This is a genomic window from uncultured Aquabacterium sp. (assembly GCF_913773725.1).
In the GTDB taxonomy this organism is placed as follows: Bacteria; Pseudomonadota; Gammaproteobacteria; order Burkholderiales; family Burkholderiaceae_C; genus Aquabacterium.
On the sequence record NZ_CAJYGK010000100.1, the window covers coordinates 1 to 57671 of the forward strand.

Below are 57671 nucleotides of genomic sequence, written 5' to 3' on the forward strand. Positions count from 1 at the left end.
GTCGTGGCTCGGCCAGCGCGCGGTTCTCCTTCAGCCGCCGCAGCACGTTCTCCACGTCCACCACGGCGTCGTCGACCAGCTCGCCGATCGCGATGGCCAGGCCACCCAGCGTCATCGTGTTGATCGACAGGTCGAACCAGCGGAACACCACCGCGGTGGTCAACAGCGACAGCGGGATGGCGGTCAGAGAGATCAGCGTCGTGCGCATGTTCAGCAGGAAGGCGAACAGCACGATGCCGACCATGATGGCGCCGTCGCGCAGGGCCTCCACCACGTTGCCGATGGAACGTTCGATGAAATCGGCCTGGCGGAACAGGAAGGCCGGCGCATCGATGCCAGCAGGGCGGCTGCGGGCCAGGTCCTCCATGGCTCGCTCCACCTCGCGCGTCAGGCGCACACTGTCGGCCGTGGGCTGCTTCTGCACGGACAGGATCACGGCGGGCCGGCCGTTGTAGCCACCGTCGCCGCGACGCACCGCCGGGGCTTCGAGCACGCGCGCCACCTGCTGCAACAGCACCGGCTGACCGTTGCGCATGGCCACCACCAGCTTGCGCAGGTGGTTGATGTCGGTGGTGCGGCCCAGCTGGCGAATCAGCCACTCACGGCCCTGCGCTTCCAGAAAGCCGCCGCTGGTGTTGCCGCCAAAGTCCTGCAGCGCCCGCTCGACCTCGTCGCGCTCCACGCCCAGCGCCTGCAGCTGCACCGGGTCGATCTCGACGCGGAACTGGCGCACCTGCCCGCCGATGGTGATGACCTGCGCCACGCCTGGCAGTGTCAGCAGGCGCGGCCGCAACACCGTGTCGGCGTAGTCACGCACCACCATCGGGCTGACCTGGGCGGGGTCGGCCGGCAGCGCCAGCAGCAGCACCTCGCCCATGATCGACGAGATGGGGCCCAGTTGAGGAACGACGCCCGGCGGCAGGTTCTCGCGCACCAGGTTCAGCCGCTCGTTGACCAGCTGGCGGTTGCGCAGGATGTCGGTGCCCCAGTCGAACTCGACATAGACCACGGACAGTCCCACACCGGATGTCGATCGCACCCGCGTGACCCCGGGCATGCCGTTCATGCTGGCCTCGATGGGGAAGGTGACGAGTTGCTCGACCTCCTCGGGCGCCATGCCACCCACCTCCGTCATCAGCGTGACGGTGGGCTTGTTGAGATCGGGGAAGACATCGATGGGCATGCGCTGCGCGCTGAAGGTGCCGTACACGACGAGCAGCAGCGCCACGCCGGCCACGAGCAGGCGCTGTCGCAGGCTGAGGTGGATCAGGAAGTCGAACATGTGCGCTCCCTCATCGCACCTGCGACAGCAGACTGGCACCCTGGACCACGACGTGCTCCCCAGCGCTCAGCCCGGTGCGCACCGCCACCTCGCTGGCGCCCAGCGGCTCGTGCTGGATGACGCGTGGCTCGAAGCGCTCGGGTTCGGCATGAACCCAGACGATGGCCCGCCCGGCACCATCGCGCGCCACGGCCGAGGCGGGCACCGCCATGCCCTGCCCCGCAGCCTGGCGGCGCACGATCACGCGCACAGGCTGCCCCACCGACAAGGGCGCGTCGCTGGCCATCACGCGGAACCGCAAGGGCATGGCCTGCCCCTGAAGCTGGCGACCCGCAGGCAGGACGGCCACAGCCACACGCCGTCCGCCCGCCTCGCCCTCGGCCGAGGCGATCTGCCCCGGCAGTGTCAGGTCATAAGCCGGCGCCTCGATGAGCAGCCGCGCCGGGTCCACCACCTCGAACAGCACGGCCTTGGGGTCGACCACCTCGCCAGCCACCACATGGACCAGACCGACCACCCCGTCGGCCGGCGATCGCAGCGGCAGCCGCCCCGTCAGGCTGGACGACACGGCCTGCAGGCGCTCGCGGAGTGCCTGGGCCTCGATGCGGGCCGCCTCGATGTCCTTCGCCGGGACCGAGCCCTCCAGCTGGGTCAGACGGGCGGCACGGCGCTCGGCCAGCGTGACCTGCGCCGAGAGCTCGGCTCGGGTGGCCAGACGGTCCCCACGCTCCAGCGCCGTCGGGGCGGGGATCAGCCAGGCCAGGACCTCTCCCCGTCGCACGCGTTGTCCGACGCTGGGGAAGCCCGCGCCAGCAGGTTCGACGGTGCCTGCCTGCACGGCCTGCACCCGCCCGCCAGCGGCAGGGTCGATGGCCACCAGGCCATTCAGGGTCACGGTGGCAGCCAGCGGACCCGACGCGACCACGCGGGTACGCAGCGCCCACTGACGCTGGGCCGACTTGGGCACGAACACCGCGCCATCGGCCTGCCGGCGGGCCGGTTCACGGGCAGCCTGGCCGGCAGCCGATGCGCCCTGACTCACGGGCACCGCGGTCGGTGCCGGATGCGCATGGTCATCACCACCATGGGCGCGTGCCGCGGGGGATGCCAGCGCCCCGGCCAGGGCCGCGACGAAGATCATCTTGAAGCATGGAATCATGGTCGCTCCTCAGGCAGCATGGGCACGGTCGGCATCACGGCGTCGCCTCATGGCCCCCAGCCCCAAGGCGCCGAGCGCCCCGACGACGCTGCCGGCCACCACCCAAGTCCAGGCAGGAAGGTGGTCGTGCAGCGTGTCGTGGTCGATCTCTTCCGGCCGAGGGTCAGGTACATCGAGCTCGGCACTGAGCAGGTCTTCCACGTCACCGGCCTGCACAGACACGGTCAGCGGGTGGTGGCCGGGCGCGGGAGCGGCGGCCAGCGCCAGTGCGTACACGCCGGGTTCCACCTCAGGCGCTGCAGCGGTCGCCCCCAGCCCTTCGACTTCGACACGCGCCCCGGTCAGCGGCGCATTGGACGCAGCCTGATCCACGTAGATCAGCAGACGCGAGGGCTCGAGCACCGCCACGAGCTCGACCTCGTCGGTGCGCGTGGCGGCGCGGGGCAGCACACCAGGTGGCTGAAGGGCCTCGGCATGGGCTTCGTCACCGTGGTCTTCGCCGCCGTGGGCGCGAGCCGGTGTCACCCCCATCCCGGACAGCCCCATCCACAGCAGGGCCAGCAAAACGCCAGTGCGGCGCCACAAGCCCGAACGCGTCCGGGCAGAAAGGGTCATCATCATGGTCATGGCAGCCTCCCCAAGGCTTGCTGAAGTTGGTCTTGCGCGGCATCCAGGGCGCGGCGCTGCCGGCGCAGGTCACGGTCGGCATCGAAAGCGATGGCCCGGGCGCGCAGCAGGGTGGCCAGGTCCAATTCCCCCAGCGAGAAGGCCTTGTGCAGCAGGCGCTCGCTGTCGGCCGTCATCTCGGCCCGTTCCCGGGCCAGCTGCCAGCGCTGCGCCGCGGTCTGCACCGCTTCTCGGGCTTCTGCCCACTCGGCCTGCAGCCGGCTCGCCACCAGGGCCTGGCGCGCATCGGCCTCCAGCCACTCGGCACGCGCCTCGGCACTGGCCCGCAGGGTGCGGGGCACGGTGCCCAGCGGCACGCTCACGCGCACCCCCACGGTGTTGTCAAAGGACTCGGTCGCATTCTTGCGTTCGCGCACCACCCGCACACCCACCTCGGGCGCCTCCCGGGCTGCGGTCGCCGCCACATCGATGCGGGCTTGGGCGGCCTCCGCGGCCAGCCGGGCGGCCACCAGCGCGGGGTGCTGTTGCAACGACCCGGCCACCGGATCGGCTTCCAGCTCGCCGGCCGTTGCCACCGCTTGGGGCACCTCGGCGTCTCGCAACAGGGGCGGCGCGATGCCTGTGAGAGCCTGCCAGCGCCCCCGCGCTGCACGCAGCACCTGCTGGGCACCGGCCAACTCGCCGCGCGCTGCCAGCCATTCGGCCGAGGCAGCCTGTGCATCGACCCGGGCCAGCTCGCCCGCGCGGTGGCGTCGCGCCACATCCTCGTGCAACGCACGGGCGCTGTCCACGCGGCCTTGCCACAGTGCGACCTGCTCCTCGGCATCGACCGCAGCCCACCACGCCTCGCGCACAGCCTGTGCCACCGCCAGCTTCTGTGCCGCCGCTTCGGCAGCCAGCTGAGCCCGACTGCGCTGATTCAGCGTGCGCCCGGCGTCGCGTTGGCCAGGCCACCACAGCGGCACGCTCAGCTCGGCCTCCCACTCCTGACGCGGTGCATTGCGGCCAGGCTGGTCACTGAGCCGGCCGACACTGGCCGTGGGCGGCGCCGCAACCCAGGCATCGGTGACGCGGGCGTCGGCATCGAGGGCATCCTGCCGCGCAGACTGCGCCCGCGCCCAGGGGCTGCGCTGCCATGCGGCTTCCACCGCCTGGCGCAAAGTCGTGCCGGCCTGCCCGGTCATGGCAACCGGAGCGAGTGGCCTCTCCTGCGCAATGGGGGGTGTGACCTGGGCCAGCGCACCAGCGCACACCAGGGCCCACCACGCAGACAGCGCAGCGCCCCCCGACAGACGGGGCCAACGCCCCCCTGTCTTGATGACAATGGGATTCATGAGCTTCCTTGAAAGCGGATCGAACGCGAGGCATCAAGGAAGCGGCAGCGTGCGGGTGCACCCTCCCGGCGCCCTCACGGGCGGACGGGCCGGTGCAGCCGGACCTCAAGGGCACGGACGGCGCGCGCCGCCCGATCTCGACTGCCGCTTCACGCGGCGTGGATCGGGGGACGGTGCAAGGGCTCGGTCAACGCCGAGCGGAAGGCCGTGCTGGCGCCCGGAACTGGCAACTCCAGCCCATCGGGAACAAGACTGCGCGTCGGGTGGGCGGGCAGCAGGGACACGAGGTGCGACCCCATGCAATGCAGGGCCCCATCGCAATCGGCTTGATCGGCGTCCTGACCGCTGCTGTCATCGCTGTGATCATCACCCTGAGCATGGTGCACGCCACCGTGCGGGCCCGGCACCTTGGCGCCGCCACCCTCCGAGGCGCCTGACCCGCGATCGGAGCGCGTGTCGCCATCATGCTGAGCATGGTGATGTGCTCCCAGCTGGTGCGACAGCGCATGGGCAAGCTGTTCGTCCGTGCCGTTCAGCCCAGGGTGGGTGTGGTGCTCGTCCTACATGCCCGCGTCAGGCAGCACACCGCAAGCCGGCGTGGCCAGGGCCAGCATCGACTGCAGGGGCAGCAGGCAGATCAGGAAGATCGCAAGAAAGCGACGCACGGGGCTTGTCATGAAGGGGCGACAGGGTTGATTGTAGAACCGTGTCGGGGCATTTGGTTCCCTGATGCCGTTGGTCCTGTTTCCGCACCACGTCCCCGCATGTCTGCTCATCCCCCCTCCGCTGCAGCGCTCGACCTCGACGCCCTGCTCGCCGCCTGGCCGGCCGGCCCGGGCGCGCTGCTGCAGGTGCTGCGTGCCGTGCAGGCCCGCCTTCACCATGTGCCCGACACCGTGGTCGACGCGCTGGCCCGCCGCTGGGGTCTGGGCCATGCAGCCATCCGCAGCGTGGTGGGCTTCTATCACTTCCTCAGCAGCACGCCGCGGGGCCGCTACACGGTCTACCTGAGCGACAGCCCCACCGACCGGATGGCGGGCAGCGAGGCCCTGCTCGCGCGTCTGTGCGCCCGGCTCGGCGTACAACCCGAGCAGACCCGCGCCGATGGCCTGGTCTCGGTGCACCGCACGTCGTGCACCGGCCTGTGCGACCAGAGGCCGGCCGGCCTGGTCAACGAACGCCCGCTGGTGCGCCTCACGCCGCGCCGCATCGACGAGATCGCCGACCTGATCCGCACGGCCACCCCGCTGGACGCCTGGCCTGACGATTTCTTCGCGGTCAGCAACCCCGTGTGGCGCCATCAGCAGACGCTGAGCCACCCCATTTCGCCCGGCGCCGCGCTGCAGCGCCTGCTGGCGTCCAGCCTGGAGCAGGGCCGCCGCGACCTGATCGCCACCCTGCGCGAGGCCGGCCTGCGCGGCCGGGGGGGCGCAGGCTTTGCGACCTGGCAGAAGTGGCTGGCGTGCCAGCAGGCGCCCGGCCCCCGGGCCATCACCTGCAACGCCGACGAAGGCGAGCCCGGCACCTTCAAGGACCGCCTGCTGCTGATGGATTGGGCCCACGAGGTGGTGGAGGGCATGACGCTGGCCGCCCTCACCGTCGGGGCGACCCAGGGCTTCGTCTACCTGCGTGGCGAGTACGCCTTCATCGCCCCCCACCTGCAACACGTGCTGAACGAACGCCGCCGCGCCGGCTGGCTGGGGCCGGACATCGCGGGCAGCGGCCACGGCTTCGACATCGCCCTGCATCTGGGGGCAGGCGCCTATGTGTGCGGCGAGGAAACCGCGCTGATCGAATCGGTCGAAGGCAAGCGCGGCATCCCCCGCACCCGCCCGCCTTTCCCCGTCGACCGCGGCTACCTCGGGCTGCCCACGGTCAACAACAACGTGGAGACCTTTGTGCAGGTCGCCCAGATCGCCATGCATGGCGCCGCCTGGTTCCGCGCCCAGGGCACGCTGCAGTCCCCAGGGACACGGCTGCTGAGCGTGGCCGGCGACGTCAGCCGCCCGGGCCTCTACGAGGTGCCGTGGGGCATCACGGTGGCCGACGTGCTGGCCGAATGCGGTGCGGACGACGTGCAGGCCGTGCTCGTGGGTGGCCCGTCCGGCACGCTGATCGACGCCAGCCAGTTGCACCGTCAGATCAGCTTCGAAGACCTGCCCACAGGCGGCGCCTTCACGGTGTTCGACAGCCGGCGAGACCTGCTCGACATCGCCCGCCAGTACACGCACTTCTTCGCGCACGAGTCCTGCGGCTTCTGCACGCCATGCCGGGTGGGCTGCGTGCAACTGGCCGACACCGCCGACCGGCTGGTTCAAGGCCACGCCGGACCGCGCGATGTGGCCCGCCTGCAGGAGACCGGCAGGTTGATGCAGCGCCTGAGCCACTGTGGCCTGGGCCAGACCGCCGCTCACCCCTTGCTGGACGTGATCGCGCACTTCCCCGACCAGGTGCAGCGCCGGCTCGTGCCGGATGCCGACGCCTTCGACCTGGCGGCGGCCACGGTGCGCCTGCCCGTCACACTGCGCTGACACGGCCCCGACATCCCCATGCCCACCTCCACGTCCCCGTCATCCGGTTTCGCGCCCCAGGCCGACGCCCCACCCGCTGGTCCGGTCTTCGAGCTGGATGGCCGCCCCATCCCCTTCACACCCGGACAGACGGTGATGCAGGCTGCCTCCGCGGCCGGGGTGTACGTGCCCCACCTCTGTCACCATGCCGATTTCGAGCCGATCGGCAGCTGCAAGGTCTGCAGCCTGCAGCTCGACACCCCGGCTGGTCCGCGCCACGTCACCGCCTGCACGCTGCCCGCACGCACGGGCCTCGTCCTGCACAACCACACGCCCGAGGTGCAGCACGACCGCCAGCGCCTCGTGCAGATGCTGTTCGTCGAAGGACAGCACCACTGCCCTTTCTGCGAGAAGAGCGGTGCCTGCCACCTGCAGGCCGTGGCCTACCACGTCGGCATGGTCGACACGCACTTCGTGCACGCCACCATGCCGCACTCGGTGGACGCCTCGCACCCCGACGTGTGGCTCGACCGCAGCCGCTGCATCCTGTGCGAGCTGTGTGTGCGCGCCAGCCGCGACGTCGACGGCAAGAACGCGTTTGCCATCGGCGGCCGCGGGGCCCGGACCACGCTGCTCGTCAACAGCGCCAGCGGCCTGCTCAAGGACAGCACGGTGGCCGTCACCGACCGCGCGCTGTCGATCTGCCCCGTGGGCGCGCTGATGCCCAAACGCCAGGGCTTTGCCGTGCCCATCGGCGCACGCCCCTACGACCACGCCGACATCGCCGAACGGCCGGCCGACACCTGAGGCGACCATGTCACAGCCCCTCGCCCCGCGCCCGCTGCGCATCGCCACCTGCTCGCTGGCCGGCTGCTTCGGTTGCCACATGTCGCTGCTCGACATCGACGAGACCCTGGCCGATCTGGTCGACCTCGTCACCTTCGACCGCAGCCCGTTCACCGACATCAAGACGTTGTCAGAAGAGGGCATCGACATCGGCCTGATCGAAGGCGGCCTGTGCAACCACGAGAACGTGGAAGTGCTGCGCGCCTTCCGCGCCCGCTGCCGCGTGCTGGTCGCCGTGGGCGCGTGTGCCATGTACGGCGGCGTGCCGGCCCTGCGCAACGGCATCCCGGTGGCCGAGCTGATGCAGACCGCCTACCTGGCCGAGGGGCTGCACGATCCGCAACTGCCCCGCGACCCCGAGTTGCCCCCGCTGCTCGACAAGGTGCTGCCCGTGCACGAGGTCGTGCCTGTGGACCTGACCCTGCCCGGCTGCCCGCCTCCGGCCGACGCCTTTCGCGCCCTGGTGCTGGCCGAACTCGCCCGACGCACGCCCGACATCGCGACCGAGCTGCCGCTGCACGCCCGCCGCTTCGACTGACCCACCATGCCCCACCCGCTTGAAACCGCCTCTCAGCCCGACGGCCTGCGCCGCGTGGTGATCGACCCGGTCAGCCGCGTCGAGGGCCATGGCAAGGTCACCCTGCTGCTCGACGAACACCGCCGCGTGCAGCAGGCGCGCCTGCACATCGTCGAGTTCCGCGGCTTCGAACGCTTCATCCAGGGCCGCCCATACTGGGAGGTGCCCACGCTCGTGCAGCGCCTGTGCGGCATCTGCCCCGTCAGCCACCTGCTGGCCGCCAGCAAGGCCTGCGATGCCTTCGTGATCGGGCACGCGCGCATCACGCCCACCGCCGAGAAGCTGCGGCGCCTGCTGCATGCCGCACAGGTGCTGCAATCGAACGCGCTGCACTTCTTGCACCTCGCCTCGCCCGACCTGCTGTTCGGCTTCGACGACGCCGTGCCCCACCGCAACGTGATGGGCGTGCTGCAGGACCACCGCGAGCTGGGCCTGCAGGGCATCCGCCTGCGCAAGTATGGCCAGGAGGTCATCCGGCTGCTGACGGGCAAGCGCATCCACGGCACGGGCTCGGTGCCCGGCGGCTTCAACAAGCCCCTGTCGGCCGCTGACCGCGACCTGATGCGCGCCGACATCGGCCAGGTGATCGACTGGTGCGCGCAGACCGTCGACCTGGCGCGCGACCTCTTCGTGCAGCAACTGCCCGAGCACGGCACCTTCGCCGACTTCCCGTCGATGTTCATGTCGCTCGTGCGTGCGGACGGCGCGGCCGACCTGTACGACGGCGCCCTGCGTGTGACCGACGCGGCAGGCAACCTGGTGGTCGACCAGGTTGACGTGCGCGGCTACGACGCCCTGATCGGCGAGGCCGTCAAGCCGTGGACGTACATGAAGTTCCCCTTCCTGCGCGCACACGGCCCGGACACGGGCTGGTATCGCGTGGGCCCGCTGGCCCGCATCAACAACGCCACCTTTCTCGACACCCCACGGGCCGAAGCGGCCAGGCAGGCCTTCAAAGCCTGGGGCGGCGGGCGGCCGGTCACGGCCTCGCTGGCCCAGCACTGGGCCCGCATGATCGACACGCTGCACTGCGCCGAAGCCATCGCCCACCTGCTGGATGACCCGGCGCTGCTCGGCACCGACCTCATGGCCACCGGCACGCCGCTGCACGAAGGCGTGGGCGTGATCGAGGCGCCCCGCGGCACGCTGATCCACCACTACCGCATCGGCGAAGACGACCTCATCACCCACGCCAACCTGATCGTCTCCACCACGCACAACAACACCGCGATGAACGAGGCCGTGCGCCAGGTGGCCGCGCAGTGTTTCGATGGGCGCGAGCTCACCGAAGGCCTGCTCAACCGCATCGAGGTGGCCATCCGCGCCTACGATCCCTGCCTGTCGTGCGCCACCCACGCGCTGGGCAAGATGCCGATGCGGCTGGAACTGCGCGATGCCGACGGCGCCCTGCAGGACGTGCTGCTCAAGCACGAGGACGGCAACCTGGAACGACCGGAGCTCGCCGAATGAGCCTGTGGGATCAGCCTCCCGATCGCGCGCCCCTGCTCGTCATTGCCATCGGCAACCCCGCGCGGGGCGACGACGGCATCGGCCCTGCGCTGGCCGATCGGCTGCAGGCGTGGCTCGCTTCACAGCCATCCACGCTGTCCGATCAGATCGAGGTGCTCACCGCCATGCAACTCTCGGCAGAAGATGTGCTGGACCTGACCGACCGCACGCACGTGCTGGTGATCGACGCCCAAGCCACCCCGTCCCCGCATCCCGCATGGACCGCCGTGACGGCCGCCCCCGAAGGCCCGGCCTGGACCAGCCACCACCTCACACCGGCGCACCTGCTGAGCCTGTACACCCGGCTGTTGCAGACCGCACCGCCGCCCTGCACCGTGCTGTCGGTGCCCGGGTCGGACTTCACGCTGGGCGCCCCCTTGTCCGAGGCCGCCCGCCTTCAGGTCGACCTCGCATGGCGCGCGCTGCAGGCCTGGCTGGCCCCGCACCTCGCTCGCCTTGCGAACGGCGCACTCAGTCCTTGAACTGCGGGGGCTGCTTGGCCATCCCGGCCATCATCGCCGCCGTCAGGTCGGTCGACATCAGCATGGCCGCGTTCCACGTGGCGATGTGGTTGAGCCCGTCGGCCACCGAGTGGTCACGGCTGTAGTTCAGCATCTCCTTCGTGCCACGGATCGACAGCGGCGACTTGGCCGCAACCTGGGCCGCCACCTCGCGCACACCGGCCTGCAGCGCCTCGTGGCTGTCGAACACGCGGTTCACCAGCCCGATCTCGCGCGCCTCGGTGGCCTCCACGCGGCGGCCCGTGTAGGCCATCTCGCGCACGATGCCCTGGTTGCCGATCAGCTTGGGCAGGCGCTGCAGCGTGCCCACGTCGGCCACCATGCCGATGTCGATTTCCTTGATCGTGAAGTAGGCATCGGCCGAGCAATAGCGCATGTCGGTGCAGCTGATCAGGTCGACTCCGCCGCCAATGCAGCCACCGTGGATCGCGGCGATCACCGGTTTGCGGCACCGCTCGATGCTGGTCAGCGTGTCCTGCAATTCGAGGATCAGCTGGCGCAGCTTCTCACGCATGCGGCCATCGCAGTCGTCCTTGATCTGGCCCTGCAGCCCCATCATCATCGACAGGTCGATGCCGGAGGTGAACAGGCGCCCCTCCCCTTCGATGATGGCCACCCGGGCCTCGGGCGTGCGGTCCACCCACTGCATGGCGCTGCGGATGTCCTGCCACATCGCCCAGTTCATCGCATTGGCCTTGTCCGGCCGATTCAACGTCACGGTGGCGATGTGGTCCGCCAGGGTGACGCGCAGGGTTTCCAGGGTCGGTGGGGTCAAGGTGTTTGTCTCGCTCATTTCGTGATCCTTACCGGGCCCCGCTCGGGGCCCGGACACTGACACCGTGCGGCCAGGTCACCGGGCATGCCGGATCGCCCTGCCGCACGCCATGCGTGCGCCTTACAGCGCTGCAGCCACTTCAGTGCCCTGCTTGATTGCGCGCTTGGCGTCCAGCTCGGCGGCCACGTCGGCCCCGCCGATCAGCGTCACCTTCACGCCCGCCGTCTGCAGGCCTTCCTGCAGCGCACGGAACGGCTCCTGGCCGGCACACAGCACCACGTTGTCCACCGGCAGCACGGTCTGCTGCCCGCCCACCGTGATGTGCAGGCCCTGGTCGTCGATCTTCTCGTAGGTGGCGCCCGCGATCATCTCCACATTGCGGTTCTTCAGCGAAGTGCGGTGGATCCAGCCCGTCGTCTTGCCCAGGCCGTCGCCCACCTTGCTCGTCTTGCGCTGCAGCAGGTACACCTGGCGCGGCGGCGTATCCAGCTTCGGCGCCTTGATGCCACCGCGCTCGGCGTAGCTCGTGTCGATGCCCCACTCGGCATAGAACTTCTCGGGCACCAGCGAGGGGCTTTCGCCTTCGTGCGTCAGGTACTCCGACACGTCGAAGCCAATGCCGCCCGCGCCGATCACGGCCACCGTCTTGCCCACCGGCTTCTTGTCACGCAGCACGTCCAGGTAGCTCAGCACCTTGGGGTGGTCCACACCCGGGATGGCCGGCGTGCGCGGCGCCACGCCCGTGGCCAACACCACCTCGTCGAAGCCGCCGTCGATCAGGTCCTGCGCCGACACGCGGGTGTTGAAGCGTGCCTTCACACCGGTCAGCGCCAGCTGCTTGCGGAAGTAGCGCAGCGTCTCGTAGAACTCTTCCTTGCCCGGGATCTGCTTGGCGATGTTGAACTGGCCGCCCACATCGGCGTCGGCCTCGAACAGCGTCACATCGTGGCCGCGGCTGGCGGCCGTGGTGGCACACGCCAGACCGGCAGGGCCGGCGCCCACCACGGCGATTCGCTTGGACTGGCTGGTGGGTTCGATGACGAGTTCGGTTTCATGACAGGCACGCGGGTTCACCAGGCACGAAGTGATCTTGCCGCTGAAGGTGTGGTCCAGGCAGGCCTGGTTGCAGCCAATGCAGGTGTTGATTTCATCGGCCTTGCCGGCTTCGGCCTTGACCACGAAGAAGGGGTCGGCCAGCAGCGGGCGGGCCATCGACACCATGTCGGCGCAACCGTCGGCCAGCACCTGCTCGCCCACTTCCGGCGTGTTGATTCGGTTGGTGGTGACCAGCGGGATGCCGACCTGGCCCTTGAGCTTCTTCGTCACCCAGGCAAAGGCGGCGCGCGGCACGCTGGTCGCAATCGTCGGGATGCGGGCCTCGTGCCAGCCGATGCCCGTGTTGATCAGCGTGGCGCCGGCCGCCTCGACGGCCTTGGCCAGCTGCACCACTTCGTCGAAGCTCGAGCCGCCATCCACCAGGTCCAGCATCGACAGGCGGTAGATCAGGATGAAGTTCGGGCCGACAGCCTCGCGCGTGCGGCGCACGATCTCCACCGGGAAACGGATGCGGTTCTCGTAGCTGCCGCCCCACGCGTCGGTGCGTTGGTTGGTGCGCGCGGCAATGAACTCGTTGATCAGGTAGCCCTCCGAGCCCATGATCTCGACACCGTCGTAGCCGGCCTGCTGGGCCAGCTGGGCGCAGCGCACGAAGTCGGCAATCGTCTGCTCGACTTCGGCCGTGGTCAGCTCGCGCGGGGGCATCGGCGAAATCGGCGCGCGGATCGGGCTCGGGCCGACCAGCTCGGGGTGGTAGGCATAGCGCCCGAAGTGCAGGATCTGCATCGCGATCTTGCCGCCGGCCGCGTGCACGGCCTCGGTCACGACGCGGTGCTGCGCGGCCTCCTCTTCGGTGGCCAGGCGGGCACCGCCGGGATAGGGCCGGCCCTGGTCATTCGGGGCGATGCCGCCCGTCACCATCAGCGCCACACCGCCCCGTGCCCGCTCGGCATAGAAAGCGGCCATCCGTTGGAAGCCGTTCTTGGCCTCTTCCAGACCCACGTGCATCGAGCCCATCAGGACACGGTTGCGCAGCGTGGTGAAGCCCAGGTCAAGCGGTTGAAGCAGGTGGGGGTAAGCGGTCATCGGGGTCTCCGGCAGGATGATCGAGGCGCAACAGTCACACACCTGTGCGGCCGGGGAAAGCCGGGAAACCGACAGGTCGACACAGAAATGCAACCAGTTGCATAGCTGGCCGGACTGTAATCGAGCTTTCCCCGACATGCAACTGATTGCATACCCGGATGCGCCCGCTACACTCGTCGCATGTCGCTCGCCCACGCCCTGATGACGTCCCTGCTGGAAAAGCCCTCTTCCGGCTACGACCTGGCCCGCCGCTTCGACAAATCCATCGGTTTCTTCTGGCACGCCACGCACCAGCAGATCTACCGCGAGCTGGCCCGGATGGAACAGGCCGGCTGGATCGCCTCCGAAGCGGCACCCGATGGCGGCAAGACGCGCAAGCGGCTGTACCAGGTGCTGCCCGCCGGCGAGGCCGAACTGCGTCGCTGGGTGCTGGAGCCCACCGCCCCCATGGACCTGCGCGACGAGCTGATGGTGCGCATGCGGGCAGACGCCGCCATCGGCCCCCTGGGCCTGGACGCCGAGCTGCGCCGCCGCATGCAGCTGCACCGCACCCGGCTCGAGGCCTACCGCGCCATCGAATCCCGCGACTTCCCCGGCGGCCGGGCCGACACCCGCGAGGCCCGCATCCACCACCTCATCCTCAAGACCGGGATCATGTACGAGGCCAGCTGGGCCAAGTGGTGCGAGGAAGCGATCAGCGTGCTGCAGGCACCGGCACCAGCGCCATCCTGCTGACCGGCATGCGCAGGTCCATCGCGGGGACGCGAAGGGCCATCGGAGAAACCGGTCCCAGCAGGGTAAAGGCGGTCTCCCTGGTCAGCGTGGTCCGGATCGGCGCATCGATCCGCGGCCGCAGGACCCAGCTCGCCTGCAAAGGCACCGACAGGGCATCGGGCCACAGGCCGCTCACCTGCACATCCAGGTCCAGCGGCACCTCCGCGCGCACCGGCACGCTGAACGACACGGGCACGCGCAGGGTCACCGGGACGGTCAGGTTCAAGGGCGGCAGCCACGACCGCAGCGGCACGGCCAGGCGCATCGGCGCCGACACCGTGACCTCCTGATCGACCCGCACGGTCGTGCTGACGGGCAACACGGTCCGCAGCGCAACCCTGGCCGACAAGGCGTCCTCGAACTGCACCGCCACCCGCTGGTCCAACCGCACCGGCACTGAGGGAGTGGCCCGCAAATGGGTCCGTACCGGCGTGCTCACCGTGGCATGGGCCTGCAGCCCTTCGGGCAGGGTCAGCGTCAAGGGCTGGTCGCGCAACACCACCCGGGCCTCGCCGCGCGACCAGAACCACCAGGCCGCTGCCGTCATCATCGCCAGCCACAGCAGCAAGACGGTCACCGCCACCAGAACCAGCTGCAACCGGCTCACCGGGCGATGCCATCCACGCGGCGGTGGGGGCGCAACACGGACTGCGGTGCCGCCGTCGAATTCCTCTGGCTGGCTCATGGCACGGACAGCCCCAGATCCGGCAAAGACCTGCCCACACTCAAGGCCTGGAACGGCAGCGTCAGATCGAGTTCAGCCAGCCCAGCGCGCACGGTCTGCTGCGGAAAGCGCAGCGTGGCCTCCACGGGACGCGTCACCGGCAGGGTGAGGATCTCCTGCACTGGCACCCGGGTTTCCACGACGGTATCGATGCGGGTTCGGATGGGCTCGGGCAGCCGGACCCGGGCAGGAGCCTGCAAGGCCACGGGCAGGCGCTCGCGCACCGGCACCACCAGCTCCACCGGCACGTCGGCCTGGATGGGCACCTGCGCCTTGATGGGCAGGGTCAACGGCACACCCAGCACGCGCGTCTGCACGCGCGTGTCGACCGCCACGGTCTGGTCCAGGTGGATCACGGTCTTGACCGGGACGTCGAGCGCGATCGGCACCACCGTATCCAGGCTCACCACCAGCGGGATTTCGTCTTCGATCGGAATCACAAGGTTCTGCTGGATCGGCACCCGCACCGGCAGCGTCTCGTCAATCCGCACCGTCACCCCCTGGGTCACCGATGCCCTGACGGCCAGCGACTCGGGCAGCAGCACGTCGGCCTGCTGTTCGCGCAAGGTCACCCGGGCGGCCAGATGGTGCCAGGCATACCAACCCGCTCCCACGGCCACCCCGGTCATCATGACGATCAGCACCGCCGAGGTCAGGATCAGCGCGCGCCACGTGACCGCCCGCCCCGGCGCCGCCCGCACGGTGTCGGACCAGGACGAGGAAGGCACAGGATCGTGGGGGGCGTCGGGCTGCACACGGGCACTATGCCACGCGCCCCGGTATCATCCGCTCGCCTTGCGCGCCCCATCCGCGCGATGTTCCCTTTTCCCCGGACGGCCTCTGTGCCGTCGAGTGCCCATGGACTTCCAGCTCACCGACCGCGAATCGGCCTTGGCCATGTTCGCCCATTTTCAGCGCCAGGCTGCCCAGAAGGGCGTGACCCTGCGTGAACCGCCGCCCGAACCCACCACCTGCTGCGGCCGCGGCTGCAACGGCTGCGTGTGGGAAGGCTTCTACACGGCCGCCAACGACTGGTGCGACGAGGCCGTGTTCGTGCTCAGCGACTGAACTCTGCGCAGGGTCGGCCCACCGCGCTGGCGTCAGCTGACCTTGAACCGGAAGGCCCCGTCCTTGGCGGCCGTGACCTTGATGCGCTGAATCGGCTGCCCCTCGGCCATGCGCGCCAGCACGCTTTCGGCCACCTCGGGCAGCAGGCTGCCATTGAGGATGTGGTCGACGGCACGCGCCCCCGTGTCCACCTCCGTGCAGCGCGCCAGCACCGACTCCACCAGCGCATCGTCGTAGCTCAGTTCGGCCTGATGGTGGGCCGCCACGCGCGCGGCAATCCGATCCAGTTTCAGCCGGATCACGTTCACCAGCACGTCGTCGCCCAACGGGTAGTACGGCACCACCTTGGTCCGCCCGATGAAGGCCGGCTTGAAGGTCTTGTACAGCACCGGCCGCAGCGCCTCGGCCAGCTCATCGGCCGCGGGCAACGCATCGCTGTCCTTCATCACCGGCCCACCCAGGTCCTCGTCCTGCCGGAAGCAGGCGTTCATGATCTGCTGCGAACCCGCGTTCGAGGTCAGGATGATGACCGTGTTGCGGAAGTCAATCTCGCGGCCTTCGGCGTCGTCCATCACCCCCTTGTCGAACACCTGGAAGAACATTTCCAGCACGTCCGGGTGCGCCTTCTCGACCTCGTCGAGCAGTACCACGCTGTAAGGCTTGCGGCGCACGGCCTCGGTCAGCACGCCGCCCTCGCCATAACCGACATAACCCGGCGGCGAGCCCTTCAGCCCGCTGACGCTGTGCGCCTCCTGGTACTCGCTCATGTTGATGGTGATGAGGTTGCGCTCACCGCCATAGAGGATGTCGGCCAGCGCCAGCGCGGTCTCCGTCTTGCCCACGCCGCTGGGGCCCACAAACAGGAACACGCCCTTGGGCTTGTTCGGGTCCTCCAGGCCGGCCCGGGCCGTGCGCACGCGCTGGGCGATGGCGGCCAGCGCATGGTCCTGCCCGATCACACGCTCCTGCAGCGTGGCCTGCAGGTTGCGCACGGTGCGGATCTCGTCCTTGACCATCTTGCCCAACGGGATGCCCGTCCACGCCGCAACAATCTCGGCCACGACGTGGCCATCGACCTGCATGGGCACCAGCGGCGCCTCACCTTGCAAGGCAGCAAGCTCAGCCTGCTTGCCGGCCAGCAACTCATGATCCGGGCTCGCGAAGGTGACCGCGCCCTTCTTCTGCGCCTTCGTCGACTTGCCCGAAGCGGCGGGTTCTGCCGCCGCACCCGGCTCCGAGCCCACCACATCCGCCGACGAGAGGCCGCCCGCTTGTTGCTCCAGCCGGGATCGCAAGGCCTGGATGTCGCTCACCAGCTGCTGCTCGTGCGTCCAGCGAGCCTCGTCGGCCTGCAGCTGCTGCACGACCTCGTCACGCAGCACCTTCAATGCATCCAGCCGGTCACCATGGCGGGCCCCGGCTGCCGCCTCCCGCTGCAGTGCCGCGGCCTCGGCATCCAGCCGCTCGAGGTGCTTGCGGGCCTCCTCGATGCGCGCTGGCGTGGCGCTCTGGCCCAACGCCACCTTCGCACAGGCCGTGTCCAGCACGCTGACCGCCTTGTCCGGCAACTGGCGTCCGCTGATGTAGCGAGCCGACAGGCGCACGGCCTCGCGGATGGCGTCGTCCAGCAGCCGCACCCCAAAGTGCTTCTCCATCAGCGGCGCCATGCCACGCAGCATCGCGCAGGCCAGCTCCTCGCTCGGCTCCTCGACCTTGATGACCTGGAAGCGCCGCGCCAGCGCCGCATCCTTCTCGAAGTACTTCTTGTACTCACCCCAGGTCGTGGCGGCGATCGTGCGCAACTCGCCGCGCGCCAGCGCCGGCTTCAGCAGATTGGCCGCGTCGTTCTGTCCGGCCTGCCCGCCGGCGCCGATCATGGTGTGCGCCTCGTCGATGAAGAGGATGATGGGATGCGGGCTCTGCTTGACCTCGTCGATCACACTTTTGAGGCGGTTCTCGAACTCACCCTTGACCGACGCGCCCGCCTGCAACAGACCCATGTCGAGCACGTGAATGGCCACCCCCTGCAGTGGCGGCGGCACGTCCCCCTGTGCCACCCGCAACGCCAGGCCCTCGACCACGGCGGTCTTGCCCACGCCCGCCTCGCCGGTCAGGATGGGGTTGTTCTGACGCCGTCGCATGAGGATGTCGATGGCCTGACGGATCTCGGCATCGCGCCCGATCACCGGATCCACCTTGCCTTCCCGGGCACGCTCGGTCAGGTTGGTGGTGAACTGATCAAGCGCCGGCGTCTTGCGCGCCAGCGGATCGGCGTCCGGATGGGCGTCGTCCGCTGCCCCGCCCGTCCGGGCAGAGGGGCTTGCCGGCGGCGCCTCGACGGAACCACGCGTGACCTCGCTCAGGCGGTGCTTCAACTCGTCCAGCGGAAACCGCGCAAACAGCGGCGAGGTCCGCAGCGCCAGCTGGCTCAAGGTCGGCTCGGTGAGCAGGGCCAGCAGGATATGGGCGCTACGGATGCGTGCCGCATGGGACTCGAGCGAGGCAATCAACCAGGCGTGCTCGAGCAGCCCGGGAAGATGGGCCGAAAACACGGGCGTGCGGCTGTTGCCCGACTTGAAGCGCGCCAGCTCGGTCTCCAGGTCGCGCTGCAACGCCGACAGGGCCACGCCGGCACGCTGCGCCATGACCGCCAGATCGCTCTGGGGCGCCTCCAGCAGGGCTAGCATCAGGTGCTCGATGTCGACTTCATAGTGCCCACGGGCCATGCACAGGCTCGCTGCGCGCTCGGCGGCCTGACGGCACGTCTCGTTGAGCTTGCCGATCAAGGTCTTCAGGTTCTGACTCATCGTTCTTCACTCCCCTTCTTGTCTCTTTCAATCAAGCCAGCGCCACGGTCACACGCCGTGGGCCGCCAGCTCGTACCGCACGTCCGCGCGGTCTTGCGTGGCCGGTCGGCTGGACAGGAAACTGTCCCACCCCAGCCGCCCCGCCGACGCAGCCCGGTCGCTGTCCAGCGCCATGCCTTGCACGGCCTCGCGTGCCAGGCACAGCTGGACCTCGCATTCAAGGTGCACCCCGGCCAGCAGGTGAACCCAGCTCTGCAAGGCCTGTGCACCAGGCCGACCGGGCAGGAACTGTTCGTAGCGTCGTCGGGACAGGGGCCCGACCACGAGCCGCATGCGCAGATCGCGCTGCCAGACCGTTTCACCCAAAGCGGCCGAGCGACCGAGTTGCATGGGCGCGCCCGCCACCCCGAGCCCGGCCCGGGCGTCCACCGGCCGGGCATAGCGTCGACCCACGAACTGCTCGACCTTGACCGGAACCCGCAGGTAGCCCGACAAGGTGGCCTGCAGCTGCACCGCTGACAAGCCCCCTCGCTGCAAGGTGCCGGCCTGACAGGCCAGGGCCTCGTCGCGCAGCCCCCCCGCGCGCCCTCGCAGGCTGTCGAATCCCAGGCCGGCCAGCGCAAGCACCTCGCCCACGAACCGCGTCTGCGGCTGCTGCTCGTAGCGCATCGCCAGGCGATGCTTGGTCCAGGCTTCGTAAAACAGCGCCACCGCCCGATGGCTGAACACATCCATGAAGGCGCGTGCCGCGTGGTCCTTGTGCTGCGCCTCGCGTGCGCCCAACACCTCGGTGTAATAGAGCGGCAACGCCCCTGCCACGCCCAGCAGGCCCATGAAGGCGGGTGTGATCTCGATGCGCTCCACGTCCTGCGCCCGCCAGCTGCGTTGCGCAGCCAGCGTCTCGTCCAGCGCCTGCGCCAGCAGCCCGCCCGCCACAGGATCAGACCCGCCTGGCATGTCGTGCGCTTCGGCGAGCGACGTCCTGGCTCGCACCACGAGCGACTCGACCTCGCTGGTGGGAAAGGAGAGCGACACCGAGTTGCGGAAGTGGAGCTTGCTCACGCCGCGCGCATTCGCATCGGCCGGAGCCAGCCAGCGATCCAGCAGCCTCACCAGCTGAAAGAAGCTGAACGACTGTGGCTGCGTCAGCAGCGCGTCAATCAGAGCAGCGCGATGTCGCCGTTGCGCGGGCTGCATGCGTACAACACCTCCGAGGACCGTGCCGAGCGCACCGTGAGCCGGCTGAAACTGTTGACGCTCACGTACAGCGCCAGAAAACGCTCCAGCACGGCCACGAACAGGCCCAGCCCCGAGCCGACAAAACTGGCTTCATCGACAGTCAACGTCACCTCGACCCCTCGGACGAAGGTCGCGAACGGCTCTCCGGGCAACCACGCCGTGGCGGGTTGGAACGAGACGGTCTCGATGCCGTCGATCTGCCGACGGTTGACCGGGCTGCGCGGCAGATCGTAAAGACGCAGCATCTCCTTGAGCGCGTCCACCCCACCGCCCGACAGGGAGAGGTGATTCAGCGACAGATGAGAGATCAGGCGCCACAGCGCCCCCTTGTTCCGCGTGAAGCGATGGGTCGCGGTCGGCTTGCGCAACAGCCTGATCTCCTTGACCGCGCCGCCCCCCTCCATGAAGAGGTCTCCGCCCGGTGCACCCGGACTGAGCAGAGATGGCAGGTCCCGGTTGGTGGCCGTCACCTCGAGCGACAGCGTGTCGACCGCCGGCCTCGCCAACGCCATGTCCGGGTCGACCAGCGAGATCTCGCACTCGTAGCCCGGACTGGTTCGTGCCACGTCCTCGTCACGGTGCAGCTGCCAGTACGCCAGGGTCCGGCCCCGCGCATCGCCGCGTCCATCTTCGTCCTGATCGTCGAAGACATCGTCATGGCGAATCGAGAAGAAGGGACGCACCTCGTCCACCGCCTGACCGCTGCCCGTCTGCCGCACACGATGGACGCGGTCCAGAGAATAAAGCTCGTAGCCGAAGGCCTTGCGCGCATCGACCACGACGGGATAGCCCGTCGACTGGTGTGTGATCCGGATCGGGTCAGCGGCCTGGCGGAACAGGTTCACCACCGGGGTGGCCCCCAGCACCACCTGATCGGCCGTCGTCGCCTCCAGCAAGCGGGACAGGTCGGCATCGGCACGAATGCCGCCGAGCAGAATGTGCAAGGTCAGCGGGGTGCCGTCCGCCTGCGCCACAGCCTCGTCGGGCAACTGCGGCCCAGCGGCCGGCAGGCGCACGAAGTTGAACTTCTCTGGAAAGGCGAAGTACTCGGTCAGCAACCTGTAGGCGCGGTGGCCACGGTCATCCCAGTCGAGCAAGGCCTCGGCATCGTCGAAACCCTCCAGCAGCGGACGCAGACGCTCGCCAGTGATCGTGTCCGCCAGCGTGCGCCAGGGCTGATGCGCGCCGCGCTGCACCGCCACGCCGATTGCGCGGTCGCAGAAGGCTTCGCGCAGGGCGCTCACATGCGAGGCCTCGCCATCCAGGTGAATCGACAGTGGCCGTGACAGCACCTGCCGCCAGCTCATCTGCGGCGAGAGCTTCTCGAACACGATGGACAACACCGAGGTGACCCCGGACGGCAGAGCCGAGCCTTCCGGAGCGCCGATGGCATGGCGGAACTGCACCGACTGCACCTTCAGAGGCAGCAGCGTCACCTCACGGGTCGTCCGGAACCGGCACGTGACGCCCTTGACGGGGCGACTGTGCAGCAGCGTCCCACGTTCCAGGGTCGCGGGCTGGGTCATCTGCCCGGCCTGAGCACCCAGGTCCATGCGAGCGATCGCGCAGGACGGGAAGGGCCGCAAGTAGTGCGGGTAAAGCACCTCCAGCAGCGACTCGGTGAACAAGGGGAAGTCGTCATCCAGACGCTTGTGTACGCGGGATGCCAGCAGCGCAAAAGACTGGATGAGGCGCTCGACGTGCGGATCATCTCCCGCGTCACCGGACAGTTGCAGGCGTCCGGCGATCTTCGGGTACTGGCGGGCGAAATCGGCAGACCGCGTCCGCAGGAACGCCAGCTCGCGCTCGTAATGGGGCAGAAGGTCTTCCATGGTTCGGATGCGATCGCGAAATCAGGAAAAGGCAAATCGGGCCTGGGTGACGCGGTAGCTGGAAGACGCCGGCTGCAAGACCGCATCAAAGCTCACCATCTCCCGGGCCGGACGCACCACCAGCACCGCGCGGATGGTGAAAGCGAGCGCGCTCATGGACAGCTGGTCGTCGTGGAACGACACACTCACGTTCTGCAGGCGGGGTTCGTGGGTCTCGATCGCGTGTGACAAGGAGCGCGCGACGTGGCGGCGGTCTTCGGAACTGGTGAGCACACGGCCCACAAAGTCGCGCACGCCGAAGCACAGGACAGACCGGGAGACATGGGGTCCGAGGGCGTCGTCATCGAAGTTCAACGCAGCCCGGGTGTTGAGCAGGCTTTCCAGATCACGCGCCACGGCGTCCCGCATCTGCTCGACGGTGCAGGTCTGCAGCAGCCCCTCGGGCACATTGCCTGGCACATCCAGCAGACGATCAAACAGACTGCGGCGGATACGGGCCGGAGCGGCCATGTCACAACCTCACGAAAAGAATGGGGCACGAGGCCCCATTCGGTCACCACGACTACGAAGTGGTCGATCAGTTCGGTGCTTCGAACACGGCCTTGTTGGTGGCCAGGCTCCAGGCTGCCACCTGCCCCGGCTTGGACTTGCCGTCCATGGTCTGCTGGGTGTACGTCCACTCCACAGCCGAGTACTTCATGCCGAAGGTCTCGGTGGGCAGGCCTTCCTTGTCGACCGTGGGCACGACCTGCGACACGATGACCTTCTTGAGGCGGATCTTCAGGTAAAGCACCCGATCGTCCGTGCCGTTGGCACGCATGAAGTGGATTTCCACATCGTCGTACAGCGTGCCGGCCGAGCAGGCCTCCCACAGCTGAGGGCTCACCAGGTCCAGGTCCTTGGTGAAGATCATCTCGGCGTGCTCGCAACGCTCGGCCGTGTGCCCGCCTGCGGTCGATGCCGTGGCGGACTTCGGCTGGCGGATCTGGTGTGCCCAGCTGGTGCATTCGAACCACGGCGCCGTGTGCGTCACACCCTTGCCGCTGTCGCGCGACTCGCCCTTGATCTCCTTGCCGTTCAGCGGACGGCCGAACTTGATGTAAATGTCCTTCATTTAGGCTCCTTGCTTGACTTCTAGGTTGATGAGGGGGCCTCCCGACACCCCTCCGGCTCATCGCCGCATCGTCACTGACTGCCGCTGGGCATTTCAGCGACGAGACGCAGCGAAACCGACAGTTCGTCGAGCTGGTAGTGCGGACGAACGAACGCGACGGCGCGGAAAACACCCGGGCGACCCGGTACTTCTTCCACTTCCACGCTCGCTTCACGAAGCGGCTTCTGCGCACGCAGCTCCTGGGACGCATCCTGCGCGTCCACCACGTACTGCATCAGCCAGTTGTGCAGGTAGCGCTCCACCTCCAGCGTGTTGGCGAAGCTGCCAACCTTGTCGCGCATCATCGACTTCATGTAGTGCGCAATGCGGCAGACCGCAAACATGTACTGGAGCTGAGCCGACAGCGCGGCGTTGGCGTTCGCCGCGTCGCTGTCGTACTTCTTGGGCTTCTGCACCGACTGTGCGCCGAAGAAGGCGGCATAGTCGGTGTTCTTGCAATGCACGAGCGGGATGAAGCCCAGGTCGCTCAATTCCTTCTCGCGGCGGTCGGTGATGGCCACCTCGGTGGGGCACTTGAGCGCCAGCTCACCCTCGTCGGTCTTGAAGGTGTGCGTCGGCAGGTCTTCGACCAGCCCGCCACCTTCCACACCGCGAATGGCCGCACACCAGCCGAAGTGTTCGAACGCGGAGGTCAGTCGGGCGGCCAGTGCGTAGGCCGTGTTCACCCACAGGTACTTGCCATGGTCCGAGCCATCGACCTCTTCAACAAAGTTGAACCCTTCGGTGGTCATGCCCTCCTTCGGATCGAACGGGAGCCGACCGAGGAAGCGCGGGACCGTCAGGCCGACATAGCGGGCGTCCTCCGACTCGCGGAACGACTTCCACTTCGCGTAGTCGACCGTGTCGAAGACCTTGGACAGATCGCGGGGCTTGCCGAGGTCGGTGAAGGCCTCGAGACCAAAGAGCTCGCTGGACGCTGCGGAGATGAAGGGCGCATGGGCGGCGGCCGCCACATGGGACATCTGCTCCACAAAGTACATGTCTTCGGCACCGCGACCGATTTCGAAGTCGCCGATCAGCGCGCCGAACGGGGCGCCGCCGAAGGTCCCGAACTCCTCCTCGTACACCTTCTTGAACAGGGCCGACTGGTCGAAGTCGATCGCCGTGCGGAAGTCCTTGACGATGTCCTTCTTCGTGGCGTTCATCAGCTTGATCTTGAGCCGCTCACCTGTCGACGTGTGCTTGCAGAGGTAATGCAGGCCGGTCCAGCTCGACTCGAGCTTCTGGAACTCAGGCGCATGGAGCACCTCGCTGAGCTGGGCCGAGATGAGCTGGTCGATTTCGGCGATGCGGGCATCGATGTTGGCGGCGAGGTTCTCTGACACCACCACCGTGCCGGCCAGCACTTCACGCACGAGCTCGCCGATGATGTCGCGCGCCCTGGCGTGCTCGGTGTCCGTCTTGGCGACCTTGCTGCGCGAGACGATGTCGTCGAGCAGGCTGACCGACTGCTGCAGGACCTGGCCCTGCTGATCGAGTTGTGCGCTCATCTCAGGCCCCTTCGCCTTGGTCTGCTTCCACGCCCAGTTGCTTGAGCTTCTCGGTGTTGCTCAGCACCTCGTCGAGTGCATCCTCGAGCTTCTCGTTGCCGGCCAGCTTGTTTCGAAGGTCGGACAGTTTGGTGCGGGCCTCCAGCAGCTTGCGCAGCGGCTCCACCTGCTCGACCACCGCCTCGGGCCGGAAGTCATCCATCTTCTCGAACGCCAGGTTGACGGCGAACTCGCCGCCCTCGGGGCTGAGGCGATTCTTGACGCGGAAGCTGGCGCGCGGCGCCACACCCGCCATCACGTCGTCGAAGTTGTCGAGGTCGATGCTGACGAACTTGCGGTCCTTGAGCTTGGGCTGGGGCTTGTCGGGATCGGGCTGACCGGTGAAGTCGCCCATGACGCCCACGACGAAGGGGATCTCCTTCTGCTCGGTGGCGTCACCCACTTCGACGTCGTACGTCAACTGCACGCGTGGCGGACGCACGCGCCCGAGCCGTTGTTGCACACTGTCTTTCTTCGCCATGACGGGGCTCCTTCCTGGACTGATTACTGCAAGGCACCAAAGGGGTTGCTGCGCGGGCTGCCGCCCGTAGCAGCTGGCTTCGCGGGCGCCACGGTGGCGGGCGCAGCCGGCGCGGCAGAAGGCGATGGCGGCACGGGCGCGGCGCGGACCAGCGGCGCGGCCGGTGCACGGGCCGCGGTGCGAGGGGCTCGCCCCCTGGCATTGGCTTCGGCCGCAGCGGGGGCCGGCAGAATCGGCTCGCCCAGTGCCTCACGGATGATGCGAGCGACGCTCTCAGCCTCACTTCGCGTGGAGCCGGTGACCTCGTTCGCCTTGCGAAGCTGTTCGAGCGCATCGGCGCTGACACGCAGTCCGCTCACGGCCAGAATGCTCTTGGCGGTCAGGTCATTGACGTCACGCTGGAGGACTTCCTGTGCCTCGGTGATGGCCAGCCCATACTGCCGCGCGTCGAAATGGATCTGGGCCTTGCGCAGCCATGGGGCCTTGGCCGCCGGGTCGGCCTTGATCGCCGAGTCGAGCAACTCAAGGGCCTTGTCGTGCTGCCCCTGCTGCTGCGCCTTGTCAGCCGCTGCCAGCTTTTCGTTGACCTGCTCTTGTGCTGCCGCCTTTGTGCTTGCCTCGTCGGGCTTCTGCACGGTGCTGCAGCCGACCAGGCTTGCGGCCAACAAAGATATCCCCACCGCGCAGCACATGCCGCGGCGAACGCTGTACAGCTTCACGCCATGCTCCCTGTATGAATTTCGATGTGTTGATCTGTCTGCAGCCTTCATCAGGTGGGCCGCTTGGACTGCCGGGATTAGAGCCGAATTCACCGAAAGCGCCTGCCCTCTTCCGGGGGGGATTTACAGACTCTTGCATCTCGTTGCATTTGCCGAATCCCTCGCCGGGGGGGGTAGGTCATGCACTGAGCCTGTTCCGTCTCTACACTACGGCCGGCAGTGGGCACTGGTCGCCCCGCAAGAGACAAAACAATGACGACAGGGCGTAGGCGGGCCGCCATCCGGATGGTGTGCCCGGTGATGTTGATGTTGCTGGCTGCGTGTTCGTCGGCACCTTCTCTGCCGGGGAGCGCACTGCCTTCATCGCCTTCTGCCAAGCCCCCTGACAGCGGGGTGCTCGGAACACTGGGCGACATCGGATCCAAGACCCTCGAGGCCATCGGACTCAAGAAGCCCGCCCTGCCCGAGGTGCCTGCCATGCCCGAAGCCTCCATGCCGGACTGGCCTGTCCGGTGGAAGATCTACGCCAGCGATTCGCTCAACGTGCTGCCGGACGGCACCCCACTGGCGGTGGCGGCCCGCGTCTACAAGCTGAGGAGCGCCGACGCTTTCCTGCGTGCCCCGCGTGAGGTTTTCGGGGACCCGGCCCGCGAGAAGGACGCGCTGGGCGAGGACCTGGTGGCCGTGCGAGACATCCAACTGGTCCCCGGTCAGCGACACGAGTCGCTCGACAAGGTGCCGCGCGAGGCGCGGCATGTGGGCATCGTTGCCTTGTTCAGAAATCCCGCAGACGGGCGCTGGCGGTACGCCTTTGGCACAGGCTCGGCTGCCTTGTCGGGCCTGCACCTCGGTGTTCATGCCTGCGCCATGAGTGTGCAAGTGGGCGAGCCCGTCGGGATGCCGCTGTCCGCGGCTCGGCAGACCGCCTTGCCTTGCCACTGACCCGCCAAACCAGGAAGGAATTCGTTTGATCCAGTCTCCCAAGATCCTGTGGGGTGAAGGCCTCTTCCTCAGGCCTCAGCACTTCCAGCAGCAGGACGCATATCACGAGTGGCGTCTCAACCAGATGGCGAGGGCGCTGCATCCCTATGCATGGGGCGTCCAGCATGTCAAGGTGGACTCGGATGCCCTGCAGGCGGGCCTGTTGAGGCTGCTGGAGGTCCGCGCCATCCTGCCGGATGGCGATCTGTACAACGCCCCGGCCGACGACGAGCTGCCCCCGCCCGTTGCCTTGAGTGCCCTGGGCGACGCCGACGTCGGGCTGGCGGGCGAGACCGTCTTTCACCTCGCCATGGCCCCCCTGCGCAAGCAGGGCAGCAACATGGCTGCCAGCCGAGAGGAGGCGGACACGGCCGTGCGCTACTTCCGCGAGGGCCGTCAGCTGCCTGACGTCTACACGGACGCGGTCACGGCGGAGGTCGTGGTGCTGCGCAAGTCGGCTCGCATGCTGACCGATGCGGCACCGCGAGCTCATCTCGTGAGCCTTCCGCTTCTGCGGCTTCGCAAGACTTCGACCCATGGCTTCGAGCTGGACGGTCGCTTCATGCCGCCCTGCGCGAGCATCCAGGCTTCGCCCGCCCTGTTCCTGCACCTGCGCAGGCTGCTGGACGTGTTGCAGGCCAAGGTCGATGCCCTCTACGGGATGCACCGCGAGCCGAGCAAGAACATCATCGAGTTCCGCTCGGGCGACGTCGCCTCGTTCTGGCTGCTGCACACGGCCAGCGCCGCCTTCGCGGGCCTGTCGCATCTGGCAAGGCATCCGGGGCTCCATCCCGAGCGGCTGTTCGAGCGCTTGCTGGAGCTTGCCGGTGCACTGATGACCTTCTCCAAGAACTACACCCTGGCAGACCTGCCGACCTACGATCACCTCAATCCGGGCCCGGCGTTCAACCGTCTGGACCAGATCGTGCGGGATCTGCTGGAGACCGTGATCTCGACCCGGTACTTTGCGATTGCCCTGCGCGAAGACGTGCCCTCCTTCCATCAGGGCCGGCTCGATGCGGAACAGATCAACCCACAGACACAGCTGTACCTGGGGGTGGCTGCCGCCATGCCGCCGGCCGAGCTGGTGGACGTGGTGCCAGCGCGGTTCAAGGTCGGTGCACCGGACGACGTGGAGAAGCTTGTGCTCTCTGCCATGCCCGGCGTGCGACTGGTGCACGCTCCGCAGGTGCCTGCCGCCGTCCCGGTCCGACCGGGAAGCTACTACTTCACCCTGGAGCCGCGCGGCATGCTGTACGAACGCATGATGCAGGCACAGGCCATCACCATCTATGTGCCCGCCGGCATCCAGGACATGAAGCTGGAGCTGGTGGCGGTCAACGCCTGACACGAGGGTCCCGACCATGCCCCCCTCCTCCGCCATGCCCAGCCTGTTCGACGGGGCGCCCGCGCCGGGTCGCCACGACTTGGCGACCGCCGGGACAGAAGCTGCAAGCCTGCTGGACCTGATGTACGACGGCTTCTACCTGCTGTTCCTGCTCAAGGGCAAGCATGCGCCGGTCGATGCGGACACGTTCCGGGACCGCATCAAGCAGTTCCTCACCGCATTCGAGCGCGGAGCAACCCGCCTGCAGGCCGACGCCGAAGATGTCTATGCCTGCAAGTATGCGTTCTGCGCCACGGTGGACGAAGCCGTGATGATGTCCAGCTTCAAGGTGCGGGACGCCTGGCAGCGTCTGCCACTGCAGTTGCAGTTCTTCGGCGAGCAACTGGCCGGCGAACAGTTCTTCGAGCGCCTGGAAGCACTGCGCCGCGAAGGCGCCCGGCGCGTACAGGCACTGGAGGTGTTCCACATGTGCCTGCTGCTGGGCTTCCAGGGCAAGTATCTGCTGGAAGGCACGGAAAAGCTCAACTACCTGACTGCACGCCTGGGCGACGAGATCGCGCGGATGAAGGGCCACGGCGCCGCGTTCGCGCCGCACTGGGCCGCGCCCGACAAGGTGCAGAACCAACTGAAGAACGAGGTGCCGCTGTGGGTCGTGGGATCGGTCTTCGGCATGATGGCGCTGGCCGGCTTTCTGGGGCTGCGCTGGCAACTGACGCAGCAGACGCGCGCGCTCCTGGGCGAGCACCACCACATCGTCCAGCTCGCGCCGCAGGTCGCGAACGTGACCATCACCCTGCCCTGATGCGGGGAAGGGGCTCAGTCGGATGACGCGTCGCCCGTAGCCTGGTCCGGCGCTCGCTCGTCACCCAGAAGCGAGCGCAGGTGGGCGAGCCGCTCACCGATCTTGATCTCCAGACCCCGCGCAACCGGTTGATAGAAGGACTGGGCCGGCATTCCATCGGGGAAATAGCGCTCGCCTGCTGCCACCCCCCCTGGCTCGTCGTGGGCATAGCGGTAGCCGTCACCATGTCCGAGCTGCTTCATCAGTTTGGTGGGCGCGTTACGCAAGTGCATGGGCACCGGTCGGGTGGTGTCCTGCTTGACCCATGCCCTCACGGCCTTGTACGCCGTGTAAGCGGCGTTGCTCTTGGGTGCGATGGCGAGGTAGATCACGCATTGAGCCAGGGTCAGCTCACCCTCCGGCGAGCCCAGGCGCTCGTAGGTTTCTGCGGCATCCAATGCCATGCGCAGGGCACGCGGATCAGCCAGCCCGATGTCTTCGCTCGCCATGCGGATCAATCGACGCACGATGTAACGGGGATCGACGCCGCCATCGACCATGCGCACGAACCAGTACAGAGCGGCATCGGGGTCCGACCCCCGCACCGACTTGTGCAGCGCCGAGATGGTGTCGTAGAACTGGTCGCCGCCCTTGTCATAGCGCCGCAGTTGCTCGCCGAGCGCTTTCTCCAGCAAGGGCTCGTCAATCTCTTCGTGCCCGCGCAGCATGGCCACCAGCGTCTCGTACGTGTTGAGCACGCGGCGCGCATCCCCGTCGGCATAGGCGATCAAGCGTGTGCGGGCAGCAGGCGTCAGCGCGGGTCCCGCCAGGGCGGCCGCCCCCTTGTCGAGCAACTGGTTCATCGCAGGCTCGTCCATTGCGCGCAAGACGTGCACCGTGGCGCGCGACAACAGGGCCGCATTGACCTCGAACGAGGGGTTCTCGGTGGTGGCACCGATGAAGGTGAACAGCCCGGATTCGACATGCGGCAGGAAGGCGTCCTGCTGCGCCTTGTTGAAGCGGTGTACTTCGTCGACGAACACGATGGTGCGTCGACCGACACGGCGGGCCAGCTGCGCCTGGTCGACGGCCTCGCGGATGTCCTTGACACCGCCGAGCACCGCCGAGATGGCGATGAACTGGGCATCGAACGCCCGCGCCATGAGCCGCGCGAGCGTGGTCTTGCCCACGCCAGGCGGCCCCCACAGGATCATCGAGTGCGGCTGCCCGGACTCGAAAGCCACGCGCAGCGGCTGCCCAGGCCCCAGCAAGTGGTCCTGGCCGACGACGTCGTCGACCGATTGCGGGCGCAGACGTTCTGCCAGGGGGGTGCCGGCAGGATGGTCGGTGCCAGACCGGTGCGCAGCCCCGTCAAGCGGGCCCGCAGCAGGGCCTCCAGGCTCAGGCAGGTCCAGGGAAAGGCTCTCTTGCATCCCTGCATTGTCTCGCAGGCCAGCCACTTTGAAGGATGGCGCCACAGGGACCGACGGGCCTCCTGCCAAGGCCTTGCTGGACAAACGGCTTCATTCCTGACAGAATACGAGCTTCGTCCTTGCAGCGGGCACCTCATAGAGAGATGCCGACGTGGCTGCAGAGGATGAATTGAGATCATCCCCTCTGACCTTTTTCAAGCCGGGCCGGCACCGTCGGGTGTCTGCCAGTCAAGGTGGCCGGGTCGTGCAAGTGCTCCCACGGGGGCAGCTTTTGATGCTCTGCGGAGCGCACGGACCACAGCTTCAGCACACGTGTCTTGAGTTCCGGTTGGCGGCGATGCCGTCGCTTTCAAACCGACTCACCGTGACCCCCGGCGCCGAGTGCGCCCGTCACGAGGTACGGACACGATTCACAGCGACTCCACCCCGGGCCAGGCCCGCCGACCATGCTGGTCGCGCCCTGGTCTGCGTGTCCTGTTGCCATGTCTGGCAGCAGGCTGCGCATTGCATTGCTTGAAAGAAACCATGTCTCACGATCAACATCAATCTGCCCCGAACGCCGACGTCTCGCACATCGACGCGCTGGCCCGTCGCCTGGAAGAAGAGCTGGACGGCCCCGAGGCCGTGGAGCAGACCGAGGCCGCCGCGCCGGAAGGCCCCACTTTCGCCGACCTGGGCCTGAGCCCGTATCTGGTGCGCGCCCTGACCGACTCGGGGTACACCCAGCCGACCGGTGTGCAGGTCCAGGCCATCCCCGCCGCCATGAACGGCGCCGACCTGCGGGTGGCATCGAGCACGGGCTCGGGCAAGACCGCCGCCTTCATGCTGCCGGCGCTCGAGCGCATCGTCGCGGCACGCGGTGACAACAGCAAGCGCCGCGAGAAGGGCAAGGTGCATGGCCCGCGTGTGCTGGTGCTCGCCCCGACCCGCGAACTGGCCCTGCAAGTGGCCAAGGCCGCCACGACCTATGGTCGCCACCTGCAGGGTCTGCGCGTGGCCACCGTGGTGGGCGGCGTGCCGTACGGCGCCCAGCTCAAGGCGCTGAAGGGCCCGCTGGATGTGCTGATTGCCACGCCTGGCCGTCTGCTGGACCACCTGGGCACCGGCGCCGCCATCCTGTCCAACCTGGAAGTCCTGGTGCTGGACGAAGCCGACCGCATGCTGGACATGGGCTTCATCGACGACATCGAGCAGATCGCTGCGGCCACGCCGGCCGAGCGCCAGACGCTGATGTTCTCGGCGACCTTTGCCGGCCACGTGGGCCAGTTGGCCCAGCGCCTGACGCACGACGCTGTGAGCATCGAGGTGGCCTCGCACACCGACAGCCACGACAACATCGAGCAGCGTCTGCACCTGGCCGACTCGCTGCACCACAAGAACGACCTGCTGGACAAGCTGCTGACCGCCCGTGAAGTGGATCAGGCCGTGATCTTCACCAGCACCCAGCGTGACGCCGACATCCTGGCCGACCGCCTGGCTGACATGGGCCACGCCGTGGCCGCCCTGCACGGCGGCATGCCGCAAGGCCGTCGCAACCGCGTGCTGCAGGCCCTGCGTTCGCGCCAGTTGCGCGTGCTGGTCGCCACCGACGTGGCCGCCCGCGGCATCGACGTGCCGACGATCACCCACGTGATCAACTACGGCATGCCGATGAAGCCGGAAGACTACGTGCACCGCATCGGCCGCACGGGTCGTGCCGGTCGCTCGGGCCTGGCGGTGACGCTGGCCGAGCGCCGCGACATCCCGATGGTGCGCCGCATCGAGCGCTTCACCACCCAGCGCATCCCCGAGTCGGTCATTGCCGGCCTGGAGCCGACGGTGAAGATGCACGCCGACCGCGGCCCGCGCCGTGACAAGCCGATGCCCGGCCAGGGCCGCCGTGACGACCGCGCCCCCCGCTTTGGCGGCAAGCGCGAAGGCGGCTGGGGTGAGCCCCGCGGCTTCGGTGGCCCGCGTGAAGAACGCCACGGCGGCGAGCGCCGTGAGTTCGCGCCGCGCGAGGAGGGCTTCAACCCGAACCGCGAAGCCCGTTTTGCCCCCCGTGAAGACGGCCCGCGTGGTTTCGGCGGCGACCGCGGTGGCTTTGGTGGCGACCGTGGCGGCTTCCGTGGCGAGCGCAAGCCTTTCGGCGACCGCCCGCAAGGTGACCGCGGTGGCTTCGGTGGCGGCGAACGCAAGTTCGGCGGCGACCGTCCGGCCTTCGGTGGTGACCGCCCGCGTGCGGACCGTCCGTTCGCCGACCGTCGCGAGCGCGGTGCCGATCCCTTTGGCGAGCGCCAGGGTGGCGACCGTCCGTTCGGTGATCGCCCCTTCGGCGACCGCCCGCATGGCAAGCCGTTCGGCGGCAAGCCCAGCTTTGGCGGCGACCGTTTCGAAGCACGCGGTGAAGGCCGTTCGTTCGGCGACAAGCCGTTCGGTGGCAAGCCCGGTCACGGCAAGTTCGGCGACAAGCCCTCGTTCGGCGGCAAGCCGGGCGGCTTCAAGTCGGGCCCGAAGCCGGGCTTCGGCGGCAAGCGCCCGGGCTTCGGCAAGCGCGAAGGCTGATAGACAGGGCCAGGGGAGGCTCACGCTGTGAGCCTCTCGCCAGCCACAATGAGGGCTGGCTCAACAACATACAAAGATTCAAGGAGTGACGCGCCCTTGACGCGTCATGACGGACAGAGGCCCGGCCCCACATTGGCCCGCCCTGCCCGCTCGTTCAAGGCTGGTTCAGCACGTCGGCGCCCGCCGGTGGTGTGAACTGGAAACGGCTGGCCGCCAGGGCCGGCTTCGATTCGAACTGCGTGAAGTCCAGACGCGAGCGTTGCCCGAAGGCATCGAGGATTTCGAGTGCGGTCAACTGACCGCTGCGGAAACCCACGCGCACGGACTGGAACTGCCCCTCTTTGTGGCGCGGCAAGGCCTCCACCCATTCGATCGAGTTCGTTGCCTGTTGAGGCGTCGGGGTCGCGGCCGCCGCACCCGACGAAGATGCAGGCACGTTCTTGAGGGTGAAGTCCTTGTCCAGCGACCCACCTGCCAGCAAGGCGGCCGGTGTGGCACCGAGCGCTTGGCTCATCGGCCGCACGGTGACCTGATTGAGGTCGGCGTCGTACAGCCAGACCTGTTTGCCGTCGCCCACGATGAGTTGCTCCGTGGGGGTGGTGTACTGAAAACGAAAGCGATTGGGCCGCTGGAATTCCAGCGTGCCGCGCGACTGCCGTGAGCGCTTGCCATCTGGCGAGGTGACGGTCTGCACGAAGGCCGCCCGTCCCGTGTCGACGTCCTTCACGAACGCCCGCAAGGTGGCCACCGCGTCGGCCTGGGCCGGCGCAGCCATCACGGTCAGCACGCCCAGCGCGATCGCCGGGATCACCCGCCGAGGGGCGGTAAACAAGGGAGCGCGAAACAGGTTCATGGCAATCGATTGAATCACGCTTCGTCCCACGGTGCCGAGGTGGCGCCGCCCTCCCCGCCCCGGGCAGGGGTGATGATCTCGCGGTTGCCATTGGTCGACATCGACGACACCAGGCCCGACTTCTCCATCTGCTCGAGCAGGCGCGCCGCCCGGTTGTAGCCGATGCGCAGGTGCCGCTGCACCAGCGAGATCGACGCCTTGCGATGCTGCAGCACGACGGCCACGGCGTTGTCGTACATCGGGTCCTGTTCGCCATCGCCGCCGCCCATGGGCGACCCGTCGAGGTTGCTGCCCTCGTCACTGAGCGAGCCGCCCTCGAGGATGCCCTCGATGTAGTTGGGCTCGCCTTGCGACTTCAGGTATTCGACGACGCGGTGCACCTCGTCGTCGCTGACGAAGGCGCCGTGCACCCGCATCGGCAGGCCGGTACCAGGCGCCAGGTAGAGCATGTCGCCCTGCCCCAGCAGCGCCTCGGCGCCCATCTGGTCGAGGATGGTGCGGCTGTCGATCTTGCTGCTGACCTGGAACGAGATCCGCGTCGGGATGTTGGCCTTGATCAGCCCGGTGATCACGTCGACCGACGGCCGCTGCGTGGCCAGGATCAGGTGGATGCCGGCGGCACGGGCCTTTTGGGCCAGGCGCGCGATCAGTTCCTCGATCTTCTTGCCGACCACCATCATCAGATCGGCGAGTTCGTCGATCACGATGACGATGTGCGGCAGGCGGTCGAGCGGCTCCGGCTCGTCCGGCGTCAGGCTGAACGGGTTGGGAATCAGCTCGCCGCGGGCCTTGGCGTCGTCCATCTTCTTGTTGTAGCCCGCCAGGTTGCGCACGCCCATCTTGGACATGAGCTTGTAGCGGCGCTCCATTTCGCCCACGGCCCAGTTCAGCGCGTTGCCCGCCTGCTTCATGTCGGTCACGACCGGGCACAGCAGGTGTGGAATGCCTTCGTAAACGCTCATTTCGAGCATCTTCGGGTCGATGAGGATGAGGCGCACATCGCGCGCTTCGGCCTTGTACAGCAGGCTCAGGATGGTGGCGTTGATGCCCACCGATTTGCCGGAACCGGTGGTGCCGGCCACCAGGCAGTGCGGCATCTTGGCCAGGTCGGCCACCACGGGTGCGCCCACAATGTCCTTGCCCAGACCGATGGTCAGCATGGACTGGGCATCGTGGTAGACCTGCGAGCCGAGGATCTCGGTCAGGCGGATCATCTGGCGCTTGGCGTTGGGCAACTCGAGCGCCATCAGGCTCTTGCCGGGGATGGTCTCGACCACCCGGATGCTGACCAGCGAGAGCGAGCGCGCCAGGTCCTTGGCCAGGTTGACGATCTGAGAGCCCTTCACGCCCGTGGCCGGCTCGATCTCATAGCGGGTGATGACTGGGCCCGGCGAGGCGGCCACCACGCGCACCTCGACGCCGAAGTCCTTGAGCTTCTTCTCGATCATGCGCGAGGTCATCTCGAGCGACTCGGGCGTGATCGTTTCCATGCGCCCCGTCGCGGCGTCGAGCAGGTCGATCTGGGGCAGCTTGGTGTCGCCCAGGTCGGTGAACAGCGTCTGCTGCTTCTCCTTGATCACGCGGTCGGACTTGGGCACCTCGACCACGGGCTGCTCGATGATGAGCGGGATGGGCTCGGCGGGCAGTTCATGGCGGACTTCCTCGACCACGCGTTCGCGTTCGATGGCCGCCTTCTCGCCGATGCGCAGGTCGATCGCTTCTTCGCGGCGCGCCTCGCGCTGCCGGCGCAGGCCATCGAACAGGCCACCGATGCGCTCCGCAACATCCAGCCAGGAAAAGCGCAGCGCCATGGCGGTGCCCGCCACCAGCAGGGCGATCCACAGCACGCCCGAGCCATTGAAGCCCAGCCAGCGCTCGCCCAGCTGACCCAGCGTCAGCCCGACAACGCCGCCAGCATGCTGGCCGGCCAGCAGGTCTTCATGCCGATACAGGCGCGACCATTCGAGTGCCGCGCTGGCCCCCATGAGGATCACCACCCCAAACCAGAAGCGCCAGGCCGAGAAAGACGGCGCATGGGCCTGGGCCGACGAGGCGCCCGCAGGCACGGTTACGGCGGCATCGCGACGCAGCCACCGGGCCAGGGAGCCCAGCCAGCTGCGAGCCCCGATGACCAGCACCCACCATGCAGACTGGCCGAACAGGAACTGGGCCACATCGGACGCATAGGCACCAAATTGCCCGGCCCAATTGGCAGGCTCGAGGTGCTGGCCCGAGGTCGTGAACGCAGGATCCAGGCGGTTGTGGCTCCACATTGCGAGCAGGAACAACAGCCACAGCACAGCGCCGAACAACAGCGCGGCCTGAAAACGAAGCGTGTGCTCGGGGGGCGTGGCGGGTTCGGGCGTAGGCGCCAGGGCCGCGGCCATCTGGGCGCGGTGCAGGCGCCCACTTGCACGGGCCGGCGCGGCGGCGGCCTCGGCACGGCGGTCGCCACCCCGAGGGGCAGCACCGCCTTCGGTACGGAGGGATCCGAGCGGAAAGGTCATCCCCGCATTGTGGCGGCTTTTCAGGGCGCCATCCGGACCGGCCCGCGCAGGATCAGGCCGTGGCCGCCAGGCGGTCCTTCAGCACGACACTGCCTGTTTCCTGTGTTTCGATCAGGCCACGCTCTTCGAGGTCCTTCATCACGCGGCTGACCATTTCGCGCGACGCCCCCACGTGCTTGGCCAGATCCTGACGCGACACCTTGCCGCGGATGATCTTGGCACCATCGTCGTCGTCGGCCATGTCGAGCAGCGCGCGCGCGACGCGACCGTACACATCGAGCAGGGCCAGCGATTCGATCTGGCGGTCGGCATTGCGCAAGCGCTGCACCAGCCCGCGCAGGATGGCGTAGGACAGCGACGAGTTCTCGGGCAGGCAGCGGGCGAACTCCGCACGGCCCAGCACCAGCACATCGGTCTGGACCTCTGCGCGCACCGTGGCCGAATGGGGCTCGTTGTCGATCAGGCTCATCTCGCCCAGATAATCGCTGGCTTCGAGCACGGCCAGGATGACTTCACGACCACGCTCGTCGGCGGCCACCACACGGGCGCGGCCATTGAGCAGAATGAACAGGGAGTTGGTCTTGCGACCACGCTCGACGATCAGCTCGCCACGGCGATAGCGGCGCTTGACGACGCCCTCCGCGATGGCCTCGGCCTGAGCCGGGGTCAGCATCGAGAACAGCGGCACTCGCCGGATCAGATCGAGATTGGACAACATGGCCATGGCGGCTCCTCTTGGGTTTAAGACGACGAAGGCCTGTCAAGGAAAAATGGGCGGCAGGGGCCGAAATCACCTGGGGGCACGTGTGACATACAACCGTCTCTACAATTTTCGGCACGCGTGCGGCAGTTTTTAGCACTTTATGCACTCCCACGAGGAGCGCAAGCCCGGATTAACCGGCAGCCGCCGTCACAGTTCAGCTACAGACAATGAAAGGCAACGCCATGACGACCCCGCAACACAGCCAAGTTCTCATCCTGGGCTCCGGCCCGGCGGGCTACACCGCGGCCATCTACGCCGCGCGCGCGAACCTCAAGCCCACGCTGGTGACGGGCCTGGCTCAGGGCGGTCAGCTGATGACGACCACCGAGGTGGACAACTGGCCTGCCGACGCAAGCGGCGTGCAGGGCCCGGAGCTCATGCAGCGCTTCCTGCAACACGCTGAGCGCTTCAACACCCAGATGGTGTTCGACCACATCAACGCGGTCGACCTGTCGAAGCGCCCGTTCACGCTCAAGGGCGACGCCGGCACCTACACGGCCGACGCGCTCATCATCGCAACCGGGGCTTCGGCCAAGTACCTGGGCCTGCCTTCCGAAGAGGCCTTCATGGGCCGCGGCGTGAGCGGCTGCGCCACGTGTGACGGCTTCTTCTACCGCGATGAGGTGGTGTGCGTGGTCGGTGGCGGCAACACGGCCGTCGAAGAGGCGCTGTACCTGTCGAACATCGCCAGCAAGGTCCACCTGATCCATCGCCGCGACAAGTTCCGCGCCGAAGCCATCATGATCGACAAGGTGCAGGAGAAGGTGGCCGCCGGCAAGATCGAGCTGCACCTGTTCAATGTGCTGGACGAGGTGCTGGGCGACCAGACCGGCGTGACCGGCGTGCGCCTCAAGAACGTCAACGACGGCAGCACGACCGAGCTGGCGCTCAAGGGGTGCTTCATCGCCATCGGTCACCACCCCAACACGGACATCTTCCAGGGTCAACTGGAGATGAAGGACGGCTACATCCTCACCAAGGGCGGGCACGAAGGCTTTGCGACCATGACCAGTGTGCCGGGCGTGTTCGCCGCAGGCGATGTGCAGGACCACGTGTACCGCCAGGCGATCACCAGCGCCGGCACGGGTTGCATGGCCGCACTGGATGCCCAACGCTTCCTGGAACAGCAGGGCACAAACTGATCTTTGCCAAGGCGGCAGAATCCAGCTATAATCTCGGTTTTGCCAATTTCGTCCCGAAACGACTGGGCGCCATCCGAGCTTTGCTCACGGTGCGCAGAGACGTCGGAAGGGTGAACCACCAAGGCATGGAAGGCTGCCAAGCGGCAGCCCGGGCAGCCCTGCTCTGGTCACCAAATCGCAACACAAGCGCATACAGCGAACGGAGAAGCGTCATGGCACGCGTCTGTCAAGTCACGGGCAAGGGCCCGATGGTCGGGAACAATGTGTCCCACGCCAACAACAAAACCAAGCGTCGTTTCCTGCCCAACCTGCAGTACCGCCGCTTCTGGGTCGAGAGCGAAAACCGCTGGGTGCGCCTGCGCATCAGCGCCGCCGGCCTGCGTCTGGTGGACAAGGTGGGCATCGATCAGGTCCTGGCTGACCTGCGCGCCCGTGGCGAACTGTGATTTGGAGATGAACCATGGCTGCTAAAGGCGGACGCGAAAAGATTAAGCTGGAATCCACTGCGGGTACCGGCCACTTCTACACCACGGCCAAGAACAAGAAGACCACGCCCGAAAAGCTGGAATTCATGAAGTTCGACCCCAAGGCCCGCAAGCACGTCCTGTACAAGGAAGTGAAGCTGAAGTAATCAGCACGAGGCACCTGCTTCACAAAGCCCACCCTGGCCTCGGCCTCGGTGGGTTTTTTTCATGGCTGTGGCAAAGGCCGCATGCCCCATCGCGGCGTACGGTCAGGCTTGCGCCACAGGGGTGCTGCGCTGCAACATGCGGCATCTCTTCCGCCGCTGCCCATGGACCCGACACTGCCCCCCTCTCTGCTTCAAGGCCAGAAGGCCCTGATTGTTGGCGTGGCCAACCAGGATTCGATCGCTACAGGGTGTGCCCGCGCATTCCGTCAGTGCGGCGCATCGCTGGCACTGACCTATCAGAACGAGAAGGCGCGACCGCACGTCACCCCTGTGGCGGAGTCGGTGGAGGCCGAGCTGCTGTTGCCGCTGGACGTGACGGACGAGGCCCAGCTGGATGCCGTCTTCGCCGCCATTGCAGCGCGCTGGGGACGCCTGGACCTGCTCGTGCATTCGATCGCCTTTGCGCCGAAGGCCGATCTGCAGGGCGGCCTGCTGTCGAGCTCGGCGGCGGGCTTCGCGCAGGCCATGGACATCTCGTGCCACTCGTTTCTGCGGCTGGCACGGCGCGCCGTGCCGCTGATGACACATGGCGGAACGCTGTTCGCGATGAGCTACCACGGCGCCGACAAGGTGGTGCCGAACTACAACCTGATGGGCCCGGTCAAGGCCGCACTGGAGTCGGCATGCCGCTACCTGGCTTATGAGCTGGGCCCTCGGGGCATCCGCGTGCACGCGATCTCGCCCGGTCCCATTGCGACACGGGCCGCATCAGGCCTGAAGGAGTTCGATGTCTTGCTGGCCCACGCCGTGGCGGAGGCCCCGCTGGGCGAGCCGGTCGACATCCTGGATGTGGGCATGACGTGCGCGCACCTGGCGAGCCCGCTGGCGCGGCACCTGACTGGCGCCACGCATTACATCGACGGCGGGCTGAACATCATGGCCTGAGCCAGCCCAGTCGCCGTTCGTGCAGCCTCAGGCGTGCGCCGCGCGCACCTTGCGGGAGAACTCCTGAAGGGCCTGGATGCCGCTTTCCTCGGCACGATGGCACCAGTTCTGGAGGTCGGCGACCAGCTGCTCGGCCGAGACGTTGGTGCGGGTCCACAGAGCACGCAGCTCTTCACGCATGGCGATCAGCTTGTCGAGGCTGGGGTGGGCGGCGCGGGCCTCGGCGACCTGCTGAGGCATGCCCTCGGGCATCTGCTCGACATCGCGGTGCATCCAGTGACGCACACGCTGCAGCTGACCCGCTGCCGATTCTTCGCCGGTCGCCTTCAGGCGGGCGAGCTCGGCACGGCAGGCGCGTCGCACCTCGCGGGCATAGCCGGCCATGAGCTCGTAGCGGTTGGCCACGATGGCTTCGAGGGTCTTGGCATCGGCCACGGGCTTGATGTCGCCCAGTTGCAGGCGCGGCGGGGTCTTGCGCACTTTGGCCAGACCGACGATTTCAAGCGCGCGGATGTAGCCCCAGCCGATGTCGAACTCGTAGGGCTTGACCGACAGCTTGGCGGACGTCGGGTAGGTGTGGTGGTTGTTGTGCAGCTCTTCGCCACCGATGATCAGGCCCCAGGGCGAGATGTTGGTGGAGGCATCGGGCGCCTCGAAGTTGCGGTAGCCCCACCAGTGGCCCAGGCCGTTGATGATGCCGGCCGCGGTGATCGGGATCCAAAGCATCTGCACGGCCCACACGGTGATGCCGATGGCGCCGAACAGGGCCAGGTCGATCAGCAGCATGGCGATCGGGCCCCAGTTGTTGCGCGGGGTGTAGAGGTGGCGCTCGAGCCAGTCGTCCGGCGTGTTGTGGCCGTACTTCTTGAGGGTTTCGGCCTTCAGGGCCTCATCGCGGTAGAGCTCACGGCCTTCCAGCAGCACCTTCTTGATGCCGTGGGCCACGGGGCTGTGCGGGTCTTCGGCGGTCTCGCATTTGGCGTGGTGCTTGCGGTGCACGGCCACCCATTGCTTGGTGACGGTGCTGGTGGTCAGCCACAGCCAGAAACGGAAGAAATGCGACGGGATCGCGTGCAGGTCCAGCGACCGGTGCGCCTGTGCACGATGCAGAAAGATCGTCACCGAAGCGATCGTGATGTGGGTGACGATGAGCGTGAACGCCACGATTTGCCACCATGAGGCGTTCAGCAGACCGTGGATGGCCCACTGCACGAGGCCATCGTGCAGAGCGCCGGAAAACAGGAAATCGGACATCTAAGGACCTTTCAGCGGGAGGCAAGATTGTAGGGGCCCCTGCGTGAATGACCTTGTCCGAGAACAAGAGACCGCCACCCGGCCAGGGGAGAGGCCGGGGGCGGTCATCGGGTGGATCAGTCGATGGTCAGAACGACCTTGACGGTGCCGTCCACCGCCGACTTTTCGATGTAGCCGATGGCGTCCGGGTTGGACGCCACGAACTTCTTCACGTCGGCTGCGCTGCCCAGTTCCTTCGGAGGTGTGGCCTTTCCGGAGAAAGTCAAGCGGGCCCAGGTCGCTTTCACCTGCGCCGAGGTCTTGCCGGCCGCCTTGCTGTAGAACTGGTCGCGCACCGCGCTCGATTCCGGCAGGTCGGTGGGGACAGCCGTGCCGCCGGACGGCAGCGTGGCGCTCTTGCCCAGGAAGATGGACGAGACCTGGTCGGCCGTCATGGACGCCAGCGGGCTCTTGGGGTTGACGATCACGGCGACTTCGGCCGCGGCGAACTGAGCCACGCTCAGCAAGCCTGCGACCAGCAGGGTCTGAAGGGTGAACTTGGTTGTCATGTGATTGCTCCCTTCCGGCTTAGAACACGAAGTCCATCGAGACCGTGAACACATTGACGTCCTTCTTGTTGTTCAGGAAGGACTGCCCCGAGGCCGTGGCTGGATCGGCCACCAGGAACAAACCGTTGGAGTTCGCAGGCTTGCTCACGCGGTCGTACTGGGCCTTGAGGGCCACATTGCGCATCACGTCCCAGCGCACGCCGACGCTGGTGGTGCGCTGGCTGATCTTCTGGGTGTTCAGGATGCCCTGGACCCCGGCGACCACGGGTGCACCGAAGCCACTGGCACCGGCCGGCATGGCGGCATTGGGGTCATCGACCTTGAGCTTGGAGAACGACACATAGGGCAGGAACGCACCGATGCGATAGCCACCCAGGACATACCAGCCCGTGGTGTCGGCGATGTAGCCCTTCTTTACCTTGCGCTTGGTGAACTCGGCCGCGGCCACGACGTTGTCGCGGTCGACGGTCAAGCCGATGCCACTGAAGGTCGCGCGGGTGTCGTCGGTGGTCACGGCGTCGATCACGGACCGGGCTGCCGCGGCGGTGGCGCCGCCCGCGCCCAGCGCGGGGCTCACGCCGTCGATCAACTGCTGTGCCAGCGCCGACTTGGTCGTCAGCTTGCCCTGCATGTGGCCCACACGCAGCGCGTAACCCGACGACAGCTCGGCCAGCACGTTCAGGCCGACGGCGTTGTCGATGCGCACCTCGGTGGGCGGGACCGCGGCGCCATTGCGGCGCAGTGCGCTCGCGAAGTCCGACTTCGCATTACCGGCCCACAGCGTCGACGTCACGGTCACGCTGCCGACGTCCATCTGGTAGGCGGCGTCGGCACCGTCGAAGTAGCTCACGGGCACCTGCCCGTACACGTCCAGGTTCGGGCGAACCGTGGTGTTGGCATAGCCCACGTCACGGAAGTCCGACACCATGAAGAAGGGCGCGCCCATGCGACCGGCCCGCAGGCTCAGGCCCGATGCGGGTTGCCACTTGGCAAACACCCATTCCGGGTTCGGCACGTATTCGCCCTCGGCGTCGTACTTCATCATCAGCTGGGCCGTGGCCGACAGCGAGGGAGTGAACTTGTACGTGCCCTGCAGCGCGATCTTGCTGTCCGGGTTCAGGCTGGCCTTCTTGTCAGCGCCGCCACCCTGGCCAGGGTAGTTGAACAGCGCATCGTTCGTGGATGAGCGCGATGCCCCCAGGGTGCCAAAGCCCGACAGGCGGAACTGACCGTCCGGCGAGGTGTAGTCGGCGTGCGCCGTGGCACAGGCCGCAAGCACGGCCAAGGTGACCGGCAGGCGGACGAACCTGAAGTGAGTCATGGATAGCTCCTCAGTGACGAGAGGTGGGTGGATCTCTCACGGGCTGGCCGCGAGACGACACGACGCTTGTCTTTCTTTTTGAAACAAGGCGTGATGTCGTATCGCCACTGTGAAGCGGATCTTGAGTCGTGAAACTCCGAAGAGGTGTGACAAAAGCCACCGATTCGAACGATCGTTCGTTTTACGGGTGATTTCTCACGGTCGACCGGGCGCAATGGCCTCCTCGACCTGCGTCTGGACCTGCTCGGCCAGCGCACGCCGGTCGGCATGCGTGACCCGCATCGGGGGCAGCACGTGCACGTGCACCGTCAGACCGCGGGCCGTGACCACCCACCACAGGGACTGCAGCAGCGTGGTGTCGCCCACGTAGGCGGTGGCCGGGCTGATGGCGTGGGTCGCGTCGCTGAAGCGCAGCGCAACGGGCTGCACGATCACATCGGCGTCGATGGCGGCCTGGAACAAATTCGGGTGGAACGGCAGCACGCCGTGGCCCGTGCCAGTGGTGCCTTCCGGAAAGACCGCAACGGTGTCACCTTCGCGCAGGGCTTTGGCCATCAGACCGAGCACCCGCATGGCGTCCCGCCGGCGTTCACGCACGAGGTAGAGCGTGCCGGCTGCCGTGACCAGACGCCCGAGAACCGGCCATTGGCCGACCTCCGCCTTGGAGACGAAGCGCGACGGCTCGGTGGCGTTGATGGCCACGATGTCCAGCCACGACACATGGTTGGCCACGATCAGCTTGCCACCCGGACGGGCCTGGCCCTGCACCGCCAGGCGCACGCCAAGCAGCGCCAGCAGGCGGCCAGACCACCGGATGGTGAAGGCGCGGCGACGAGCGACGCTGTAGCGGTTCCACACGGTGAACGCCACCAGCAGGGCCCACATCACGTGGCAGAGCACGCCGAGCAAGCGCAAGGGCGCCAGCGCCATCCCCGCCACGGTGATGCGGGGAGCGGGAGACACGGGCAAAGGACGAGCAGGCACGGTCATGACGGGCTCCACCGCGCAGGGGCGCAGCGCATCAGGCGTCGGCCGCTTCGTGTGCCACCTGCCCGGCCACCAGGGTCAGGCACACGCGCCCGGCCATCTGGAAGCCGGTGTCCTTGAAGGCGAACGGCGTGTGCTTGCCCTGGCTGACGAGGGCATCGGGCTGGACGGTCCAACGGGCCGCCGGATCGAACACGACCACGTCGGCCACGCCGCCGGCCACCAGCCGCCCTGCACTGCTGGACAGCGAGCCGATGGCTTCGCCCAGCACCTTCACCGGGCCGAGGGTCACGGCCGCCAGCGCGCGACGCAGGCGCTCCGGATCGGGGGTGTCGTGCTCGTCGGCGCCAGCCCACTTCAGAGCCAGGCTGAGCAGCAGCTCCAGACCGGTCGCCCCCGGCTCGGCTTCGCCGAACGGCAGGGTCTTCTCGTCTTCGCTGACCGGCGTGTGGTCGGACACCAGCGCGTCCAGCGTGCCGTCGGCGAGCGCGGCGCGCAGGGCATCTCGGTCACGGCCCTGGCGCAGCGGGGGGCTCACCCGCATCGCCGGGTTGAAGTAGCCGATGTCGAGGTCGGTCAGCATCAGCGAGTTGATGCTGACATCCGCCGTGATCGGCAGGCCCTGGGCCTTGGCCTGGCGGACCAGTTCGACGCCCGCGGCGCTCGACAGGCGGCACAGGTGCACCCGGGCACCGGTGGAGCGGGCCAGTTCGATGATGGTGTGCAGGGCAATGGTTTCGGCGGCCACCGGCACGCCGGACAGGCCCAGGCGTGTGGCCACGGGGCCGCTGGCGGCCACACCCTTGCCCAGCCAGGCGTCGTTCGGGCGCAGCCACACGGTGTAGCCGAAGGTGGCGGCGTACTGCAGCGCGCGCTGCAGCACCTGAGTGTTCTGGATGGGCACCTCGGCCTGCGAATAGCCGACGCAGCCTGCCTCGTGCAGCTCGGCCATCTCGGTCAGGTTCTCGCCCTTCAGGCCGCGGGTGAGCGCGCCCAGCGGGAACAGGCGGCAGCGGCTCAGCTTGCGGGCGCGCAGCTTGAGCATCTCGACCAGGCCGGGCTCATCGAGCGCCGGGTCGGTGTCGGGCAGGCAGACCACGCTGGTGACGCCGCCGGCCGCGGCGGCCGCCAGTTCGCTTTCCAGCATGCCTTCGTGCTCGTAGCCGGGCTCGCGCAGGCGTGCAGCCAGGTCGACCAGGCCGGGGGCCACGATCAGGCCCGAAGCGTCGATGGTGCGGTCGGGCGCGAAATCGGCATTCACCTGGCCGATGGCGGTGATGCGGCCCGCAGCGATGGCGAGGTCACCGACCTGGTCCAGGCCGGAAGCGGGGTCGACCAGACGGCCGTTCTTGATCAGGATCTTCATGCTTCGTTTCCAGCCAGGATGGACATCACGGCCATGCGCACGGCGATGCCGAAGGTGACCTGAGGCAGGATCACGCTCTGCTTGCCGTCGGCCACGGCGGAGTCGATTTCGACGCCACGGTTGATGGGGCCGGGGTGCATCACGATGGCGTCGGGCTTGGCCAGCGCCAGCTTGGCCTCGGTCAGGCCGAACTCTTTGAAGAACTCGCCGGAACTGGGCAGCATGCCGCCATTCATGCGCTCGTTCTGCAGGCGCAGCATGATGACGACGTCGGCATCCTTGATGCCTTCTTCCATGCTGTGGCACACGCGCACGCCCATCTCGCGCAGGTCACCGGGTACCAGTGTGCGCGGGCCGACCACACGCACCTCGGGCACGCCCAGCGTGGTCAGCGCGTGGATGTTGGAGCGGGCCACGCGCGAGTGCACGATGTCGCCCACGATGGCCACGGTCAGGTTGGTGAAGTCCTTCTTGTAGTGCCGGATCGTGTACATGTCCAACAGCGCCTGCGTGGGGTGCGCATGGCGACCGTCGCCGGCGTTGACCACGTGCACATGGGGCGCCACGTGCTGGGCGATCAGGTAGGGCGCACCGGATTCGGCATGGCGAACGACGAACATGTCGGCGGCCATGGCGCTCAGGTTGGCGATGGTGTCGAGCAGGCTCTCGCCCTTCGACGCCGACGAACGCGCGATGTCGAGGTTGATGACATCGGCCGACAGGCGCTTGGCCGCGATCTCGAAGGTGGTGCGGGTGCGGGTGCTGTTCTCGAAGAACAGGTTGAACACGCTCTTGCCGCGCAGCAACGGCACCTTCTTGACCTCGCGGTCGTTGACGCTCAGGAACTGCTCGGCCGTGTCCAGGATCTGGTGGATGATGGCCTTGGGCAGGCCTTCGGTGGACAGCAGGTGGATCAGCTCCCCGTTGCTGTTGAGCTGCGGGTTGCGTTGGGGTCTACGGATGGTCATCAAACCCTCTCGAAATGGAATTGGAAGCGGCCGTTGTCGTCGCGGACCAGGGCGACGCGCTCGCTGTCGGGCAACGTGATGCGTGCGGCAGACAGCGCCGGCTCGAAGGGCAGCTGGCGCCCTCCTCGGTCGACCAGCACGGCCAGCGTCACGCTGGCAGGGCGGCCGAAGTCGAACAGCTCGTTGATCACGGCGCGGGTGGTGCGGCCGGTGTAGATCACGTCGTCGATCAGCAGGATGTGGCGGCCCTCGACCTCGAACGGCAGGTGGGTGGCATCCTTGCCCAGGGCCATGCCGCGCGAGCCGAAGTCATCGCGGTGCAGGGCCGACGAGATCACGCCATGCGGCACGGCCAGGCCCAGGTCCTTCTGCAGGCGCTCGGCCAGCCAGGCCCCGCCCGACCACACGCCCACCAGCACGGTGTCGGGCGTGACCAGGCGGCGCACCCCGGCCAGCAGGCTGGTGTACAGGGCCTCGGCGTCGAGGGTCAGGGACGGGGTGGTGGCGCTCACGTGGGCTGCTCCGTGCGGGAAGAAAGGTCGTTGAAGAACTGCTGCAACAGGATGGCGGCCGAGGCGGCATCCAGGTCGCGTGCGCCCCCGGCGATGGCCTCGGTCGTGGAATAGCGCTCGTCGACCTCGTGCACCGGCAGGTGGAAGCGCCCGCTCAGCTGACGGCCGAACTTGCGCGCGCGCACGGTATTGTCGTGCTCGGCGCCGTCGGGATGGTAGGGCACACCGATGACGAGCGCGTGAGGCTGCCACTCGGCCACGAGCGCCGCGATCTGCTCGAACCGAGCCGCCCCTTCGGCCGCGATGGTGCGCAGCGGCTGGGCCTGGCGGGTGTAGGAGTTGCCCGTGGCGACGCCGACCCGCTTGAGTCCGTAGTCGAAGGCGAGAAACGTCTGGACGCCGCCTGCGGCGACGCCCTGTTGGCCCCGCGCGGGGCCTGTGGCCTGACCGCTCATGCGTGCCCGGCCTCGCCCATCAGGAAATGACGGTCGACGCCCAGCAGCGACAGGGCGCGGTCGTAGCGCTCCTCGACCGGGGCATCGAAGATGATGTCCGGATCGGCCGGGGCGGTCAGCCAGCCATTGCGGGAGATCTCGTCTTCCAGCTGGCCGGCGCTCCAGCCGGCATAACCCAGCGTGATGAAGACCTTGCGCGGGCCTGCGCCATTGGAAATGGCTTCCAGCACATCGCGCGAAGTGGTCATCTCCAGCCCGCCTTCGATCTTCATGGACGAGCTGTAATGCCCGCCCTCCTCGTCCAGGCTTTCGTGCAGCACGAAGCCGCGCTCCGTCTGCACCGGCCCACCGAAGTAGACCGGCGTGCTCGCCAGGTCATCCCGGTCCAGGTTGAGGTCGACCTTCTCGAACAGGTGGCGCAGGTCGATTTCGATCGGGCGGTTGATGACCAGACCCAGCGCCCCCTTTTCGGTGTGCTCGCACAGGTAGACCACCGTCCCGGCAAAATGGCCGTCCACCATGCCGGGCATGGCGATGAGGAACTGGTTGGTCAGATTGATCGGGGATGCGGCGCCTTCGGACATGGTCCGGATTTTAGTCGTCCCGGGGTCAGGTGCGCCGCCTGGTCTGAAAAGGCCTGCCGGCGTGTCACAGTCCTGCCCTGTCTTCGTCCCTGCCACCCTGCCATGAGCAAACACCTGGAGTCTGCCCTCGTCTGGTTCCGCCGCGATCTGCGCTGCCAGGACCACGCCGCGCTGTTTCACGCCTTGAAAGCCGCGCGCAAGGTGTGGTGTGTCTTCGTGTTCGACGAGGCCATCCTCGCGCCGTTGCCCCGAACCGACCGCCGGGTGGCCTTCATCCGCGAGAGCCTGGTGGAACTGGACGCCGGGCTGGCGGCGCTGGCCACGGGCGCCCGCACAGGACAGCCCCAGCCAAGCGGGCAAGGCGCAGGGCTGATCGTGCGCCACGGCAACCCGATCCAGGTGATCCCGGCGCTGGCGGCGCAACTCGGCGTGCAGGCGGTGTACGCCAACCATGATGACGAGCCGAGCGCGCTCGAGCGCGATGCCCGGGTACGCGGCCGGCTGAGCGACCTGGGGGTGGCGCTGTACACCTCCAAGGACCATGTGATCTTCGAGCGCAACGAGGTGCTCACTGGGAACGACTCGCCCTACGGCGTGTTCACGCCCTACAAGAACGCCTGGCTGAAAAAGCTCGATCCGTTCTACGTCAAGCCTTACCCCATCGCGCCTTTTGCCGCACGTCTGGCCGTGATTCCCGAAGCGGTGGGCGCCGTGGGAGCGCCCCGCGTGCCGACGCTGGCCGAAATCGGTTTCGAGGACCCGGGCGAGCTGAAGGTGGCGCCCGGCATGCACGGGGCGCAGGCCCTGCTCGACGACTTCCTCACGCGCATCGACCGCTACGACGAGACGCGCGACTTTCCCGGCATCAAGGGCCCGAGCTACCTGTCGACGCACCTGCGCTTCGGGACGGTGTCGGTGCGGCAGCTTGCCGGGCTGGCCTGGGAGCGCATGCAGGCGGGCTCGGAAGGCGCCCGAACCTGGTTGTCGGAGCTGATCTGGCGGGATTTCTACCACCAGATCCTGCACCACCATCCGCACGTGGTGGGCCACGCCTACAAGCGCGAGTACGACCGGATCAAATGGGCCCACGGCGCCCGGGCAGAGGCCCACTTCCAGGCCTGGTGCGGTGGGAGGACCGGCTACCCGCTGGTGGATGCCGCCATGCGTCAGTTGAACCAGACTGGCTATATGCACAACCGCCTGCGCATGGTCACGGCCAGCTTCCTGGTGAAGGACCTCGGCATCGACTGGCGCCGGGGCGAGGCCTACTTTGCCGAAAAGCTGCTCGATTTCGATCTGGCGGCCAACAACGGCGGCTGGCAATGGGCAGCCTCGACGGGCTGCGACGCCCAGCCCTACTTCCGCATCTTCAACCCGGTCAGCCAGAGCGAGAAGTTCGATCCGCAGGGGCGCTTCATCCGCCGCTATGTGCCCGAACTGGCTGCCTTGCCGGATGCCGCTCTGCATGCGCCCTGGCTGGCCCGCCCTGCCGATCTGGCCGCGGCGCAGGACGTGGTGCTGGGTCGCGACTACCCGCAACCCGTCGTGCAGCACGACGAAGCCCGGGCCGAGACCCTGGCACGCTTTGCGGTGGTGAAGGACGGGACGGCCGCCCCGAAAGGCCCGGCGACCCGGTCGACGGCACGCCGGCGCACATCTGCCTGAGCGGCGCGCGCTGGATCAGAACAGCTCGACGTCGCCCACGTGGGGATGGCCGTTGCCGATCAGGCCCGCGCGCACCAGCGCCTCGAAGCCGACCACACGGTTGCGCCCCTGGTGCTTGGCCTGGTAGACCGCCTGGTCTGCCCGTGAGAACGCCGCGTTCGGCGTGTCCTGCAGTTGCACCTCGGTGAACCCGACGCTCACGGTGACACGGCCCACCTGGGGGAAGGCATAGCCCTCGACCAGCAAGCGGAAGCGCTCGAAGGCTCCCAGCGCATCCGCTTCCGTGCCGCCGCGCAGCAGCACGACAAATTCTTCGCCACCGAAGCGATACAGCCGGTCCGAGTGTCGGAAGGTCTGCCGCATGATGCGGGCCACCAGCACCAGCACTTCGTCGCCGATCAGGTGGCCGTAGCCGTCGTTGACGCGCTTGAAGTGGTCGATGTCGATCACACCCAGCCAGTAGCCGGTGGCCGCTCCCTGGCGCCGTTCGGGGTCCGCCGGCAGGCCACCCGGCCCTCCCGCCGGAACGACCGGCATCGACGCCTTGAGGAAGGTGGTGTCGAAGGTCTGGCGGTTGAGCAGGCCCGTGAGGGCATCGCGCTGGCTGGACTCGAGCAGGCTCTGGAAGTTGGCAAAGACCCGCAGCAGCGTCTGGATGGGCCGCAGCGACTCCGGCGTCAATGCCAGCTCGGAACGGACTTCGAGCACGCCCGGCATGCCGATCTCGGCCAGCAGCGGCATCACGCAGGTATAGCGCCCTTCCTTGAGCACGGTCGGGCTGGCGGGCAGCACCGACTGCACCGCAGCGCGGATCTCCAGCGCCTCGAGGCGCAACGGAAAGCGCTCCTGGGCCGGCAGGGCGTCCATGTCGGCCCAGACCGGGTCGCTCACGGTGAGCTGGCCTCGCCGCGCCAGGCCGCTGCACAGCCAGTGCTTGGCATCGGTCTCGGCGCCCACGAGGCGGTACACCCCGACACTGACCGCCCCGAGCAGCTCCAGGACCCCCTGCGCCAGCGAAACGTCAAGCAGTTCACGGTCGCGCTGGGCCGTGAGCGAAGCCAGCTGCGAGATCGCGTCGTCGGCGAGCGGCCCGGGCGCAGACAGCGTCGGCGACTCGGTGGATGGGGCGCGAGAAGGGGCGTTCACAACAGGAGGGGGTCAGACCACGGCCGGTCGGTTGACAGCATACCGTGCCACAAGGGCCAACAGCTCTTCTTCCCCATAAGGCTTGCCGAGATAGTGGTTCGCCCCGAGCTCGGTGGCCAGATCCCGGTGCTTCTGTGCGATGCGCGAGGTGATCATGATCACCGGCAGGTCGGCAAACTGACGATCGGCCCGAATGTTGCGCAGCAGGTCGAAGCCATCCATGCGCGGCATCTCGATGTCGGACAGAACCACGGTGGGTCGCTCCTGGGCCAGCCGCTCCAGGGCCTCCAACCCGTCCTTGGCCAGCACGACGCGGTAGCCCTCTCGCGTGAGCAGGCGCTGCGTGACCTTGCGAACCGTGAGGGAATCGTCGACGACCAGCACCATGGGCGCCTCGCTGCCGGCAGCAGCAGCATCGTCCACCGGAGCCACCACGGCCGCGGTGTGAGACAGCCAGCCCTGGGGCGCCGCAGCGATTGCAGCCCGCGTGGCAGCCAGCGCCGCTTCACCATACACCGTGGCCAGCGCCACCGGGTTGTAGATGAGCGAGACGGCGCCCGATGCCAGCAGGGTCATCCCGGCGAGGCCGGGCAGGCGCGAGAGCTGCGGCCCGAGGTGTTTGACCACCACTTCCTGGTTGCCCAGCACTTCGTCGACGTGCAGGGCGATGCGCTGCTGGGCCGAGCGGATGATGACCACCGGCAGGCTACGCCCGCCTTCACTGCCGCGGGGTGAGCCCGCGAGCAAGGCGCCCAGCCAGTAGAACGGCAGCACCTGATCTCCGAAGGGGAAGCGGCCCTCACGGTAGGCCTGCTCCACCTCCTGGGGGCGGGCACGGCGCACGATTTCGATGAGGTGGGTGGGGACAGCGACGGTGGCCGGCCCGAAACGCAGCATCACGACCTTCGTGACGGCCGTCGTAAGGGGCAGCACCAGGGTGAAGCTGGTGCCCTGCCCCGCGGCCGAGGCGGTCTCGATGCGGCCGCCCATGGCGTTCACTTCCGAGCGCACCACGTCCATCCCGATGCCACGGCCGGCCAGCTCGGTAACCACCTCGGCCGTGGAGAACCCGGGCGTGAAAATGAGCCGGGCCAGCTCGGCCTCGGTGGGCTCGGCGTCGGGTGGCAACAGACCGGCCGCGCGGGCCCGAGCCGCAATGCCCGCGAGGTCGAGCCCGGCGCCATCATCCCGGAAGGCGATGCTGACTTCGTTGCCTTCCTGCTTGAGCGCCACGGTGATCTGGCCGGTGGCCTCCTTGCCGGCAGCCTGACGCAGTGCCGGCGCTTCGATGCCATGCGTCACACAATTGCGCAGCAGATGCTCGAAGGCCCCCGTCATGCGCTCCAGCACGCCGCGGTCGATTTCCGTCTGGCCGCCGAAAACGTCGAGGCGGACCTGCTTGCCGGTCTCCTTCGCCGCCTGCCGCACCACGCGGTACAGCCGGTCGGACAGGCTGTCGAATTCGACCATGCGGGTGCGCAGCAGGTCATCCTGCAGGTCCCGCGTGAGACGTGCCTGGGCAGCCAGCTGGTCTTCGGCAGTTTCCAGGCTGCGTTGCAGGGTGCGCTGGACCGTGGCCACGTCGTTGACCGACTCGGCCATCATGCGCGTCAGTTCCTGGAAGCGGGTGTACCGGTCGAACTCGAGGGGATCGAAATCCTGTGACGCCGCACGCGCGGCCTCCATGCGGGTACTGAGCTGGGTTTCGGCCTGCAGCTCGATGTCGCGCAGTTGCTGACGCAGGCGGTCCAGGTTGTCGGTCAGATCGGTGAGCGAACCGCGGATCTGCCCCACCTGGGACTGCAGACGGGTGCGGGTGATCGACACCTCGCCTGCGTGGTTCACCAGGCGATCCAGCAGCTGCGGGCGCACGCGCACCGCCGACTGCGCAGCCGCCGGGGCCGCGTCGCGCGCCGGAGTCGACGCACCCGGCGCAGTGCCCGGGACATGCACACGGTGCCAGTCGATGATGCCCTCAGAACCGGCTGCCAGCGCAGTGCTGGATCCCTCCGCATCCTCCGACGGAGGTATCGGCGAGTCATCCGACGGGACATCGGACGCAGCCAGATCGTCCGGCACCGTGGACGGCGCATCGGGAGCAGGGGCGACATCGGTCAGCTCGACGGACCCCGCATCAGCCTGTTCAGCTGGCTCCGCCGCCGGCCAGGGTTCGACCAGGGTCTGGGCCTCGTTCTGCCTCAGCGACTCGAACAGCTCCAGCAGCCGGTCCACGCTGGCTTCCAGCGGCGCCACGTCGTCCGCCCCGAGTGCCTCGGCCGCCAGTAGCCGCTCGATGCGCGATTCCAGACGGTGCGCGAGTTCGCCCAGTCGCATGGCGCCGGCCAGACGGGCGCCACCCTTGAAAGTGTGCAGTGTGCGCATGCACGCACTGGCGGCCGCGGGGTTGTCCGGCATCTCGCGCCACTGGCGCATCTGATTGGCGAGCTGGGGAAGCAGTTCCTGAGCCTCTTCCTCGAAGATGGGGAAAAGGTCCGCATCGACGTGATCCTGGGCGTCCACGTCGGACTCGTCGTCCCATGCCGAAGAGGAACGGAAGGCAGAAGCCTGGACACTGGCAGGTGGCACGGCGGCGTTCGGCTCGCTTTCCAGCGGGCTGAAACCGGGCACACCCAAGGGCGCGGCCTGGGCCGGCTCGCCTTCCGACAAGTCCGTCGAACCGGCCGCTTCGGGCTCGGGCTCGGGCTCGGGCTCGGGCTCGGGCTCGGGCTCGGGCTCGGGCTCGGGCTCGGGAGCAGCGTCCGGCTCGTCCAGCGGCATGTCCAGCGCATTCGCGTCCGGCGCATCGGCCGAGTGCACCAACCGCAAGTGACCGCGGCCGGGGTGAGCGCCGGCATCGGGTTCACCCAGATCGCCCTGCAGGCTGCGGGCCTCCAGCCGGCTTGATGCCTCGTGGTCGTAATCGGACAGGCGGCGCAGCAACTCGGGGTCCGGGGACTTGAGGAAGCCGGCGGCAAACTGATGCAGCAGGCGACGGATCTCGTCGGCCGCCTCGTTGAAGAGCGCCGCCTCGTCAGGCCGGCCCGCACCCAGCGCCTGGGACTTCATCAGCGCATGTTCCAGCAGGCGAGCCAGTTGCGACAACTCGGTGTAGCCGACGGTGGCCGAGTTGCCGGCCAGCGAATGCGCCAGCGCAATCGGTTCGTCGCCCACGGGATGATGCAACTCCAGCGCCCATTCGCCCAGCAGGGTGCACAAGCGCCGTGACTGTTCGTCGGCCTCGTTGAGGTAGATGTTGAACAGCGGGATGCTGATGCGCAGCGGACCCACCACCTTCACCTGCTCGTCGGCAGCGGTGTCGGCGGGCTCGTCGGGAGAGACTTCCGACGAGGCTGGCGCCTCGCCGACCGGTTCGGCCGCGAACGGCATCTCCGTCGGCATGCCGACGGGCTCGCCACCCGAGGGCTCGGCCGCGAGCCCCGCGGCTTCCGGCAATGGCGCGTCGGCAGCTTCAGCCAACTCAGCGAACTCGGGCAGCCCGGCTTCCAGATCAGCTTCGCTCTCGGGCCAGGTGGCGTCATCCTGTGACGGCGTCAGGTCCTCGATCACCAGATCGACGGTCAGCGCGTCTCCGTCCAGCCCGGTGGTCTCCCCGTCGGCCAGGGCACCCGGGTGCGTGGGCGCAGCCGACAGGTCGCCGAAATCCGAAGGCTCCTGAAGATCGAGCGTCACGTCCGGCTCGGTGGCAGTAACCTCACCAGCCGGGCCCGTCGGCATGTGGACGTCCAGCGTATCGAGGTCGAGCGCGAGGCGATCCAGCGTCGGCAGGTCGCGCTCAGGCGCGGGCACCTCCAATGGCGGCAACGCCTCGAGGTCAAGCACGGTGTCGTGCTCCGGGAATCCGTCGTCCTCCAGCGTCGGCGGCTGAGTGGGCTGGAAGTCGAACGGTGCATCCGCGAGCGACTCCGGACGGGCCGGAATGGGCTCGTCGAGCAGGGTCACCGGCTCGGGCGCGGAGCCCGTAGGCGCACCCGGCAAACGACCTTCATCGGCAAGGCGGGCGAGTGCTTCGTTCACGACGTCGTCGGTGGCCCAGCTGAGGATCGGCATCGCCGGCTCGGAGGGGACGGCCGGGGCCGGCTCGAGCATGGAGGTGCCTTCGCTCGCCGCCTCGTCAGCCGCCTCGTCGTCCAGATCGAGCAAGAGGGTGTCCGCCACCACGGGCGGGGCCTCTTCAACGGCGGTCGCAGCCAATCCGGACAGCGGCAAGCGTTCACCGCGCAGGCGCAAGGCGTCGGCCGCCGCACTGACAGGCTCGGCACGCCAGGCCGCGTCGTCATGCCGCGCGATCGCCTCTGTCCACGCCGCGAAATGGTTCAGCAATTCATCACTCAGGCCCAGCAGGTCGGCACTGGCAGGCTCCTGGGATGCCAGCCAGGTGTTGTACAGCTGTTCGCAGGACCAGGCGGCTTCGCCGTAGACCTGAAGGCCCACCATGCGCGAGCTGCCCTTCAGCGTGTGGAACGCACGCCGCACGGCCGTCATGGCCGTCACGTCGGACGGATCGGACTGCAGGGTAGCGAGGGCCGCGCGGGCATCGGCAATGACCTCGGCCGCTTCCTCGAGGAACACGCCGCGCATCTCGTCGTCTTCTTCCAGCCCGGTGGCTTCCGGCACACGCTCCGGTGTGGGGGCCAGCGGGAGCGGTGCGGGAAACGCCGGCACATCGAGCGCGTCGTTCAGCTCCGGCAGGGGCGCCAGATCCGACAGGACCTGCGCCACGTGTTCGCGGGCAACCTCCAGGGCCGACTCGTCGGCGCTGGCTTGCGCCTCGGCCAGTGCGGCCTGGGCGGCGGCCACGGTGTCGGCCAGGTCGCTTTGCACCTGCACATGCGGCGTGTCGGCCAGCTTCTGCAACTGCTCGGTCACGTCGTCGATCGGAGCGTCTGCCTGGGCAAGGGCCTGGGCCACCTCTTCGGCGACGGCATGCGCTTCCTCACGCTGGATCTGCTCGACGTGCTGCGCGGCCGCTTCCACCGGGTCTTCGGGCAAGGCACCCAGCCCCTTCTTCTCACGGCCCATCAAGGGCGACAGCACACCCGCCTCTTCCTCGAAGGTGAACAGGCTCTTGGTGAGCGTGGGCTGCACCGCCATCATGTCGATCAGAAAGCCCAGCGCCCCCAGATTGCCCGCCAGGCGATCGAACACGCCCTGCCGGGCCGCCTCGTCCAAGTCAGTGTCCGGCTGCAGCAGGTGCTCGACGTCGCCGCGCATGCGCACGACCGCCTGCGCGGCCTGGTCCAGCCCCAGCACGGCCAGCACGCCGCGCATCGACTTCAACTGAGAGGGCACCGGCACCAGCGGACCCCGGTCCGCCGGCTGGCGGAAGAAGGCATCGATGTGCTTTTCGCACTCACCCAGGGTGCTGCGCAACTCCTGCACCACGCTGCCCATGGTCTGGCGGTCAGAGACCCGCCGATACAGGTCCTCCATCCAGCCTTCCAGCGGCTCGGCCGGCTGGCCGGCATCCACCTGCGTGATGCGCTGCGCGAGTCGGCTGACCCGCTGCATCTGCTCAGGATGATCGAACTCGGCGTCTTCGAGAGCGGCTTCCAGGTAAAGCAGGCTGGTGGCCACTTCCATGGCCAGGCTGGGCTCGGGGGCCTGGGCCGCCTGCACGGTGTGCTGAACCGCATCCTGCAAGGCGGCGGCCAGACGCTCACCCTGCGGAAACAGACGCCGCAGCGAGTCCCCCACGAGCGTGAACTGTTCGTTCAGCCCCCCCAGGCGCAGCATCTCGCCCGACGCCACGGCGGACCAGCCATCCTTGGCCCCCGCCACGCGCTTGACCGCCTGCGCGATCCAGGCCGGGTCGAAACGCCCCAGCGGGGAAGTCTGCAGGTCCACCGGCTGATGCCGTTCCAGACCGAAGGTCTGGCGCACCCGGGCCAGCACCGAGCGGGGCGAGTCCGGGGCCTGTCCGGCCTGTGCACAGAAAAACAGCAACTCGCTGGCAAGCCGATCCGAGGGCACCCCCTGGCCTTTGGCCAGGCTGCGCAACTGGCTCAGCAACGACGACAGCACACGCTTGGCGTGCACGTTCAGAGGCACATGCTGCTCGGCCAGGCCTTCCAGAAAGCCGCTGGCGAGCAACCAGGTCGCCGATTCTCGGTGGGCATGGCGCTCGGTCGCGCCCTGCGCCAGCGCTGCGCACAGCGCCGCCAGAGCCACGGCGTCAGCCGGCTGGTTGCGCTTGAGCAGCGACAACAGGCCCGTCTCGAAATCCCCCAGGGTGACCTGGTCGGCCTGCCGAGGCGCCACCTCGTCCGGCGGCGCCAGCGGTGCCTCCAGCGACACCGTCGGCCAGTCCTGGATCCAGAGATCGGTGGGACGAGGCAAGGGGCCACCGGCGCGCAGAGCGAGCGCCTCGTACTGCGGGAACAGCGCCAGCGCCGACACGGGCTTGCCTGCCAGCTTGCGTGCGATGTAGTCCAGCAGGGCGAAAGAGCCCTTCTCGATGTCCCGCACCGCGTCCTCGGAGATGGACTGGGGGCGGGCCACCAGCTTCTGGACCACGGCCTCGCTGGCCCGCAGCAGGGTCGCCCCGGCCGGCAGTCCCGCCAGCTCCAGCGCCCCCACACCCTGATGGATCTGCTGCCGGGCCGTGCGCAGGACCGATGGGTCGAGCGCATCCATGTCGGAGAAGCCCGTGGCGGCGGTGTCCTTCAGGACCCGGTGCAGCGCCTTGTGCGCGGCGTCGAGCGACTTGCGCAGTTCCTCGTGCACCCACGCCAGGGCGCTGAGGTCATCCGAGGCGAGCGAGGCGTCTTGGTGCAGGCTGTCCATGCGTCATCCCGTCCGGGGTCAGGAAGCAATCTTGAATCGGGCCACCGACTGCTGCAGTTCTTCAGCGGTCTTCGACAGTTCGCGCACGAGCTGCGTGGTGGACCGGGTGCCCTCGCCCGTCTGTTCCGTCACGGCAAAGATGTGCTGGATGTTGGCCACGACCACGTTGGCCGACTCGGCTTCCTTCAGCGCCTGCGCCGAGATCTGCTCGATCAGCTCGGCCAAACGGCGCGACACGCGGTCGATGTCGCCCAGTGCCGAACCGGCGGCGTCAGACAACCGGGCCCCTTCCACCACACCCTGCGTGGAGCGTTCCATGGCGGCCACGGCATCCTGCGTGTCGGTCTGAATGGTTCGCACCAGCGCGGCAATTTCACGCGTCGCATCGGCCGAGCGTTCGGCCAGACGCTGCACTTCCTCGGCCACCACCGAGAAGCCGCGACCGGCTTCACCGGCCGAGGCCGCCTGGATGGCGGCGTTCAGCGCCAGCACGTTCGTCTGCTC

49 protein-coding genes (1 of these 49 running past the window's edge) are annotated in these 57671 nt (G+C 68.0%); 16 read left to right on the forward strand and 33 right to left on the reverse strand.

Annotated elements, in window-relative coordinates; genetic code table 11:
- The 5 genes from QZ709_RS11815 to QZ709_RS11835 all read right to left on the reverse strand — a co-directional run.
- On the reverse strand, positions 1–1282 hold a 1282-nt coding region (locus QZ709_RS11815), incomplete at its 3' end, for an efflux RND transporter permease subunit (RefSeq protein ID WP_294637501.1).
- A 10-nt stretch (positions 1283–1292) separates the two neighbouring features.
- On the reverse strand, positions 1293–2441 hold the full coding sequence (locus QZ709_RS11820) for an HlyD family efflux transporter periplasmic adaptor subunit (protein WP_294637502.1): 1149 nt from the start codon (positions 2439–2441) through the stop codon (positions 1293–1295).
- A gap of 9 nt (positions 2442–2450) precedes the next feature.
- Complete coding sequence (locus QZ709_RS11825; protein ID WP_294637503.1) at positions 2451–3062, reverse strand: hypothetical protein; 612 nt, start codon at positions 3060–3062, stop codon at positions 2451–2453.
- A 2-nt stretch (positions 3063–3064) separates the two neighbouring features.
- A complete protein-coding gene (locus tag QZ709_RS11830; protein WP_294637504.1) occupies positions 3065–4402 on the reverse strand; it encodes a TolC family protein in 1338 nt (445 codons plus the stop codon).
- A gap of 149 nt (positions 4403–4551) precedes the next feature.
- Entirely contained in the window at positions 4552–4701 is a 150-nt protein-coding gene (locus QZ709_RS11835) for a hypothetical protein (RefSeq protein WP_294637505.1), read from the reverse strand.
- Positions 4702–5166: 465 nt separating this feature from the next.
- Here QZ709_RS11835 and QZ709_RS11840 point away from each other — a divergent pair, with 465 nt between their 5' ends.
- From QZ709_RS11840 to QZ709_RS11860, 5 genes are read left to right on the forward strand one after another with little or no spacing between them, the layout of a single operon-like run.
- A complete protein-coding gene (locus QZ709_RS11840; RefSeq protein WP_294637506.1) occupies positions 5167–6933 on the forward strand; it encodes an NAD(P)H-dependent oxidoreductase subunit E in 1767 nt (588 codons plus the stop codon).
- 18 nt (positions 6934–6951) lie between these two features.
- Complete coding sequence (locus QZ709_RS11845; RefSeq protein ID WP_294637507.1) at positions 6952–7719, forward strand: 2Fe-2S iron-sulfur cluster-binding protein; 768 nt, start codon at positions 6952–6954, stop codon at positions 7717–7719.
- 7 nt (positions 7720–7726) lie between these two features.
- Complete coding sequence (locus tag QZ709_RS11850) at positions 7727–8296, forward strand: NADP oxidoreductase (protein WP_294637508.1); 570 nt, start codon at positions 7727–7729, stop codon at positions 8294–8296.
- A gap of 6 nt (positions 8297–8302) precedes the next feature.
- Positions 8303–9805 carry a Ni/Fe hydrogenase subunit alpha gene (locus tag QZ709_RS11855; protein ID WP_294637509.1) on the forward strand — a complete coding sequence of 501 codons (1503 nt, stop codon included), beginning with the start codon at positions 8303–8305 and terminating at the stop codon, positions 9803–9805.
- Positions 9802–10326, forward strand: a complete 525-nt coding sequence (locus QZ709_RS11860) for a hydrogenase maturation protease (RefSeq protein ID WP_294637510.1) — start codon at positions 9802–9804, stop codon at positions 10324–10326. The genes QZ709_RS11855 and QZ709_RS11860 overlap by 4 nt, the downstream gene beginning before the upstream one ends.
- Here QZ709_RS11860 and QZ709_RS11865 read toward each other — a convergent pair.
- Complete coding sequence (locus tag QZ709_RS11865; protein ID WP_294637511.1) at positions 10316–11158, reverse strand: crotonase/enoyl-CoA hydratase family protein; 843 nt, start codon at positions 11156–11158, stop codon at positions 10316–10318. The genes QZ709_RS11860 and QZ709_RS11865 overlap by 11 nt on opposite strands.
- A gap of 102 nt (positions 11159–11260) precedes the next feature.
- Complete coding sequence (locus QZ709_RS11870; protein ID WP_294637512.1) at positions 11261–13282, reverse strand: NADPH-dependent 2,4-dienoyl-CoA reductase; 2022 nt, start codon at positions 13280–13282, stop codon at positions 11261–11263.
- A 180-nt stretch (positions 13283–13462) separates the two neighbouring features.
- Here QZ709_RS11870 and QZ709_RS11875 point away from each other — a divergent pair, with 180 nt between their 5' ends.
- Positions 13463–14017: a PadR family transcriptional regulator gene (locus tag QZ709_RS11875; RefSeq protein ID WP_294637513.1), complete on the forward strand. Its 555-nt coding sequence runs from the start codon at positions 13463–13465 to the stop codon at positions 14015–14017.
- On the opposite strand, the gene QZ709_RS11880 is transcribed toward QZ709_RS11875, so the two are convergent.
- Complete coding sequence (locus QZ709_RS11880) at positions 13977–14741, reverse strand: hypothetical protein (RefSeq protein ID WP_294637514.1); 765 nt, start codon at positions 14739–14741, stop codon at positions 13977–13979. The two genes, QZ709_RS11875 and QZ709_RS11880, sit on opposite strands and share 41 nt — an antisense overlap.
- Positions 14738–15508, reverse strand: a complete 771-nt coding sequence (locus QZ709_RS11885; RefSeq protein WP_294637515.1) for a hypothetical protein — start codon at positions 15506–15508, stop codon at positions 14738–14740. Before QZ709_RS11885 ends, QZ709_RS11880 begins: the two co-directional genes overlap by 4 nt.
- 130 nt (positions 15509–15638) lie before the next feature.
- Between QZ709_RS11885 and QZ709_RS11890 the strand changes: the two genes are divergently transcribed.
- On the forward strand, positions 15639–15848 hold the full coding sequence (locus tag QZ709_RS11890; RefSeq protein WP_294637516.1) for an oxidoreductase-like domain-containing protein: 210 nt from the start codon (positions 15639–15641) through the stop codon (positions 15846–15848).
- Positions 15849–15880: 32 nt separating this feature from the next.
- Here the strand turns inward: QZ709_RS11890 and tssH are convergent, their stop codons facing one another.
- The 8 genes from tssH to QZ709_RS11930 form a co-directional block, all read right to left on the reverse strand.
- Positions 15881–18655, reverse strand: a complete 2775-nt coding sequence (tssH, locus tag QZ709_RS11895) for a type VI secretion system ATPase TssH (protein WP_294637517.1) — start codon at positions 18653–18655, stop codon at positions 15881–15883.
- Between the two features lie 48 nt (positions 18656–18703).
- Positions 18704–19852, reverse strand: coding sequence for a type VI secretion system baseplate subunit TssG (gene tssG, locus QZ709_RS11900; protein ID WP_294637518.1), 1149 nt, complete (start codon positions 19850–19852; stop codon positions 18704–18706).
- The gene (tssF, locus tag QZ709_RS11905) at positions 19816–21726 is read right to left on the reverse strand and encodes a type VI secretion system baseplate subunit TssF (protein WP_294637519.1); all 1911 of its coding nucleotides are present in this window, start codon (positions 21724–21726) and stop codon (positions 19816–19818) included. The genes tssG and tssF overlap by 37 nt, the downstream gene beginning before the upstream one ends.
- Before the next feature lie 21 nt (positions 21727–21747).
- Positions 21748–22236 (reverse strand): type VI secretion system baseplate subunit TssE, encoded by a 489-nt coding sequence (gene tssE, locus QZ709_RS11910; RefSeq protein WP_294637520.1) that lies wholly within the window; start codon positions 22234–22236, stop codon positions 21748–21750.
- 67 nt (positions 22237–22303) lie between these two features.
- Positions 22304–22840 carry a type VI secretion system tube protein Hcp gene (locus tag QZ709_RS11915; protein ID WP_294637521.1) on the reverse strand — a complete coding sequence of 179 codons (537 nt, stop codon included), beginning with the start codon at positions 22838–22840 and terminating at the stop codon, positions 22304–22306.
- Between the two features lie 71 nt (positions 22841–22911).
- The gene (tssC, locus tag QZ709_RS11920; protein ID WP_294637522.1) at positions 22912–24390 is read right to left on the reverse strand and encodes a type VI secretion system contractile sheath large subunit; all 1479 of its coding nucleotides are present in this window, start codon (positions 24388–24390) and stop codon (positions 22912–22914) included.
- Position 24391: 1 nt separating this feature from the next.
- Complete coding sequence (gene tssB / locus QZ709_RS11925) at positions 24392–24910, reverse strand: type VI secretion system contractile sheath small subunit (protein WP_294637523.1); 519 nt, start codon at positions 24908–24910, stop codon at positions 24392–24394.
- A gap of 23 nt (positions 24911–24933) precedes the next feature.
- Complete coding sequence (locus QZ709_RS11930) at positions 24934–25629, reverse strand: tetratricopeptide repeat protein (protein ID WP_294637524.1); 696 nt, start codon at positions 25627–25629, stop codon at positions 24934–24936.
- A 306-nt stretch (positions 25630–25935) separates the two neighbouring features.
- Here QZ709_RS11930 and tssJ point away from each other — a divergent pair, with 306 nt between their 5' ends.
- From tssJ to icmH, 3 genes are read left to right on the forward strand one after another with little or no spacing between them, the layout of a single operon-like run.
- On the forward strand, positions 25936–26571 hold the full coding sequence (tssJ, locus tag QZ709_RS11935; RefSeq protein ID WP_294637589.1) for a type VI secretion system lipoprotein TssJ: 636 nt from the start codon (positions 25936–25938) through the stop codon (positions 26569–26571).
- Positions 26572–26596: 25 nt separating this feature from the next.
- Positions 26597–27958 carry a type VI secretion system baseplate subunit TssK gene (gene tssK, locus QZ709_RS11940; protein ID WP_294637525.1) on the forward strand — a complete coding sequence of 454 codons (1362 nt, stop codon included), beginning with the start codon at positions 26597–26599 and terminating at the stop codon, positions 27956–27958.
- Positions 27959–27974: 16 nt separating this feature from the next.
- Positions 27975–28760, forward strand: a complete 786-nt coding sequence (icmH, locus tag QZ709_RS11945; protein ID WP_294637526.1) for a type IVB secretion system protein IcmH/DotU — start codon at positions 27975–27977, stop codon at positions 28758–28760.
- Positions 28761–28774: 14 nt separating this feature from the next.
- On the opposite strand, the gene QZ709_RS11950 is transcribed toward icmH, so the two are convergent.
- Positions 28775–30172 (reverse strand): replication-associated recombination protein A, encoded by a 1398-nt coding sequence (locus QZ709_RS11950; protein ID WP_294637527.1) that lies wholly within the window; start codon positions 30170–30172, stop codon positions 28775–28777.
- Between the two features lie 525 nt (positions 30173–30697).
- Here QZ709_RS11950 and QZ709_RS11955 point away from each other — a divergent pair.
- On the forward strand, positions 30698–32716 hold the full coding sequence (locus tag QZ709_RS11955) for a DEAD/DEAH box helicase (protein WP_294637528.1): 2019 nt from the start codon (positions 30698–30700) through the stop codon (positions 32714–32716).
- 154 nt (positions 32717–32870) lie between these two features.
- Here QZ709_RS11955 and lolA read toward each other — a convergent pair whose 3' ends face one another.
- The 3 genes from lolA to QZ709_RS11970 all read right to left on the reverse strand — a co-directional run bounded on the left by lolA (position 32871) and on the right by QZ709_RS11970 (position 36800).
- Positions 32871–33569: an outer membrane lipoprotein chaperone LolA gene (lolA, locus tag QZ709_RS11960; protein ID WP_294637529.1), complete on the reverse strand. Its 699-nt coding sequence runs from the start codon at positions 33567–33569 to the stop codon at positions 32871–32873.
- 14 nt (positions 33570–33583) lie between these two features.
- On the reverse strand, positions 33584–35956 hold the full coding sequence (locus QZ709_RS11965) for a DNA translocase FtsK (protein ID WP_294637590.1): 2373 nt from the start codon (positions 35954–35956) through the stop codon (positions 33584–33586).
- A gap of 172 nt (positions 35957–36128) precedes the next feature.
- Positions 36129–36800, reverse strand: a complete 672-nt coding sequence (locus tag QZ709_RS11970; protein ID WP_294637530.1) for a Crp/Fnr family transcriptional regulator — start codon at positions 36798–36800, stop codon at positions 36129–36131.
- 221 nt (positions 36801–37021) lie between these two features.
- Here QZ709_RS11970 and trxB point away from each other — a divergent pair, with 221 nt between their 5' ends.
- The 4 genes from trxB to fabI all read left to right on the forward strand — a co-directional run bounded on the left by trxB (position 37022) and on the right by fabI (position 39557).
- Positions 37022–37981, forward strand: coding sequence for a thioredoxin-disulfide reductase (gene trxB / locus QZ709_RS11975; RefSeq protein WP_294637531.1), 960 nt, complete (start codon positions 37022–37024; stop codon positions 37979–37981).
- A gap of 212 nt (positions 37982–38193) precedes the next feature.
- On the forward strand, positions 38194–38427 hold the full coding sequence (gene rpmB, locus QZ709_RS11980) for a 50S ribosomal protein L28 (protein WP_294637532.1): 234 nt from the start codon (positions 38194–38196) through the stop codon (positions 38425–38427).
- A gap of 14 nt (positions 38428–38441) precedes the next feature.
- The gene (rpmG, locus tag QZ709_RS11985) at positions 38442–38612 is read left to right on the forward strand and encodes a 50S ribosomal protein L33 (protein WP_109037199.1); all 171 of its coding nucleotides are present in this window, start codon (positions 38442–38444) and stop codon (positions 38610–38612) included.
- Positions 38613–38774: 162 nt separating this feature from the next.
- Positions 38775–39557, forward strand: coding sequence for an enoyl-ACP reductase FabI (gene fabI, locus QZ709_RS11990; RefSeq protein WP_294637533.1), 783 nt, complete (start codon positions 38775–38777; stop codon positions 39555–39557).
- A gap of 27 nt (positions 39558–39584) precedes the next feature.
- Here fabI and QZ709_RS11995 read toward each other — a convergent pair whose 3' ends face one another.
- The 9 genes from QZ709_RS11995 to QZ709_RS12035 form a co-directional block, all read right to left on the reverse strand.
- Positions 39585–40811, reverse strand: a complete 1227-nt coding sequence (locus QZ709_RS11995) for a fatty acid desaturase (protein WP_294637534.1) — start codon at positions 40809–40811, stop codon at positions 39585–39587.
- Between the two features lie 116 nt (positions 40812–40927).
- Positions 40928–41359 carry a hypothetical protein gene (locus tag QZ709_RS12000; protein ID WP_294637535.1) on the reverse strand — a complete coding sequence of 144 codons (432 nt, stop codon included), beginning with the start codon at positions 41357–41359 and terminating at the stop codon, positions 40928–40930.
- A gap of 19 nt (positions 41360–41378) precedes the next feature.
- A complete protein-coding gene (locus QZ709_RS12005; RefSeq protein WP_294637536.1) occupies positions 41379–42680 on the reverse strand; it encodes a hypothetical protein in 1302 nt (433 codons plus the stop codon).
- Between the two features lie 195 nt (positions 42681–42875).
- On the reverse strand, positions 42876–43670 hold the full coding sequence (locus tag QZ709_RS12010; RefSeq protein WP_294637537.1) for a 1-acyl-sn-glycerol-3-phosphate acyltransferase: 795 nt from the start codon (positions 43668–43670) through the stop codon (positions 42876–42878).
- 31 nt (positions 43671–43701) lie between these two features.
- On the reverse strand, positions 43702–45033 hold the full coding sequence (locus QZ709_RS12015) for a dihydroorotase (RefSeq protein WP_294637538.1): 1332 nt from the start codon (positions 45031–45033) through the stop codon (positions 43702–43704).
- A complete protein-coding gene (locus QZ709_RS12020) occupies positions 45030–46001 on the reverse strand; it encodes an aspartate carbamoyltransferase catalytic subunit (protein WP_109037205.1) in 972 nt (323 codons plus the stop codon). Before QZ709_RS12020 ends, QZ709_RS12015 begins: the two co-directional genes overlap by 4 nt.
- The gene (gene pyrR / locus QZ709_RS12025) at positions 46001–46513 is read right to left on the reverse strand and encodes a bifunctional pyr operon transcriptional regulator/uracil phosphoribosyltransferase PyrR (RefSeq protein ID WP_294637539.1); all 513 of its coding nucleotides are present in this window, start codon (positions 46511–46513) and stop codon (positions 46001–46003) included. The genes QZ709_RS12020 and pyrR overlap by 1 nt, the downstream gene beginning before the upstream one ends.
- On the reverse strand, positions 46510–46968 hold the full coding sequence (ruvX, locus tag QZ709_RS12030; RefSeq protein WP_294637540.1) for a Holliday junction resolvase RuvX: 459 nt from the start codon (positions 46966–46968) through the stop codon (positions 46510–46512). The genes pyrR and ruvX overlap by 4 nt, the downstream gene beginning before the upstream one ends.
- On the reverse strand, positions 46965–47552 hold the full coding sequence (locus QZ709_RS12035) for a YqgE/AlgH family protein (protein ID WP_294637541.1): 588 nt from the start codon (positions 47550–47552) through the stop codon (positions 46965–46967). The genes ruvX and QZ709_RS12035 overlap by 4 nt, the downstream gene beginning before the upstream one ends.
- A gap of 102 nt (positions 47553–47654) precedes the next feature.
- Between QZ709_RS12035 and QZ709_RS12040 the strand changes: the two genes are divergently transcribed.
- Positions 47655–49217, forward strand: a complete 1563-nt coding sequence (locus QZ709_RS12040; protein WP_294637542.1) for a deoxyribodipyrimidine photo-lyase — start codon at positions 47655–47657, stop codon at positions 49215–49217.
- A 15-nt stretch (positions 49218–49232) separates the two neighbouring features.
- On the opposite strand, the gene QZ709_RS12045 is transcribed toward QZ709_RS12040, so the two are convergent.
- The 3 genes in view from QZ709_RS12045 to QZ709_RS12055 are tightly spaced (at most 18 nt apart) and all read right to left on the reverse strand, a layout consistent with a single transcriptional unit that may run on beyond the window.
- Positions 49233–50363, reverse strand: a complete 1131-nt coding sequence (locus QZ709_RS12045; RefSeq protein ID WP_294637543.1) for a GGDEF domain-containing protein — start codon at positions 50361–50363, stop codon at positions 49233–49235.
- 12 nt (positions 50364–50375) lie between these two features.
- Positions 50376–57167 (reverse strand): Hpt domain-containing protein, encoded by a 6792-nt coding sequence (locus QZ709_RS12050; protein ID WP_294637544.1) that lies wholly within the window; start codon positions 57165–57167, stop codon positions 50376–50378.
- Between the two features lie 18 nt (positions 57168–57185).
- Positions 57186–57671, reverse strand: the 3' end of a protein-coding gene (locus tag QZ709_RS12055) for a methyl-accepting chemotaxis protein (protein ID WP_294637545.1). 1845 nt of this gene lie beyond the right edge of the window; only the last 486 of its 2331 coding nucleotides appear in the window; its start codon lies off the right edge, out of view — the gene reads right to left on this strand; its stop codon occupies positions 57186–57188.

Excerpts from the sequence above, each read along its gene's own strand:
- QZ709_RS11955 (WP_294637528.1), top strand. The coding sequence starts at position 30,698 with ATGTCTCACGATCAACATCAATCTGCCCCGAACGCCGACGTCTCGCAC.
- QZ709_RS11840 (WP_294637506.1), top strand. The coding sequence starts at position 5,167 with ATGTCTGCTCATCCCCCCTCCGCTGCAGCGCTCGACCTCGACGCCCTG.
- QZ709_RS12000 (WP_294637535.1), bottom strand. The coding sequence starts at position 41,359 with ATGACAACCAAGTTCACCCTTCAGACCCTGCTGGTCGCAGGCTTGCTG.
- QZ709_RS11860 (WP_294637510.1), top strand. The coding sequence starts at position 9,802 with ATGAGCCTGTGGGATCAGCCTCCCGATCGCGCGCCCCTGCTCGTCATT.
- QZ709_RS12005 (WP_294637536.1), bottom strand. The coding sequence starts at position 42,680 with ATGACTCACTTCAGGTTCGTCCGCCTGCCGGTCACCTTGGCCGTGCTT.
- rpmB (WP_294637532.1), top strand. The coding sequence starts at position 38,194 with ATGGCACGCGTCTGTCAAGTCACGGGCAAGGGCCCGATGGTCGGGAAC.
- lolA (WP_294637529.1), bottom strand. The coding sequence starts at position 33,569 with ATGAACCTGTTTCGCGCTCCCTTGTTTACCGCCCCTCGGCGGGTGATC.
- tssG (WP_294637518.1), bottom strand. The coding sequence starts at position 19,852 with ATGCAGCCCGCGCAACGGCGACATCGCGCTGCTCTGATTGACGCGCTG.
- tssJ (WP_294637589.1), top strand. The coding sequence starts at position 25,936 with ATGTTGCTGGCTGCGTGTTCGTCGGCACCTTCTCTGCCGGGGAGCGCA.
- icmH (WP_294637526.1), top strand. The coding sequence starts at position 27,975 with ATGCCCCCCTCCTCCGCCATGCCCAGCCTGTTCGACGGGGCGCCCGCG.
- QZ709_RS11835 (WP_294637505.1), bottom strand. The coding sequence starts at position 4,701 with ATGGGGTCGCACCTCGTGTCCCTGCTGCCCGCCCACCCGACGCGCAGT.
- QZ709_RS12020 (WP_109037205.1), bottom strand. The coding sequence starts at position 46,001 with ATGACCATCCGTAGACCCCAACGCAACCCGCAGCTCAACAGCAACGGG.
- QZ709_RS12035 (WP_294637541.1), bottom strand. The coding sequence starts at position 47,552 with ATGTCCGAAGGCGCCGCATCCCCGATCAATCTGACCAACCAGTTCCTC.
- tssE (WP_294637520.1), bottom strand. The coding sequence starts at position 22,236 with ATGGCCGCTCCGGCCCGTATCCGCCGCAGTCTGTTTGATCGTCTGCTG.
- QZ709_RS11870 (WP_294637512.1), bottom strand. The coding sequence starts at position 13,282 with ATGACCGCTTACCCCCACCTGCTTCAACCGCTTGACCTGGGCTTCACC.
- QZ709_RS11970 (WP_294637530.1), bottom strand. The coding sequence starts at position 36,800 with ATGGCCATGTTGTCCAATCTCGATCTGATCCGGCGAGTGCCGCTGTTC.
- QZ709_RS11850 (WP_294637508.1), top strand. The coding sequence starts at position 7,727 with ATGTCACAGCCCCTCGCCCCGCGCCCGCTGCGCATCGCCACCTGCTCG.
- trxB (WP_294637531.1), top strand. The coding sequence starts at position 37,022 with ATGACGACCCCGCAACACAGCCAAGTTCTCATCCTGGGCTCCGGCCCG.
- QZ709_RS12015 (WP_294637538.1), bottom strand. The coding sequence starts at position 45,033 with ATGAAGATCCTGATCAAGAACGGCCGTCTGGTCGACCCCGCTTCCGGC.
- QZ709_RS11830 (WP_294637504.1), bottom strand. The coding sequence starts at position 4,402 with ATGAATCCCATTGTCATCAAGACAGGGGGGCGTTGGCCCCGTCTGTCG.
- QZ709_RS11965 (WP_294637590.1), bottom strand. The coding sequence starts at position 35,956 with ATGGCCGCGGCCCTGGCGCCTACGCCCGAACCCGCCACGCCCCCCGAG.
- QZ709_RS11995 (WP_294637534.1), bottom strand. The coding sequence starts at position 40,811 with ATGTCCGATTTCCTGTTTTCCGGCGCTCTGCACGATGGCCTCGTGCAG.
- QZ709_RS11950 (WP_294637527.1), bottom strand. The coding sequence starts at position 30,172 with ATGCAAGAGAGCCTTTCCCTGGACCTGCCTGAGCCTGGAGGCCCTGCT.
- QZ709_RS12040 (WP_294637542.1), top strand. The coding sequence starts at position 47,655 with ATGAGCAAACACCTGGAGTCTGCCCTCGTCTGGTTCCGCCGCGATCTG.
- tssH (WP_294637517.1), bottom strand. The coding sequence starts at position 18,655 with ATGAGTCAGAACCTGAAGACCTTGATCGGCAAGCTCAACGAGACGTGC.
- QZ709_RS11890 (WP_294637516.1), top strand. The coding sequence starts at position 15,639 with ATGGACTTCCAGCTCACCGACCGCGAATCGGCCTTGGCCATGTTCGCC.
- fabI (WP_294637533.1), top strand. The coding sequence starts at position 38,775 with ATGGACCCGACACTGCCCCCCTCTCTGCTTCAAGGCCAGAAGGCCCTG.
- QZ709_RS11880 (WP_294637514.1), bottom strand. The coding sequence starts at position 14,741 with ATGAGCCAGCCAGAGGAATTCGACGGCGGCACCGCAGTCCGTGTTGCG.
- QZ709_RS11915 (WP_294637521.1), bottom strand. The coding sequence starts at position 22,840 with ATGAAGGACATTTACATCAAGTTCGGCCGTCCGCTGAACGGCAAGGAG.
- QZ709_RS12050 (WP_294637544.1), bottom strand. The coding sequence starts at position 57,167 with ATGGACAGCCTGCACCAAGACGCCTCGCTCGCCTCGGATGACCTCAGC.
- tssC (WP_294637522.1), bottom strand. The coding sequence starts at position 24,390 with ATGAGCGCACAACTCGATCAGCAGGGCCAGGTCCTGCAGCAGTCGGTC.
- QZ709_RS11820 (WP_294637502.1), bottom strand. The coding sequence starts at position 2,441 with ATGATTCCATGCTTCAAGATGATCTTCGTCGCGGCCCTGGCCGGGGCG.
- QZ709_RS11875 (WP_294637513.1), top strand. The coding sequence starts at position 13,463 with ATGTCGCTCGCCCACGCCCTGATGACGTCCCTGCTGGAAAAGCCCTCT.
- QZ709_RS11865 (WP_294637511.1), bottom strand. The coding sequence starts at position 11,158 with ATGAGCGAGACAAACACCTTGACCCCACCGACCCTGGAAACCCTGCGC.
- QZ709_RS11845 (WP_294637507.1), top strand. The coding sequence starts at position 6,952 with ATGCCCACCTCCACGTCCCCGTCATCCGGTTTCGCGCCCCAGGCCGAC.
- QZ709_RS11855 (WP_294637509.1), top strand. The coding sequence starts at position 8,303 with ATGCCCCACCCGCTTGAAACCGCCTCTCAGCCCGACGGCCTGCGCCGC.
- tssB (WP_294637523.1), bottom strand. The coding sequence starts at position 24,910 with ATGGCGAAGAAAGACAGTGTGCAACAACGGCTCGGGCGCGTGCGTCCG.
- ruvX (WP_294637540.1), bottom strand. The coding sequence starts at position 46,968 with ATGAGCGGTCAGGCCACAGGCCCCGCGCGGGGCCAACAGGGCGTCGCC.
- tssF (WP_294637519.1), bottom strand. The coding sequence starts at position 21,726 with ATGGAAGACCTTCTGCCCCATTACGAGCGCGAGCTGGCGTTCCTGCGG.
- QZ709_RS12010 (WP_294637537.1), bottom strand. The coding sequence starts at position 43,670 with ATGACCGTGCCTGCTCGTCCTTTGCCCGTGTCTCCCGCTCCCCGCATC.
- rpmG (WP_109037199.1), top strand. The coding sequence starts at position 38,442 with ATGGCTGCTAAAGGCGGACGCGAAAAGATTAAGCTGGAATCCACTGCG.
- QZ709_RS11825 (WP_294637503.1), bottom strand. The coding sequence starts at position 3,062 with ATGATGATGACCCTTTCTGCCCGGACGCGTTCGGGCTTGTGGCGCCGC.